52 protein-coding genes (1 of these 52 running past the window's edge) are annotated in these 57,671 nt (G+C 47.7%); 39 read left to right on the plus strand and 13 right to left on the minus strand.

Features of this window, described 5'->3' with window-relative positions; translation table 11 throughout:
- The first annotated feature begins 81 nt into the window (after positions 1 to 81).
- Together P8H32_RS08765 and P8H32_RS11160 are read left to right on the plus strand one after the other, a co-directional pair.
- On the plus strand, positions 82 to 1,320 hold the full coding sequence (locus P8H32_RS08765; protein WP_301089204.1) for a glutathione S-transferase family protein: 1,239 nt from the start codon (positions 82 to 84) through the stop codon (positions 1,318 to 1,320).
- A 101-nt stretch (positions 1,321 to 1,421) separates the two neighbouring features.
- Positions 1,422 to 1,511, plus strand: a complete 90-nt coding sequence (locus tag P8H32_RS11160; RefSeq protein WP_367279188.1) for an AraC family transcriptional regulator — start codon at positions 1,422 to 1,424, stop codon at positions 1,509 to 1,511.
- A gap of 6 nt (positions 1,512 to 1,517) precedes the next feature.
- Here P8H32_RS11160 and P8H32_RS08770 read toward each other — a convergent pair whose 3' ends face one another.
- Entirely contained in the window at positions 1,518 to 2,147 is a 630-nt protein-coding gene (locus tag P8H32_RS08770; RefSeq protein ID WP_301089205.1) for a hypothetical protein, read from the minus strand.
- Between the two features lie 115 nt (positions 2,148 to 2,262).
- Here P8H32_RS08770 and P8H32_RS08775 point away from each other — a divergent pair, with 115 nt between their 5' ends.
- Positions 2,263 to 3,321, plus strand: a complete 1,059-nt coding sequence (locus P8H32_RS08775) for a glutathione S-transferase N-terminal domain-containing protein (protein WP_297290897.1) — start codon at positions 2,263 to 2,265, stop codon at positions 3,319 to 3,321.
- A 3-nt stretch (positions 3,322 to 3,324) separates the two neighbouring features.
- On the opposite strand, the gene P8H32_RS08780 is transcribed toward P8H32_RS08775, so the two are convergent.
- The 6 genes from P8H32_RS08780 to P8H32_RS08805 all read right to left on the minus strand — a co-directional run bounded on the left by P8H32_RS08780 (position 3,325) and on the right by P8H32_RS08805 (position 11,109).
- A complete protein-coding gene (locus tag P8H32_RS08780) occupies positions 3,325 to 4,446 on the minus strand; it encodes a glutathione S-transferase family protein (protein WP_297290898.1) in 1,122 nt (373 codons plus the stop codon).
- Positions 4,447 to 4,449: 3 nt separating this feature from the next.
- Positions 4,450 to 6,276, minus strand: coding sequence for an arylsulfatase (locus tag P8H32_RS08785; protein WP_301089206.1), 1,827 nt, complete (start codon positions 6,274 to 6,276; stop codon positions 4,450 to 4,452).
- Between the two features lie 87 nt (positions 6,277 to 6,363).
- The gene (locus tag P8H32_RS08790; protein ID WP_301089207.1) at positions 6,364 to 7,218 is read right to left on the minus strand and encodes a type 1 glutamine amidotransferase domain-containing protein; all 855 of its coding nucleotides are present in this window, start codon (positions 7,216 to 7,218) and stop codon (positions 6,364 to 6,366) included.
- A gap of 96 nt (positions 7,219 to 7,314) precedes the next feature.
- Positions 7,315 to 8,154: an acyl-CoA thioesterase II gene (locus P8H32_RS08795; protein ID WP_301089208.1), complete on the minus strand. Its 840-nt coding sequence runs from the start codon at positions 8,152 to 8,154 to the stop codon at positions 7,315 to 7,317.
- Positions 8,155 to 8,240: 86 nt separating this feature from the next.
- Positions 8,241 to 9,914, minus strand: coding sequence for a sulfatase-like hydrolase/transferase (locus tag P8H32_RS08800; protein ID WP_301089209.1), 1,674 nt, complete (start codon positions 9,912 to 9,914; stop codon positions 8,241 to 8,243).
- A 91-nt stretch (positions 9,915 to 10,005) separates the two neighbouring features.
- Positions 10,006 to 11,109, minus strand: coding sequence for a DUF2855 family protein (locus tag P8H32_RS08805; protein WP_301089210.1), 1,104 nt, complete (start codon positions 11,107 to 11,109; stop codon positions 10,006 to 10,008).
- Between the two features lie 210 nt (positions 11,110 to 11,319).
- Here P8H32_RS08805 and P8H32_RS08810 point away from each other — a divergent pair, with 210 nt between their 5' ends.
- The 6 genes from P8H32_RS08810 (at position 11,320) to P8H32_RS08835 (ending at position 17,994) form a co-directional block, all read left to right on the plus strand.
- Positions 11,320 to 11,895, plus strand: coding sequence for a TetR/AcrR family transcriptional regulator (locus tag P8H32_RS08810; protein ID WP_301089211.1), 576 nt, complete (start codon positions 11,320 to 11,322; stop codon positions 11,893 to 11,895).
- 279 nt (positions 11,896 to 12,174) lie between these two features.
- Positions 12,175 to 12,630 (plus strand): MaoC family dehydratase, encoded by a 456-nt coding sequence (locus tag P8H32_RS08815; RefSeq protein ID WP_297292462.1) that lies wholly within the window; start codon positions 12,175 to 12,177, stop codon positions 12,628 to 12,630.
- 29 nt (positions 12,631 to 12,659) lie between these two features.
- Positions 12,660 to 13,577 carry an SDR family NAD(P)-dependent oxidoreductase gene (locus P8H32_RS08820; RefSeq protein ID WP_297292463.1) on the plus strand — a complete coding sequence of 306 codons (918 nt, stop codon included), beginning with the start codon at positions 12,660 to 12,662 and terminating at the stop codon, positions 13,575 to 13,577.
- Between the two features lie 21 nt (positions 13,578 to 13,598).
- Positions 13,599 to 14,780: an acetyl-CoA C-acyltransferase gene (locus tag P8H32_RS08825; RefSeq protein ID WP_297292464.1), complete on the plus strand. Its 1,182-nt coding sequence runs from the start codon at positions 13,599 to 13,601 to the stop codon at positions 14,778 to 14,780.
- 107 nt (positions 14,781 to 14,887) lie between these two features.
- On the plus strand, positions 14,888 to 16,042 hold the full coding sequence (locus P8H32_RS08830) for a trans-acting enoyl reductase family protein (RefSeq protein WP_297292465.1): 1,155 nt from the start codon (positions 14,888 to 14,890) through the stop codon (positions 16,040 to 16,042).
- Between the two features lie 146 nt (positions 16,043 to 16,188).
- Entirely contained in the window at positions 16,189 to 17,994 is a 1,806-nt protein-coding gene (locus P8H32_RS08835; protein ID WP_301089212.1) for an acyl-CoA dehydrogenase, read from the plus strand.
- Between the two features lie 31 nt (positions 17,995 to 18,025).
- Here the strand turns inward: P8H32_RS08835 and P8H32_RS08840 are convergent, their stop codons facing one another.
- Positions 18,026 to 18,286 (minus strand): Lrp/AsnC ligand binding domain-containing protein, encoded by a 261-nt coding sequence (locus P8H32_RS08840; protein WP_301089213.1) that lies wholly within the window; start codon positions 18,284 to 18,286, stop codon positions 18,026 to 18,028.
- Positions 18,287 to 18,345: 59 nt separating this feature from the next.
- On the opposite strand from P8H32_RS08840, the gene flhB reads away from it, so the two are divergent.
- The 15 genes from flhB (at position 18,346) to P8H32_RS08915 (ending at position 35,036) form a co-directional block, all read left to right on the plus strand.
- A complete protein-coding gene (flhB, locus tag P8H32_RS08845; RefSeq protein ID WP_301089214.1) occupies positions 18,346 to 19,506 on the plus strand; it encodes a flagellar biosynthesis protein FlhB in 1,161 nt (386 codons plus the stop codon).
- Between the two features lie 486 nt (positions 19,507 to 19,992).
- The gene (flhA, locus tag P8H32_RS08850) at positions 19,993 to 22,113 is read left to right on the plus strand and encodes a flagellar biosynthesis protein FlhA (protein WP_301089215.1); all 2,121 of its coding nucleotides are present in this window, start codon (positions 19,993 to 19,995) and stop codon (positions 22,111 to 22,113) included.
- 39 nt (positions 22,114 to 22,152) lie between these two features.
- Entirely contained in the window at positions 22,153 to 23,643 is a 1,491-nt protein-coding gene (flhF, locus tag P8H32_RS08855) for a flagellar biosynthesis protein FlhF (protein ID WP_301089216.1), read from the plus strand.
- A 230-nt stretch (positions 23,644 to 23,873) separates the two neighbouring features.
- Positions 23,874 to 24,698: a MinD/ParA family protein gene (locus tag P8H32_RS08860; RefSeq protein WP_297293337.1), complete on the plus strand. Its 825-nt coding sequence runs from the start codon at positions 23,874 to 23,876 to the stop codon at positions 24,696 to 24,698.
- Positions 24,699 to 24,724: 26 nt separating this feature from the next.
- Positions 24,725 to 25,453: an RNA polymerase sigma factor FliA gene (locus P8H32_RS08865; protein ID WP_297293336.1), complete on the plus strand. Its 729-nt coding sequence runs from the start codon at positions 24,725 to 24,727 to the stop codon at positions 25,451 to 25,453.
- Between the two features lie 144 nt (positions 25,454 to 25,597).
- Positions 25,598 to 25,984, plus strand: a complete 387-nt coding sequence (cheY, locus tag P8H32_RS08870; RefSeq protein WP_297293335.1) for a chemotaxis response regulator CheY — start codon at positions 25,598 to 25,600, stop codon at positions 25,982 to 25,984.
- Between the two features lie 56 nt (positions 25,985 to 26,040).
- Positions 26,041 to 26,832 carry a protein phosphatase CheZ gene (locus P8H32_RS08875; protein ID WP_297293334.1) on the plus strand — a complete coding sequence of 264 codons (792 nt, stop codon included), beginning with the start codon at positions 26,041 to 26,043 and terminating at the stop codon, positions 26,830 to 26,832.
- Positions 26,833 to 26,888: 56 nt separating this feature from the next.
- The gene (locus tag P8H32_RS08880; protein ID WP_301089217.1) at positions 26,889 to 29,063 is read left to right on the plus strand and encodes a chemotaxis protein CheA; all 2,175 of its coding nucleotides are present in this window, start codon (positions 26,889 to 26,891) and stop codon (positions 29,061 to 29,063) included.
- 65 nt (positions 29,064 to 29,128) lie between these two features.
- A complete protein-coding gene (locus P8H32_RS08885; protein ID WP_297293332.1) occupies positions 29,129 to 30,217 on the plus strand; it encodes a chemotaxis response regulator protein-glutamate methylesterase in 1,089 nt (362 codons plus the stop codon).
- Positions 30,218 to 30,225: 8 nt separating this feature from the next.
- Positions 30,226 to 30,969, plus strand: coding sequence for a flagellar motor protein (locus tag P8H32_RS08890; RefSeq protein WP_297293331.1), 744 nt, complete (start codon positions 30,226 to 30,228; stop codon positions 30,967 to 30,969).
- 14 nt (positions 30,970 to 30,983) lie between these two features.
- Positions 30,984 to 32,033 carry a flagellar motor protein MotD gene (motD, locus tag P8H32_RS08895; protein ID WP_297293330.1) on the plus strand — a complete coding sequence of 350 codons (1,050 nt, stop codon included), beginning with the start codon at positions 30,984 to 30,986 and terminating at the stop codon, positions 32,031 to 32,033.
- 229 nt (positions 32,034 to 32,262) lie between these two features.
- Positions 32,263 to 33,045, plus strand: a complete 783-nt coding sequence (locus tag P8H32_RS08900) for a ParA family protein (protein ID WP_297293329.1) — start codon at positions 32,263 to 32,265, stop codon at positions 33,043 to 33,045.
- A 28-nt stretch (positions 33,046 to 33,073) separates the two neighbouring features.
- On the plus strand, positions 33,074 to 34,018 hold the full coding sequence (locus tag P8H32_RS08905; protein ID WP_301089218.1) for a chemotaxis protein CheW: 945 nt from the start codon (positions 33,074 to 33,076) through the stop codon (positions 34,016 to 34,018).
- 154 nt (positions 34,019 to 34,172) lie between these two features.
- Positions 34,173 to 34,652, plus strand: a complete 480-nt coding sequence (locus P8H32_RS08910; protein ID WP_297293327.1) for a chemotaxis protein CheW — start codon at positions 34,173 to 34,175, stop codon at positions 34,650 to 34,652.
- Complete coding sequence (locus tag P8H32_RS08915; RefSeq protein WP_297293326.1) at positions 34,653 to 35,036, plus strand: DUF2802 domain-containing protein; 384 nt, start codon at positions 34,653 to 34,655, stop codon at positions 35,034 to 35,036.
- Positions 35,037 to 35,102: 66 nt separating this feature from the next.
- Here the strand turns inward: P8H32_RS08915 and P8H32_RS08920 are convergent, their stop codons facing one another.
- A complete protein-coding gene (locus P8H32_RS08920; protein ID WP_297293325.1) occupies positions 35,103 to 35,408 on the minus strand; it encodes an EscU/YscU/HrcU family type III secretion system export apparatus switch protein in 306 nt (101 codons plus the stop codon).
- Positions 35,405 to 36,871 carry a flagellar hook-length control protein FliK gene (locus tag P8H32_RS08925; protein ID WP_301089219.1) on the minus strand — a complete coding sequence of 489 codons (1,467 nt, stop codon included), beginning with the start codon at positions 36,869 to 36,871 and terminating at the stop codon, positions 35,405 to 35,407. The genes P8H32_RS08920 and P8H32_RS08925 overlap by 4 nt, the downstream gene beginning before the upstream one ends.
- Before the next feature lie 215 nt (positions 36,872 to 37,086).
- Between P8H32_RS08925 and ccmA the strand changes: the two genes are divergently transcribed.
- The 13 genes from ccmA (at position 37,087) to P8H32_RS08990 (ending at position 52,486) form a co-directional block, all read left to right on the plus strand.
- Positions 37,087 to 37,719, plus strand: a complete 633-nt coding sequence (ccmA, locus tag P8H32_RS08930) for a cytochrome c biogenesis heme-transporting ATPase CcmA (protein ID WP_297293323.1) — start codon at positions 37,087 to 37,089, stop codon at positions 37,717 to 37,719.
- 25 nt (positions 37,720 to 37,744) lie between these two features.
- Positions 37,745 to 38,413: a heme exporter protein CcmB gene (ccmB, locus tag P8H32_RS08935; protein ID WP_301089220.1), complete on the plus strand. Its 669-nt coding sequence runs from the start codon at positions 37,745 to 37,747 to the stop codon at positions 38,411 to 38,413.
- A gap of 342 nt (positions 38,414 to 38,755) precedes the next feature.
- Positions 38,756 to 39,499 carry a heme ABC transporter permease gene (locus P8H32_RS08940; RefSeq protein WP_297293321.1) on the plus strand — a complete coding sequence of 248 codons (744 nt, stop codon included), beginning with the start codon at positions 38,756 to 38,758 and terminating at the stop codon, positions 39,497 to 39,499.
- A 1-nt stretch (position 39,500) separates the two neighbouring features.
- A complete protein-coding gene (gene ccmD / locus P8H32_RS08945) occupies positions 39,501 to 39,689 on the plus strand; it encodes a heme exporter protein CcmD (protein WP_297293320.1) in 189 nt (62 codons plus the stop codon).
- 49 nt (positions 39,690 to 39,738) lie between these two features.
- Positions 39,739 to 40,197: a cytochrome c maturation protein CcmE gene (gene ccmE / locus P8H32_RS08950; RefSeq protein ID WP_297293319.1), complete on the plus strand. Its 459-nt coding sequence runs from the start codon at positions 39,739 to 39,741 to the stop codon at positions 40,195 to 40,197.
- A 22-nt stretch (positions 40,198 to 40,219) separates the two neighbouring features.
- Positions 40,220 to 42,211 carry a heme lyase CcmF/NrfE family subunit gene (locus tag P8H32_RS08955; RefSeq protein WP_297293318.1) on the plus strand — a complete coding sequence of 664 codons (1,992 nt, stop codon included), beginning with the start codon at positions 40,220 to 40,222 and terminating at the stop codon, positions 42,209 to 42,211.
- A 4-nt stretch (positions 42,212 to 42,215) separates the two neighbouring features.
- Positions 42,216 to 42,788, plus strand: coding sequence for a DsbE family thiol:disulfide interchange protein (locus P8H32_RS08960; protein ID WP_301089221.1), 573 nt, complete (start codon positions 42,216 to 42,218; stop codon positions 42,786 to 42,788).
- A gap of 1 nt (position 42,789) precedes the next feature.
- Complete coding sequence (locus P8H32_RS08965; RefSeq protein WP_297293316.1) at positions 42,790 to 43,266, plus strand: cytochrome c-type biogenesis protein; 477 nt, start codon at positions 42,790 to 42,792, stop codon at positions 43,264 to 43,266.
- Positions 43,259 to 44,506 carry a c-type cytochrome biogenesis protein CcmI gene (ccmI, locus tag P8H32_RS08970; protein ID WP_301089222.1) on the plus strand — a complete coding sequence of 416 codons (1,248 nt, stop codon included), beginning with the start codon at positions 43,259 to 43,261 and terminating at the stop codon, positions 44,504 to 44,506. The genes P8H32_RS08965 and ccmI overlap by 8 nt, the downstream gene beginning before the upstream one ends.
- 314 nt (positions 44,507 to 44,820) lie before the next feature.
- Entirely contained in the window at positions 44,821 to 48,327 is a 3,507-nt protein-coding gene (smc, locus tag P8H32_RS08975; protein WP_301089223.1) for a chromosome segregation protein SMC, read from the plus strand.
- A 113-nt stretch (positions 48,328 to 48,440) separates the two neighbouring features.
- Positions 48,441 to 49,325 (plus strand): cell division protein ZipA, encoded by an 885-nt coding sequence (zipA, locus tag P8H32_RS08980; RefSeq protein WP_297293313.1) that lies wholly within the window; start codon positions 48,441 to 48,443, stop codon positions 49,323 to 49,325.
- Positions 49,325 to 51,670: an NAD-dependent DNA ligase LigA gene (gene ligA / locus P8H32_RS08985; protein ID WP_301089224.1), complete on the plus strand. Its 2,346-nt coding sequence runs from the start codon at positions 49,325 to 49,327 to the stop codon at positions 51,668 to 51,670. The genes zipA and ligA overlap by 1 nt, the downstream gene beginning before the upstream one ends.
- A 201-nt stretch (positions 51,671 to 51,871) precedes the next feature.
- Positions 51,872 to 52,486, plus strand: a complete 615-nt coding sequence (locus P8H32_RS08990) for a transglycosylase SLT domain-containing protein (RefSeq protein WP_301089225.1) — start codon at positions 51,872 to 51,874, stop codon at positions 52,484 to 52,486.
- Between the two features lie 77 nt (positions 52,487 to 52,563).
- On the opposite strand, the gene P8H32_RS08995 is transcribed toward P8H32_RS08990, so the two are convergent.
- Positions 52,564 to 53,004 carry a VOC family protein gene (locus P8H32_RS08995; RefSeq protein WP_301089226.1) on the minus strand — a complete coding sequence of 147 codons (441 nt, stop codon included), beginning with the start codon at positions 53,002 to 53,004 and terminating at the stop codon, positions 52,564 to 52,566.
- An 86-nt stretch (positions 53,005 to 53,090) separates the two neighbouring features.
- Complete coding sequence (locus P8H32_RS09000; protein ID WP_297291228.1) at positions 53,091 to 53,630, minus strand: hypothetical protein; 540 nt, start codon at positions 53,628 to 53,630, stop codon at positions 53,091 to 53,093.
- Positions 53,631 to 53,876: 246 nt separating this feature from the next.
- Between P8H32_RS09000 and P8H32_RS09005 the strand changes: the two genes are divergently transcribed.
- Positions 53,877 to 54,887 (plus strand): tryptophan--tRNA ligase, encoded by a 1,011-nt coding sequence (locus tag P8H32_RS09005; protein ID WP_297291229.1) that lies wholly within the window; start codon positions 53,877 to 53,879, stop codon positions 54,885 to 54,887.
- A gap of 195 nt (positions 54,888 to 55,082) precedes the next feature.
- On the opposite strand, the gene P8H32_RS09010 is transcribed toward P8H32_RS09005, so the two are convergent.
- Entirely contained in the window at positions 55,083 to 57,077 is a 1,995-nt protein-coding gene (locus P8H32_RS09010) for a TonB-dependent receptor (RefSeq protein WP_301089227.1), read from the minus strand.
- Positions 57,078 to 57,334: 257 nt separating this feature from the next.
- Between P8H32_RS09010 and P8H32_RS09015 the strand changes: the two genes are divergently transcribed.
- Positions 57,335 to 57,671, plus strand: partial view of a diguanylate cyclase gene (locus P8H32_RS09015; protein ID WP_301089228.1) — the start only. The gene runs 569 nt beyond the window's last position; only the first 337 of its 906 coding nucleotides appear in the window; the start codon lies at positions 57,335 to 57,337; its stop codon lies off the right edge, out of view.

The raw sequence follows: 57,671 nt of genomic DNA on the forward strand, positions 1-57,671 counted from the left end.
GATTATAATCCACCAAACCGCCCCGCATAAGGTGGATTGCAATCCACCCTACGATTAGTAATATTTTTATAGAGCATGACTATGAACGAAAAACTCGCTAATGCCGCCAATATTCTTCACGAGCAAAAACTCCACGCCGAAAGCAAGGAACTCAAGCCCGGCGAAGAAGATCACTACCGTATCTGGCAGGCTCAGGCATCACCGTATTCCTATAAGGTGATGACCTTTATGAATTATAAAGGTATCCCCTACAAGAAAGTACTAGGCACCATGATGGAACTGGACTGGGCAAAAACAGTGGCGGGGCAATCTATTGTTCCCGTTATGCTGGCCCCGGACGGACAAGTGATGCAGGACTCTACGCCGATTATGATCACTCTGGAACAGCAGTTTCCGGCTATAAAAACGGTACCTGATCAAACTGGGCTGGCTTTTATTATGTGGTTGATTGAGGAATTCTCAGACGAATATATGCCCCGACTCCATATGCATACCCGCTGGGGTAATGAGCAGAATCGCAATACTTTAAGCCACCGTATATCTCGCGGCATTACCTTTGGCAGTACGGAGATGGAAACCGCGGATTTGGCCCCTATTCTCCGCAAGCGTCAAACGGGTTTTGACCAGCATTTAGGGCTGGAAGGTGAGGGCGTTCGTACCAGTCTGGACCAGCAAGTCAAAGATTTACTGGCGATATTGGAGCAGCACTTTTTGCATTATCAATTTTTGTTGGGCTATCAACCTTCGATAGCGGATTTTGCACTCTATGGTCCTCTTAAAGTGCACTTTTACGAAGACCCTTATTCCAACGAAATCATGGAAACCCTGGCGCCACGGACCTGTAACTGGATACACACCATCAACGATTTGGGTGATACCCGAGGTTGTGCCGGCCAGACTGAGTTTGGTGACTGGATTGATTTTGATAACGGTTTACCAGAAACCTTGCAAGCCTTGCTGGCTTATATTGGTAAAACCTATATCCCCTTTGCAACAAACTGTGCTGAGGCCTGTGTTAAAAGAGAAAAGCAGTTCCAGGCTGAGATTTACGGTGTCACTGCCAGCTTTAGCGCCCATCAATATCGGGGCTGGAGTTTTGAAGAACTGCAATTGCGCTATCAGGCGTTAACGGATCAGGATAAGGAACAGGTTGATGCTGTGCTTAATCAAGCCAGTGTGCTGCCCGCTATGATGAGTGGTGGCATATTGCATAATGGCTTATTCGATGGTTTTACGCCGCCATTTATTGAAGATGGCATCCCCGATGCCCGTATCAGGCGGCTGAAGGAAAAAGAGGCGCAAGCCAAAGCCGAAAATTAGAATCAATAGGGTCAGAATCAATAGGTTCAGAGTCGTTATAACCTTGTAGCTCAAGGAAATTTATCTGCTCAATAACACTGACCCTATTGATCCTGAGCCTATTGATCAATGTTTCCAGCTTTAGGCGCAGTTTCAAACGCTGGTTTGGAGAAACGCCATCCGAGTATATTGCTCGAGTTAGGATAGACTAAAGCCTATTACCGTTTACGGGAAAAAACCCAAGCATCCAACAACGCAGTCACCGTCAATAGCATCAACCCCAAAATAAACCGCAAGTCCCCAATATAAAGCTGCGTCTCAATCGGAAAAGCAATCGTTTTACTAATCGCAGCATGCTTAAAATGATGCTGCCCTGCAAACTCCGGGTTGCTCAGGATATCAAAAAGAGTCCTGCGGCTGCGGTATCGAAAAATGGCACCGGCATCCCAGACCTCGGCGTTTTCTATCCCTACTAAATCTAAAGCGTTGCTAAAAGCCTCGCCTATAATGACGGGATGGGAGGCTCTTCCCAGCATGGCGGGTAGCATGTGTTGCATATAGCGGTCCATAAGGTCTTGGGCGGACTCTCCTGGCTCTGCACCCTCAACAAGGCCGGGGCTTTCATTGTAATCAATGGCGTTGATCATCAGAAACTGGCGGCCGGTGTCGTTGCGGAGCATTTTTTCTACTCGATGAATACCAGCGAGGTCGCTGCCGCCTGCCGGTCTGCTGGCAACATACTGGTCAATTTCCTGGTCTGTTAGCGGTGGTCTGAAGTCGGTATACCAGGCAAAGAAACTTAGGTAGAGGGCACTGGTGATTATCCAGAGTTTGCTGCGTGCGGTCATAGCGTTCTCTCATGGCTTGTTATAGGGTATAGTTCTTCATGTTATGTCATATCTTATGTCATATCTTATATCATAACAACAATCACCAACACCTTGATTGACGGGCTCTTAGACTATGAATACATTCACTCTCCCTATCCGTCTTCAGGGTATGCACGCCAGCCCTTACACCCGCAAAGTGCTTGGGGTATTGCGTTATCGTCGGATTCCCTATCGTTTTATCATAGGCCAGCCGGGCTTGTTTGCCGATACCGGTCATGTTGATACCGAGTTATTACCTGTTGCCAAACCATCGCTGTTACCGACCTTTTACCAGCAGGATGAAGCGGGTAATGAGAGGGCATTTACCGATAGTACACCGATACTAGAGCAATTGGACCAGAGTTCTCCGGGCCGTAGTGTTCATCCCACGGACCCCGCGTTAAATTTTATTAATTATTTATTAGAAGACTATGCCGATGAGTGGCTGACTCGCTGTATGTTCCATTTCCGCTGGAGCCATGACGCGGATATTGAGAAAGCCGGGACCTTGTTACCCTTGTTAACGTCCCCTTCATTAGCCGAATCCATGCTTGAGGGGTTTAAAGCTGATTTTTCCCAGCGTCAGATTAGTCGCTTGTTTGTTGTTGGCTCCGATAAGGTAACCGCGCCGGTGATTGAGGGGAGTTATATTCGATTTTTACAGCTAATGGATGCGCATCTGCAGCAACATGCTTTTCTTATGGGCGCGCGCCCGGGCTCCAGTGATTTTGCAGCCTTTGGGCAGTTAACCTGTTTGACCCATTTTGATCCAACGCCAATGGCTTTATCCCTTGAGCATGGACCGCGTACCTACGCATGGACAGAAAGAGCGGAAGACCTTTGTGGTTATGAAGTGGAAGAGGGAGATTGGTTAGACTCTCGCAACCTGCCCGATAGCTTAATGGCCTTGTTAAAAGAAGTTGCACGCACCCATATGCCGCAACTATTGGCCAATGGTAAAGCCTTGCAAGCCGGTGAGAAAACTTTTGAAACCACGATTGATGGTTTGCCGTGGACGCAGCCCAGTTTTCCATATCAGGGAAAATGTTTATTATGGATAAGGGAGAGATACAACAAGCTTGAAGGTGATGATCAAAAGGTCGTCCATAATATTTTAGCGACGGCAGGGCTATTACCGCTGGTAAAAGACTAAAAGTCAGTTTCGCGGTTGACCAAAAATGCGTTTAGCCAGAGTAGGCTTAGCTTTAACCGTGGTTGGGTCAACCGGTAATTGATAATCCTTTGTCAGTCCGGAATCAATCACGCCGTCCTGATGTAAACTAGCTATCCCGCCAACGTTAGCAAACACCTGTTCAACTCGTTGTTGATCGTCTTTAGTTAATAAAGAAAATTCACGCTGTAATTCCTGACGACAGAAAACCCGATAGTCGGTCGTTACAGTCCCATTAAAGGTCAAACTGTTCCCTTTATAATCAAACCGTTTTTTGCCTTGAGAAAACGCTACAGCATTTTGATAAAGATAAGGTAAATAATCCTTGGCGATACGTTGCAGTAGCGGTTGCCAGTAATCAGCTTCCGGCCAAACCCAGCTTATATCATGACTTATCTTCGACTGTTTGATATTCCATAACCTGGATAGCCATTCATAAGTATTCGGCCCTTCTCTTCGCATCACTTCCGCTGAAATAGGGTCATTGCCAAAATGCCGAAACATCGAAGCAAAATAACCGAAGTCGGCAATACTGGGGTGACTGCCCAACAAAAAGTCCTGTTGCTCAAATAAGGGCTCCATAAACTCCAATTCACGGTACAGCATATCCCGCACATCATTAGAATTATGCTGATCAACGCCATCTTTCCATAACCATTCATTAAGCTGGCGACGAGCAAAATAAAACCCCAAAGGGATAGCCAGGGGTTTGGCGATCATGGTACTGGCAATACGCCGACCTAAAGTGATACGTGAGACTTTAGGCACCCAGCGCCACCACATGGCAGGTCGCCATAGCCATTCATCGCCATAATCTTCCATCAGTAGTGCGAAAAATCGAAGGGCAGGGTCCTGCGGCATGATCGAGGGTTGGGGGTGGTGGTGTTCCAGCCATTGCATCATTGGCGTGGTGTCATGGAGCCACTGTCCATTGGCCATTTCAATCGCGGGCATTTTCGCTGTGCCCGTTTTTTCAGCGATCATAGCGACGGTGCGGCTGTTACAGTTTACCAGCGAGTGAGGTATTTCTTTATAGCGTAGATAGGCTTCCAGCTTTCCTGAGAAGTAAGAAATATCCGATTTATAAACGGTATAGCGCGTGGCCATGGTTCATGTTTTTCTTCGTTTAAAGAAGATGATAGCCATAGCCGTTAATAGTAATAATAGAGAAAGTATGCCTTTGTTATTAGCCAGTGTTTCTTTAATGCGTTTTACCGCGCCGTTACGGCCTGCCTGTACAGTTTGGTTGTAATCCTCAGGCACGGGTAGAACGCCATTTTGCCGAGTATAAATCTCATACTCACTGAGCAGGTCAGAAAAAACTGCAGGGCGTTGCTTTTCAATCGCCTGGGTTTCGCCGGGGTCTTGTTCAATATTGTATAGGTGCCAAAGGCTATCGTTTTGGCCGCCTCGATTATAGGTGATTTTGTAATCGCCTTTAATTAAAGCGGCATTGCCGCCAATTTCATAGGCAATAATATCGCTGTCGTTATAGACCGTGTCTGTGCCGCCGTTAAGTAAAGGGAGTAAATCTTTACCGGTTTGAGGTTCAATCGTTTTACCTTTGTACTCACTGCCGGGGTGTTGGGTACCTGCGATAGTCAAAATGGTTGGAGCTAAATCTTTAACAAAGGCTTTGCTGTGACTAATCTGGCCTTGTAGCTGTTCAGCGAGTATCGGGCCACTAATTATCATGGGGACGCGCATACCGCCTTCGCCAGAATGAAATTTATAATGTCCTAAAGGTGATGCTGCAGCACTGGCAAAGCTGGTGCCAATGGTGTTCCAGCTGTAGCGTTCTCCCAGTGTTTCAAAATCAGAGGTGTAGCCCAGCATATGTTCCCTGATCAAGGAAAATCCCGCATTTACCGCGGGGTCAGAAGGTTCCGGGCCGTTATCCGAGGTAAAAATAATGACGGTATTGTCGTATTCGCCGATAGCTTTTAAATATTCCACTAAACGGCCAATATGAAAATCCATCGCGTCCACCATGCCGGCATAAACGGCCATACGCTTGCTGTTAAAGCGTTTTTCTTCAGCGCTTAAGCCTTCCCAGTCGAGGGTGGTATTCATGGTTTTTACCGGTGCATCCTGGGCTATCAGTCCCAAGTCTTTAACCGCTTGCTCGCGGTTGTCTCGCAGTACGCTCCAGCCAGACTGATAGGTATTAAGATATTTTTCGGTATATTCTCTCGGCGCCTGCACGGGTATATGCACTGCTTGAAAAGCCAGATAGGAGAAAAAGGGCTGCTTATCACCGCGATGTTTTTCAATCTGCTTAATGGCTTTATCGACAATAAATTCAGAGGAATAAAAATCTTCTGGCAGAGTGATTTCCTTGCCATTTTCAAACCATAATGTCTTCCGGTAGTTGGGTATATAGGCTTGTTGGGTCCAGTTATCGCCGCCGGAAAAAGGCATCATCACCGTTTGTTCAAAACCTCGTTGGCTTGGCATCAAGGAGGGGTCTTCATAACCCAGATGCCATTTGCCGGTCATATTGGTGTGGTAGCCAGCGTCTTTTAATAGCGTCGCTATAGTCACAATATTGTGATTAAGCGTGCCGCGATAAAAAGGGGAATGAGACTGTGCGGGTGTCAGGGCTTCTGCAATATTGGCAACACCGGCACGGTGGCTGTCAACGCCGGTCAGTAGCATGGCGCGGGTGGGGGCGCAGCTGGCAGTGGTGTAATAGCGGCTAAAGCGTAAACCTTGCTGTGCTAGTTGATCGAGGTTGGGGGTGTTAATTTCACTCCCGTAGGGAGCGATATCAGAATAGCCCAGATCATCGGCGAGGATAACGATGATATTGGGCTTGGCAGCAGAGGCTGCTGCCCATGTGGAGAGCAATAACGTAGTAAGGGCTACTAAAAAAACAACAGTTTGTGAGTTAAGTTTTAGTTTACACATAAAGGCTCTTTGTATACGTTTTGTCATTCCCCCGAAGGGGCGTCATCCCCGCGGAGGCGGGGAACCAGCACTGTAGATTCCCGCATTCGCGGGAATGACTGAAGTCATATGTGATTATCTCTCAGCAATAATCGCCATTATCTTATGGGCCGTTTCCAAGCCAGAATTCTGATTCTGCCCCGTCACAAAACGCTTTTCATCATCTACCGTTACATGGGTAGCAAACATATCGACAAAGGCGGTGCTGCTTTCAAACACTGCGCCGGCTTTGCGCAATTCCGTTTCCGGGTGAAGGGGAGTCGCTGTGATGCCCAGCTCTTTAATCTGCTTATCTGTCACTCCAGTTATTTTACGTCCGGCAATTAGCAGTTGACCGTTTTCGTCTTTGGCTTGAATTAAACCCAGTGCACCGTGACAAACAGATCCAATGATCGGTGTCTTGTCGGTATTAAAATAGGCTTCGGAGATCTTTTCGCCCAGTACTTTGGATTGGCCTAGGTCATAGGCTGCCCCCCAGCCACCGGCCAGAAAAATAATGTCGTATTGATTGAAATCTACATCATCAATCTTCAGTGAGTTTTTGACCTTGGCTTGAAGTGTTGCATCGGCCAGATAGCGCTTGTCTTCAGGGCTGATTATCGCGCGGCTAAGGGTCTCGGGATCGACAGGGATTTCACCTCCTTGAATGCTGGCCAGATCTACCTTCATACCACCATCGGTAAAGGTGTAGTAGGGGTGGGTCATTTCTGAAGCCATAACGCCAGTGGCATCGCCGGTGGTTTCTCCGGGGTTATTAAGCACAGCATGGCTGGTAGTAATAATTAAGGCGCGTTTACCTGGCAAGGTCGTGGTAGGGCCGTTATAGGCTGGGTGCATACCTGCCTTATGTAAGATGGTCGGCAGAGTGATGGCAATCAGGATTGCCAAGGCTACCAGCCCAATAATTATTTTTTTAAGTGTGCTAGCCATTGTTGAGCTCCTTATGGATTAAATTTATCAGCATAGACTATGACAAAACTAGAGGCTTGGGAAGTGCTATTTACAGGAAAAAGCTAAGGGCCGGGATTAGCTTTTATCCGCCGCTACCATAAAGCTTTCCTGATTAACGCAGGCCAACAAATCACCTGTGGCCGAGTAAAATAACCCTCGGCTATGGCCGCGACCGCCCTGTGCTGCCGGGCTATCTTTGACATGTGCGGCCCAGTTATCCAGCTGCGCTTGCTGATAAAACCAAATACTATGATCAAGGCTGGCCGCTTTGAGTTTTTGGTCTTCAGTAATGATATGAGGTCTAAGGGCTACCGTTGGCAAATTCCAATCACTGCAATAGGCCAGTAATAGGGTTTGCTGCCAATGGGTTAATGCCAGGGTGTCGTCAGCGGTTTTGAACCAGGTGATTTGCTCCGGCTTTAACTCAATATCAAATTTATTGATATCTTCGATACGTACTTCCAATGCGGCATCGTCTCGGGTTTTATCTTCCGGTAACGGTGTCATGCGATCGATAAAGAGGGTGGCTTTATCTTCTGCTGGCAATGATAAAGCCGGTGCTTTACGAGTATGCTCAAAGCTCTGTTCGGGAAGATGGAAAGTGACTGTGGCAAAGAAGATGGTTTTGCCTTGCTGTTCGCAATAGACATTAAAAATTTTAAACCGCCGGCCATCTTTTAAATCATCAACGCGAATCTGAATGTTTTCTTTAGCAATACCTGGTCGTAAAAATTGACCGTGTAGTGATTGCAGGGCGTAGTTACTGGGACTGCATTGTCTAGCGGCATCAATGGCCTGGCTAAGAATCAATCCGCCATAAACATGAAAGTCATTCGTGCTTGGCTGACCGATAAAATGCCGATCTTTATCGGCTGTGACTTGCAGGCTCTGAACTAGCCGCGCTAATGGGCTCATAGTATTTTTAACTTGAAGTATTTCCAGGTAATAGCTTGATAAGTAGGCACCAGCTTGTGCTGGCGCCTATAGAGAATGGCAAGGTATTAATTTGGCCAGTAAAGATAAACATCCCCGTCTTCGTAGTCGGCATTCGACGTTTTGTCGATCAGTTGTGGTATTTCTATCGCACTTTGCCATAGCGGTGCTGCCTGTTCGGCGTGGTGTGCATCGAGTAAGGCGGTTAGTTCAGCGGCTTTTTCTGGCTGCTGAGTTAACAGGTTGTTTTGCTCCGTTGGGTCATTATTTAAATCAAATAAAAACACAATAGGTTTAGTGCCGGGTTTGTCGGGCTGTTCAGCCCGAATCATTTTCCAGCCTTCATGCCAAACGGTTTGCTGATGGCCGTTATGCCAGAACAAGGTTTTATGGGGTGCACCGGTTTGCTCGCCGGTTATAAAGGGCAGTAAGTTAACACCGTCCAGTTTGCGATCAGTGGGAACGCTGGCCCCAGCTGCTGCGGCAATGGTATGAAATAAATCGATATGGTGAATAGCTTCGTTTGATGTTTGGCCAGCTTCTATTTGTGCAGGCCACTTCGCCATATAAGGCACATGGGTGCCGCCTTCAAAGTGGCTAAGCTTCCAGCCACGGTAAGGTTTATTGAGGTCCGGCAAACCCAGATAACCGGCACCGCCATTGTCACTGGTAAAGATAATCAGCGTGTTGTCACTCAAACCATTTTCTTTCAGGCTTGCCTCGATTTTTTCTACGCTTCTATCCAGCGATCTAAGCATGGCCGCATAGGTTCTCAGTCGGTGGTCTTTGATATGCGCCAGGGCGTCGTAATCTTCCCGGCTAGCTTGTACCGGGTTGTGAGGACCCCAGTGTGCCAGATATAAAAAGAAGGGGCGATTGCGGTTAGCTTCAATAACATCTACTGCAGCGTCGGTAAAATAATCGGTTAAATAGCCTTTGGGTTCAAAGGGGGGGCCGCCATTCCATTGGACTTCGTAGCTGCCTACTGTCCAGACCATATTGTCGATGGGATCACCCTCTATTTTTGCATTGACCACATCGGGGTGGTCGGGGGGAAGGTAGAAAACTCCTTTCATATAGAGGCTGTCATTGAATCCTTGTTGTTCCGGGCGCATGTCGCCATTAGAACCGAGATGCCACTTGCCAATATGGGCGGTGTAATAATCCTGTTGTTGCAGTACTTCGCCAATGGTTATTTCTTCGTTGGGCATGCCGAGAAAATCTATCCCCGGGAGGGTGTCGGCAACATCCATATCAACCAATGGAGGTGGGGTGGTGGGGCTGAGTTCTGCCATCCAACTAGAAATAAGTACGCCGGTTTTATAGATAGGGGTGTATTCCAGACCAAAACGAGTGGAGTAGCGCCCGGTCATTAACGAAGCGCGAGAACTGGCACAGACGGCATTGGCGGCATAGCCGTTGTTAAAGCGGACACCTTGTTGCGCAAGTTGGTCGATATTTGGTGTCTGCAAACTACCATCGGCGGCACCGCCGTTGTAGAGGGAAATATCATTAAAACCCATATCATCGGTTAGGATCAGAATAATATTAGGGGGTCTTTCGGCGGGTGTTTGTTCTGCACTGGCTGGACCCTGCGGCCACACGACGGGTTTGTTAGGCTCGATATTACTGGTCAGCGCAGCAAGTTTGGGCGCGGCAAACAGTAAAATATTGAGCCGGTTTTGCCATGCGGTTAACGCGGTAACCATAATGACGACAACAATAATGGATAGTTTTTTCATATAGGGGTACTCGTTAAACGAAAATAAGATACAGCAGGCTTGCGGCCAGTGCCAGAATTAAGGCGACGACCAGAGCGAACCAGGGCGAAGTCTAATCCAGCAAAGAGATCATTAGGCCTCGGCTAGCGGCCACTTTATTATCCAGTAATTCTCCCCAGATGGTTTGCAACTGCTCGGCCCCATGAACCCACTCAACATTAATTAAATGATTAAGCTCAGCAGCGACTTTTAAACTGTGCTCCATGCCTTTAAGCATGGTGGCGCCGGGGCCCCACTCGGCATCACGGGCGGCAATATGCCCGGGTGCAAAGAAAAACGTCGGTTTAGCGCCGGGTAGTTTCTCCATCCTGCCGCCGGCTTCCCAGTGGCTGGCACCTACCATGGAGCTTTCTACCATATTATCCCCGAGAAGATTGTGCAGAGTGGTCGTCAGACCAATATTACCCGACATATCAATATAGGCGCTGGGCAGGCTGTTATCAATTTGCTCTTCATTGCCATAGGTCACCACCTGGTCACAGCAGCCAAGACCATTCACAAAATCGAGGTTGCCGGTTGAAGTAATACCGACGATTTTGGCAGTCACAGCTGGATCATCTTGCAGCATTTTGGCCAGACCAAAACCGGTTTTAGAAGATACCGAGCCGATAAGGATTTGTTGGGCATCAAACAGATTGTTGAATAGCAGATAGTCATACAGTACAAAAGAAGTACTAAATAGTGGTACCAGCAAGCAGCGTTCGTTTTCATACTGCTGCACAAAATCCGGTTCCGCTTGAGTGCGGCGGTAGGTGTTATAGAGGCCCGGTAATTCTCTGCGGTGCTCGGTAAAGTCGATAAATTGGTCGGCAATAATATTGCCGGGTTTGAGGACGGTATGGCTAGCCATGGGGAAAAACCCCCACAGGCGCTCACCGACGGCGATATCATCACATTCAGAGGCGACAACATTAGCACAGGCCCAAACTGGCACTTTACCCCAGTGTTCTTCAGCGGCTTCTACAGGTGTTGGGTAGTAGTTCCAATAACCAATCATGTCACCGGAAAGGGCATAACTGACGTTGTTTGCAGTGAGGCCAAATTTATCTATGGCTACTAACACTTCACCTTTGCCGGGGGTAGGCACTTTAGCATTCACTACTTTGGTATTGCGAAAGTCTTTACGGTTGGTCCAGAGTTCTGTCAGTTGCGTCATGTTGAGCTTGCCTATGGGGTGATCTGTATAATATATTGTCATCATATATGACAGTATATTCAAAGACAACAAGTACAACTTGGATAAATCAGGCTGAATTAAAATGTTAGTTTTAGGACGTTAAAATGGGTTGGATAAGATACAAGTGAAGGGTGTTTGTGGCAAAATACACCGCAGGGTATTGATTTTAATGGGTTTGGTGGAATATCAGTGAGTGCTTCAAAAGTAGATGGTCGTCAGCAGCGCAGTGAGCGCAGCCGTCAGCAAATTATCGATGCGATGATTCAGTTGATGAATAAGGGGATTTATATCCCTACTGCACAGCAGGTGGCGAACGAGGCGGATATTTCTATTCGTACTGTCTTTCGTCTTTTTTCGGAAATGGACAAGCTCTTCCTGGAAATTGATGAGGTTCTGAGGCCGAGTTATGAGAGTTATTTTGATGCTCAGGATACCAGTGGTTCTTTAGAGGATCGTATTATGCGGGCGGTTGAAGCCCGTGTTAGCTGCTATCTTGAGATACGTGCCCTGTTCGTTGCAACCCGTAGCCTGTTGTGGCGCTCGGAAATACTCACAGAGACTTACCAAAACAACCAGAAACGCCTGCGTCAGAATCTGATCAATATGTTACCCGAACTTAAAGCGGTGAAAGCAGAAACTCTCGAAACAGTGGATGCGGTGACCTCTTTCGAGTTTCTTGAGCGTCTGCAGTTGAATCAGGGCCTCTGTGAAAAGGCTTGCCGGAGACTGGTTTATAACCTGGTTTTAGACTTGCTGACACCCTAGTAACCCCTAGTTAACCCGGGTCAACACCCCAAAAGCCTGATTCTCAGGCTTTATTTGCTCATACAGCCAAGTTTTTTGACTATTTACCGGGTTTATATTGTCATATCTTGTGACATAATATATCTTCCCGAACCTGAAACCGGCTATTTGATGTCATGGTCTTCTATAGGGAGGCCGCTATACTTTCGAATTAAGCGTGAACAAATCTGTTTTTTCAAACACGATCCATTTATAAGCATGGTCTGTTTATAAACATGACCCATTAATAAGGAGCACACGATGAAAATTATTAAGGCTGACACTATTGCTGAATATATTGGCCAACAGTCAGAACCTAGTCCCTGGCATACTGTTACTCAGGAGCAAATTAACCAGTTTGCCGATTGCACACTCGACCATCAGTTTATTCACGTTGATCCGGAAGCGGCCAAGAATGGCCCCTTTGGCACCACCATTGCCCACGGCTTCCTTAGCTTATCGATGTTGTCTCACTTTGCTGAAAGCACTGGTTTGATTATTGATGGTGCGCACACCTTTATCAATTACGGCTTCGATAAAGTTCGTTTTCTAACCCCTGTTAAAGTCGATAGTAAAATACGTGCTACCGCTACGGTAATTTCCCTTGTAGAAAAAAATCCCGGTCAGTTTGTATTGACAACCAATATGGTGGTTGAAATCGAAGGCGAAGAAAAGCCTGCCTTGATTGCTGAATGGGTCTCCATGCAAATTTGCTAAACATTATTTTTAAATAGATAGGTAAAGTTATGACAGTTAATTTTGAAGGTCAGGTAGCGATTGTTACTGGTGCTGGTAATGGTTTGGGTCGTTCACATGCGTTAGAGCTAGCCGCTCGTGGCGCTAAAGTCGTGGTTAACGACCTTGGTGGTGCACGTGATGGTAGCGGCGGTGGTTCCGAGGCAGCTTTAGAAGTGGTTGCTGCAATTGAAGCCAATGGCGGTGAAGCGATTGCTCACGGTGCCAATGTTGCCAAATTTGATGAAGTTGAAGATATGGTAAAACAGGCCATGGATAAGTGGGGCCGGGTTGATATTTTAATTAACAATGCCGGTATCCTGCGCGACAAATCTTTTTCAAAAATGGGCTTGGATGATTTCCGTTTGGTGATGGATGTTCACCTAATGGGTTCCGTTAACTGTACTAAAGCCGTTTGGGAAATCATGAAAGAGCAGGGTTATGGCCGTATTGTCATGACGACTTCTTCTAGTGGTATGTACGGTAACTTTGGTCAGACTAACTATGGTGCAGCCAAAATGGCAGTACTGGGTTTGATGAATACTTTGGTATTGGAAGGCTTTAAATACGATATCCGTGTTAATGCTTTGGCCCCAACAGCGGGTACGCGTATGACTGAAGATCTAATGCCTCCTGAAGTGTTAGAAATGTTAACCCCTGAAGCCGTAACAGCAGGTGCCTTAACCCTTTGTCATAAAGAAGCGCCTAACCGTTTGATTCTTTGTGCGGGTGCCGGTGGTTATGCCAGCACACGTTTATTTGAAACTGAAGGTACTTTCATACCTGCTGAAGACCAGACACCAGAAAAAGTATTGGAAAACTGGGCTGATATTACTAATACCGCCAATCAGTCTGAGTTAGAGTCTGGCCTTAAGCAGTCAGAAAAATTTCTGGGTAAAGCTTTTGCCCATATTCAGTCACAATCGTAAATTAATTCGGAGTTATTCAACATGAAAGAAGCCGTTATTGTTTCAGCTGCGCGTACCCCTATTGGTAAAGCCTACCGGGGCGCCTTTAATAATTTGGAAGCCCCTTCACTGAGCTCCTATGCCATAGAAGCTGCGGTACAGCGCGCTGGTGTAGACCCAGGCGAGTTAGAAGATTGTATTATGGGTACAGCCTTACAGCAGGGCACCGCAGGTTTTAACTTAGGCCGTCAAGCCGCTATGGCCGCGGGCCTACCCGTAACCGTATCGGGTATGACCATTGACCGTCAGTGCTCTTCCGGTTTAATGGCGATTGCTACCGGTGCCAAACAAATTGTGATGGACGGTATGCAGACACTGGTTGCCGGTGGTTGTGAGTCCATCAGCCTGGTACAGAACGAAAAAATGAATGCTAGTCGAATGGTTGATCCTAAAGCGATTGCCCATGCCCCGAATATTCATATGCCTATGCTGGATACCGCAGAAGTTGTAGCCAACCGTTACAGCGTTGCCCGTGATGTGCAGGACGAATACGCCTTGCAATCTCAGCAGCGTACTGCTGCAGCTCAAGAGGCGGGTAAATTTGCCGATGAGATTGTGCCGGTTACAGCCACCAAAATGGTAGTGAATAAAGAAACGGGTGATGTTAGCGAAGAGCAGGTGACGTTATCTCTGGATGAGGGCAACCGTCCTTCTACTACTCTGGAATCTTTAAACGGTCTTAACCCGGTACGTGATGGTGGTTTCATTACTGCGGGTAACGCTTCACAGTTATCTGACGGTGCAGCAGCTGTTATTATGATGGATAGCAAACTGGCGGAGCAGCGTAACCTTGAACCGCTAGGTGTGTATCGCGGTATGGCTATGGCCGGTTGCGAACCTGATGAAATGGGTATTGGCCCGGTTTTCGCTATTCCAAGGTTGTTAGAGCGCAATGGTCTTAGCATGGACGATATCGGTGTTTGGGAATTAAACGAAGCCTTTGCGGTGCAAGTGCTTTACTGTCGCGATAAGCTGGGCATCCCTAATGAAAAACTTAACGTGAATGGTGGTGCTATCTCTATTGGTCACCCTTACGGTATGAGTGGTGCGCGTATGGCGATGCACGCAATGATGGAAGCCAAACGTCGCGGTGAAAAATATGCCGTAGTTACTATGTGTGTAGGCGGTGGTATGGGTGCTGCTGGTTTGTTTGAAGTTTTCTAATCGCTAGTAGTGATTATGCTGAAAAGGCCTTAACAATGAGGCCTTTTTTCTTACTACCCAGGCTAACGCGTTAAGGTTATGCAGCGACTTTATAAGAGAGAATGATAATGGCAGATTCCCCTAAATTTGATTTGGTTGTTTATGGTGCGACTGGTTTTACCGGCCAGTTAATTTGCGAACATCTTAATCTGACTTACGGTGTTAACGGTGATATTAACTGGGCCATGGCAGGGCGCAGCCAGTCCAAATTAGAACAGGTACGCGATGAGTTGGGTGTTGATAGCTCAGTTGAGTTATTAGTCGCCGATACCACTGACCAAGCTTCAGTGAATACCTTAGTGTCCAGCACTAAAGTTTTAATCAGTGCTGTAGGCCCTTATCAGCAATATGGTTCTGATGTGGTTAAAGCCTGTGCCGAACATGGCACCGATTATGTCGACCTTTGCGGCGAACCCGCTTGGATGCATGAAATGATTGGCAAATATCACGCTATTGCCAAAAGCAATGGCGCCAGAATTGTTTTCTCCTGTGGTTTTGATTCTATTCCCTTTGATATGGGGGTTTATTTTTTACAGCAAGCCGCGCAGCAGCAATTAGGTGGCCCGGTTTCTCGTATCAAATGTCGTGTTCGCGATCTGAATGGTATGGCCTCAGGCGGTACGGTTGCCAGCTTTATGGCGACGATGGCGGCGGCAAAAGAGTCACCAGAATTGTTTCATGTTTTGGGTAACCCCTTTGCCTTAACCGCTGATTTTAAGGGCCCGGAACAACCTGCCGGTGATAAACCTATCTTCGAAGACGATATTAATAGTTGGTCTGGTCCTTTTATTATGGCCATGATTAATACTAAAAATGTACACCGCTCTAATTACTTATTGGGTCACCAATATGGTGAAAACTTTGTCTACGACGAGATGGTGTTAATGGGTTCAGGTAAAGAACCTGCCAGTTTGGGAGAGGGCATGGGTTTTGATACATCCTTAAAGCCCGGTGAAGGTCCAAGCAAAGCGCAGCGCGAAGCGGGCTTGTACGATATTGTGTTTTACGGCACCGCCAGCGATGGCCAAACTATTCAGGCTTCGGTAAAAGGGGATCTTGACCCCGGTTACGGCTCTACCTCAAAAATAATTGCTGAAGCGGGTATTTGTCTACTGGAAAATACTACAACCGAAGGTGGTTGCTTAACTTCAGCACCTGCCATGGGCAGCGCTTTAATTGAACGTTTACAAAACAAAGCCGGGCTTATTTTCTCTGTAGAATAAGTAGGCTGGATTATAATCCACCACCCGAAGCCGGATTATAATCCGGCCTACCAGACTGTTAACCAGACAGGGAATGTCATGGTAAGTCTGCCCCAGTCATTGAATAATCTAACTACTGAAATAATTGTCCCTGTGGAGAAAAGTGTATGGTAGCCCCCATCTTAGATCGACGTGATCTTGAATTTATGATCTATGAATTATTTGATGTCGAAGCATTAACGACACGTCCACGTTACGAAGATCATAATCGCGAAAGTTTTGATGCGGCTATTGATACCGCCCAGACCCTGGCAGAAAAATATTTACTGCCTAATCAACTTAAGGTCGATCAAAATCAACCGACCTTTGACGGTGTTAAGGTGGATATGCCTGCAGAAATCAAGGTGGCCTGTGATGCGATTGCAGAAGCGGGTTTAATTTCTCCCTGCGCCGACTTTGAATCCGGAGGCATGCAATTACCGCCTGTAGTCTCCGCAGTTGCCACTGGTTATTTAGCCGCTGCCGGTAGTACAGTTACTGGTTATGCCGGTTTAACTGATGCCAACGCCAACTTAGTTGATGCCTATGGCACCGAAGAGCAAAAGCGTAAATGGGTTGACCCTATGCGTGTAGGGCGCTTTGCCGGCACTATGGCTATGAGTGAACCCAATGCGGGTTCTGGCCTTGCGGATTTAACCACCAGTGCCGAGAAAAACGAGCAGGGTGACTATTTTATCACCGGTAATAAAATCTGGATTTCTGGTGGTGACCATGAATTGAATGAAAATATTGTTCATTTGGTATTAGCCAGAGTCAAAGGTGCCCCCAAAGGCGTAAAAGGTATTTCTCTATTTATCGTGCCGAAGTTCCTAGTCAACGATGATGGCTCTTTAGGCGAGCGCAATGACGTTCAATTGGCAGGCCTATTCCATAAAATGGGCGGTCGTGGACACACATCAACAGCATTAAGCTTTGGCGAGAAGGGCGGCGCTGTCGGTTATTTGGTGGGCGAAGAAAATAAAGGCCTGACCTATATGTTCCATATGATGAATGAAGCGCGCATTATGGTGGGTACCAATGCGGCACTGACCGCATTAACCGGTTACCAGTATTCTCTGGAATATGCCAAAGAGCGGCCACAGGGTCGTTTGCCCTCGGCTAAAGATCCTAATTCTCCGCCGGTCAATATTATTGAGCACGCGGATGTTAAGCGTATGTTGCTGGCTCAAAAAGCCTATGGTGAAGGGGCCCTGGCACTTTGCTTAATGGGCGCTCAGTTAGCGGATGACGAAAAAACCGCTGAGTCAGAAGAGGAGCGTAAGCAGGCCCATTTGTTACTGGATTTTCTAACGCCAATGATTAAATCCTGGCCTTCGGAATACGGTCCTAAAGCCAATTACTATGCGATTCAGGTATTGGGTGGTTCGGGTTATGTTAATGAACACCCGGTAGAAATGTTCTACCGCGATAATCGCTTAAACCCGATTCATGAAGGCACTACCGGTATTCAGTCGATTGACTTATTGGCGCGTAAAGTGCCAATGAAAAATATGGCGGGTTATCAGGCAGCGTTAGCAGCTATGGCTGCAACCATTGCTCAAGCTCGTAGCGATGAAGCCTTATTGCCTTATGCGGATGAGTTAGAAGCAGCTATTGCCACACTAAAAACCACCACAGAAAAACTGTTAGGCGCGATGATGGAGCAGGATATCGATTTAGCCTTGTCTAACTCGGTTAAATATTTAGATCTGTTTGGTAATGTTGTGATCGCCTGGGTGTGGTTAAAGCAAGGCATCGTTGCCAGTACTGCTTTGGCAGCTCAGCCCCATGAGAGTGATGAGAACTTCTACCGTGGCAAACTACAAGCGATGAAGTATTTCTTTAAATTTGAATTGCCGGAGATCAATGCCTGGGCTGCATTACTGCAGTCTATTGATAGCACCTCCCATGATATGAATATTGACTGGTTTTAATGCACTGTCTAAAAAAGATATTATGAACGGCTTACCAATCAATCGGTATAGCCGTTGCTGATTTCACTTCATTAATCACCACATAGGTATGCGCCTGGGCAACCCCAGGCGTAGCGGCCAATTGCTCCCCTAAAAATCGCTGATAGTCCTGCATATCTTTAACGCGAATTTTTATCAGATAAACAAAACCACCCACTACCATTGCGCATCCCCGCGCAGGCGTATTGCTGTCCGGGAATGATAGGCAATTTAATGGCATAACTCTTGCTGCCTGACTAAAAACGCCATCCATTTGGCATCACCGCCAGCACCAGTACTAACACCAGTACTAGCACCAACACAGAGACCACCGTGGCAGAGAACGAGAACGGTCAGGAAAAAACCGAAGAAGCGACCCCCAAACGCCTGGATAAGGCGCGAGAAGAGGGGCAGGTGGCTCGCTCTAAAGAGTTGACCACAACCCTGGTTTTATTAGCGGGTGTGGGCGGCTTGATTACTTTGGGCGGGGATCTTGGGCACGCCATGATGGACCTGATGCGGTTTAATTTTGCTGTTTCCCGGGAAGCCATCTTTGACTCCCAGTTAATGATGCTGCATTTAAGCGATACCACCTATGCCGCCATTGAAGCCTTGCTGCCTTTTTTTACGGTAGTTGTGGTTGCCTGTCTAATTGGTCCTACTGCCTTGGGTGGATTTTTATTGAGTGGCAAAGCGGTAGCGCCAAAGCTTAGCCGGATGAATCCTATCAAAGGCATTCAGCGAATGTTTTCGATGAACTCACTGGTAGAGCTGCTTAAATCCATAGCTAAAGTCCTTCTGGTAGGCTCTGTGTCCATTGCCATGTTGATGCTGTTCTATGCTGAAATTTTGGGATTATCCACCGAGAATATTAATCCGGCACTGGAGCATATGCTGGTTATTATCGGCTGGTCGATTTTAGCGGTTAGCGCATCGATGATCTTAATTGCCGCTATTGATGTGCCTTACCAGATTTTTGATCACAGTAAGAAAATGAAAATGACTCTTCAAGAAGTCAAAGACGAAATGAAGGACACCGAAGGTAAGCCGGAAGTTAAAGGCAAGGTACGCCAACTACAGCGAGAAATGGCCCAGCGCCGGATGATGGAAGCCGTCCCCGAGGCGGATGTGGTTATCACCAACCCGGAACACTTTTCAGTAGCCCTTAAGTATGATGTCGATGGCGGCGGGGCACCCATGGTGTTAGCCAAAGGCGTTGACTTTATGGCGATTAAAATTCGAGAAATCGCCAATGCCCATGAGATCCTGATCCTTGAAGCACCACCCTTGGCCAGGGCAATCTACTTTACCACTGAGGTTGAAGAAGAAATTCCCAGTACTTTGTATTTGGCGGTAGCTCAGGTGCTTGCCTATGTATTCCAGCTTAAATCCCATAAAGAGGGTAAGGGGAGAAGGCCGAAGCCGTTGCCGGAGATTGTTGTGCCGAGAGAGGCGCAATATGATGTTGAGGGGAATCCGGCGCCGGAGGAATAGGGACACTCTTCAAGTTCACGCAGTAATTTCAAGGTTTAAATTAAACGAGGCGGTAACCCCAAAAAAGCCGTCATTCCCGCAAAGTAACGTCATTCCCGCAAAGTAACGTCATTCCCGCGAAGGCGGGAATCCAGTGCTGTAGATTTCCGCCTTGGCGGAAATAACAGCATAAGCATGCAGTCTGGATTCCCGCCTTCGCGGGAATGACGTTAGTCATTTTGGTCGAAGCCTGCCTTCGAGGGGCGGGAATGACATAGAGGAAAGAAAGCCTCAGCTCGTTCCCACTCCATCTCCACTCCCATCCTCCCTAAAATTATTTTCCCCCAAAACCCAAAACCGGAAGGATTCTTGCAACAGGGGTATAAACCGGAAAATTGTCACCCAAAACCGACAATTTTTTAACGCTATACCATACCTTGAGAGGGGCACCGTGAGAGCAGCGACGTTTAAGCAGTGTGTCTCACCGTCAGTGGTCAACAAACAAGAATGAACGTCACAAATAACCAGGCCTTTAGCATCAAAGCATTAACCCAAAGTAATTTGGGTGTGCCTATGCTGCTGCTGACGATTCTGGGTATGCTGACACTGCCTGTTCCTCCCTTCCTGTTGGATGTGTTCTTCTCATTTAATATTGCCCTGGCGATTGTAGTCTTGCTGGTGGCAGTCTATGCCCTGCGGCCATTGGACTTTGCCGTATTCCCGACCGTGCTATTAGTGGCAACGCTGTTGAGATTGGCTTTGAATGTAGCCTCAACCCGAGTCGTGCTGTTAGATGGTCACCAGGGTGGTGATGCGGCGGGTAAAGTTATCCAATCCTTTGGTGAAGTAGTGATTGGTGGTAACTACGCCGTAGGTCTGGTGGTGTTCCTGATTCTGGTGATTATCAACTTTGTAGTAGTCACCAAAGGTGCTGGCCGTATTTCCGAAGTAAGCGCCCGATTTACCCTGGATGCCATGCCCGGCAAACAAATGGCGATTGACGCCGATTTAAACTCTGGCTTGATCGACCAGGACCAGGCCAGGAATCGCCGCCAGGAAATTGCCAGTGAAGCAGACTTCTACGGCTCCATGGATGGTGCTAGTAAATTTGTTCGCGGTGATGCGGTTGCCGGTATCTTGATTTTATTTATCAATATTATTGGTGGTCTGTCCATTGGCATGGTGCAGCATGGCTTAGAGTTTTCCCGAGCAATGGAAGTCTACTCACTACTCACTATTGGCGACGGCCTGGTTGCACAAATTCCGGGTTTGTTGCTATCAACTTCTGCCGCGATGATGGTAACCCGTGTTAGCGACTCTAAAGATATGGGTGAGCAGATTACCGGGCAAATGTTTAACTCGCCAAAGGCACTCGCTGTTACCGCCTCCATCCTTGGATTTATGGGGATTATCCCCGGTATGCCTCATGTTGCCTTCTTGTCATTGGCCGCCGTTACTGGCGGCGTTGCTTATTTTATTACCCTGCGTAAAGAGAAGGTTGAAACCGAGCGGGTAGAAGTCGAGCGTACAGAAAAAATTCAAGCCCAACAGGAACAGCAAGTTGAGCAGGCCCAGATTCCTGAAATTGGCTGGGATGATGTACAGCCGGTGGATGCTATAGGACTTGAAGTGGGCTATCGATTAATTCCCATGGTGGATAAAGCCCAGGGTGGTGAGCTGCTTAGTCGTATTAAAGGTATTCGTAAAAAACTCTCACAGGAAGTGGGCTTTTTGATCCCCTCGGTGCATATCCGCGACAACCTGGATCTTACACCCACCGCTTACCGTATTACCCTGACCGGTGTTACAGCTGGAGAGGCAGAAATTTATCCCGACCGTGACCTGGCCATCAATCCCGGTCAGGTATTCGGCAAGCTGGATGGTACTCCTACTGTTGATCCCGCTTTTGGCCTTGAAGCCCTATGGATAGATCCTTCACAAAAAGACCAGGCACAAACCCTGGGTTATACCGTCGTGGATGCCAGTACTGTAGTGGCAACCCATATCAATCAAATACTGCTTAAACATACCCATGAGCTACTGGGCCACGATGAAGTTCAGCAAATGCTGGATATGCTGGCCAAGCATTCACCAAAACTGGTAGAGCAGTTAGCCCCCGAAATTATCCCGATGAACGTACTGCTGGCCGTAATGAAAAACCTGTTAATGGAACAGGTGCCCATCCGCGACTTAAGAACCATTGCCGCCGCTGTCTCCGCCAATGCCAACCTCAGTCAAGATCTTGGCGCCTTAACCGGTGCGGTACGGGTGGCCCTGCGCCGGACGATTGTGCAGAACATCTACGGTAATGACGCAGTATTACCCGCAATAGCACTGGATCCATCAATGGAACAGTTATTGCTTAAGTCAGTACATCAGGCGCAACAAAACGGGATTACTGACGATATTGTCCTTGAGCCGGGTCTGGCAGAAAAATTACAGACCGCACTGGCTGAGGCCTCTCAAAAACAAGAGCTGGCGGGTAAACCTTCAGTGTTATTAGTATCGGCGCCTCTACGCCATGTGTTGGTGAAGTTTATTCGTTACAGCGCAGTTGATATGCAGGTGTTGTCTTACGGAGAAATTCCGGACGACAAACAAATCACGATAGAAAGTACCGTAGGTTAAGCAAGCTAGAAAACACTGGGTAAGAAGAGGTTCTAAACAATGCAAGTGAAACGTTTTGTCGCAGCCAATATGCGTCTGGCACTGAATATGGTGCGGGAAGAAATGGGTCCTGATGCCGTGATCTTATCCAATAAACGGGTGCCGGAAGGGGTAGAAATCCTAACTGCTATCGAAGTAGATGATATGGCGGTGCCAGCAACTGAAGCACCGGCAAACTCTACTAACCCTTTTCAGCAAGCGCAGGACTATCATCGCCAGCAGGCGCCAACAGCACCGACTAAGCCCAGCAAATTAGAACGCGAAGTTGAGCGCATGCAAAATGAAGCCAGGCAAAGAGCAGAAGCTCTGGCGGCTACCCTGGCAGAAAAAAACCGCGAGCTGGTAAAGCAGGTGATTAATACCGACCAGATTCCGGAGGCAGCAAAAGAAGAGGCGAAGCAAGCTGGTGAGCAAAACTCTTTCAACCAGATGGTGTCTCAGGCGATGGAAGAACAGTTTAATCAGGCACCAGAAACGACACCAAAAACAACACCAAAAACAACACCAGCAGTCGCCAGCAATACTGAAAAAGATCAGGAACTAAGCCAGATGCGTCATGAATTACAATCCATGCGCGACCTGCTAGAGCAACAACTTTCTTCTATGGCCTGGGGACAGTTTAATCAACAGAGTCCACAGCAAGCCAGCCAGTGGAAGCGTTTAAAACGCATGGGAATTGGCGCTGTTGTGGCTGACAATTTATTGGCAAGCCAGCCCGCCGTAGCCAGTGGCTCAAACGATAGCTGGCAGGCGATGATGACCGAGCTGTGCCAGCAGTTGCCAGTGGTTGATAATGACTTAATCAGCAGTGGCGGTGTGTTTGCCTTTGTTGGCCCAACCGGTGCAGGTAAAACCACCACCATTGGTAAACTGGCTGCCCGCTATGTGTTGGAAAACGGTGCTGAAGATATAGCCCTGGTGACCACCGATACCATGCGCATTGCCGCCCACGAACAACTACGGACTTTCGGACGTATTTTAAACATACCCATAAGTATTGTTGATAAAAACAACAGCCTCGAGCGCGTGCTGTATTCACTGCGCCACAAAGCACTGGTACTGGTTGATACGGCGGGCCTCAATCGTCAGGATGAGCGCTTAAAACTCCAGCTAAACAGCTTGAATGAAATTGGCCTGCGCCTGAAAACTGTGTTGGTGATTCCAACCACCAGTCAGGTTGAGGTGATAAAAGCTGCTTACCATACTTACAAAACTGATAACCTAAACAGTTGTGTGCTAACCAAGTTGGATGAAACCGCTAGCTTGGGTGAGTCGTTAAGCTTGGCAATCGATAAGTCATTACCGGTTGCCTATAGCACCCATGGCCAGGATATTCCCAATGATATTATTGTCGGATGTTCCAGCGGTTTAGTTCGCTCGGCCATTGAATTGGCCAGGCATATAACAACCGATGACGATGCTATGGCCGATGAGATGTCGACCCTGTCGAAAAACCAGGCGAGAGTTCAATCTTTGATGGCCACAAACTAACGCAGCTAACGTCGTACCCGCCTTGGCGGTAATGACGATAGGTTAGGGTAATTACGTACTGGTGTTTTATAGGGATAGTGGTTATAAAATGACTAGTGCGGGCAAAAAAAACTTTGAATATCAGTTTATTGTTTAAGAGTTTTGTATAGATAGACAAAGGTTCGTGTACAATGCGGCTATTAGCTAGAGTAGCAATAGCCAGAAAATATAACTAGGAGCAGGTTCAGGCGATGAGTAGTACTCACCCCGTACAAGTAATTGCTGTTACCGGTGGTAAGGGTGGCGTTGGTAAATCTAATGTCTCGATTAACCTAAGTGTTTGTCTGGCAGGAATGGGACGTAGAGTCGCCTTGTTAGATGCGGATTTGGGTTTAGCCAATATTGATGTGTTGCTGGGCTTACGCCCCAAACACAACCTCGAAGATGTACTTGTTGGTGAATGCTCCCTTAACGACATTATGCTAACGGGTCCCGGAGGTATTCGTATTATTCCGGCTTCTTCCGGCACCCAGCGGATGACCATGTTAGGCTCTATGGAGCATGCCGGTCTTATTCATGCCTTTAGCGAAATTAGCCAGCAAATTGATGTGTTAGTGATTGATACCGCAGCAGGTATTTCTGACTCAGTGATCAGTTTTGTGCGCGCTTCACAAGAAGTGTTAGTAGTAGTCTGCGATGAACCATCATCCATTACTGACGCCTATGCCCTAATTAAATTACTCAATAAAGACTACGGCGTTGACCGCTTCCGCGTTATCGCTAATATGACTCGTTCGACCCAGGAAGGTCGGAACCTATATAATAAACTTACTCAGGTCACTGATCGTTTTCTCGATGTGACACTGCAATACGTGGGTAATATTCCTTTCGATGAATCGATACGCAAGGCAGTCCAGCGCCAGCGTCCGGTTGTTGAACTCTCCCCTCGTAGTAAGGCTGCCCTGGCGTACAAACAATTAGCAGAAAAAGTTGATCTTTGGCCTTTGCCCTCGACGCCGCGCGGACATTTAGAATTCTTCGTAGAGCGTTTAGTGCAGGGCGTGCCCGGACAGTAATAATGTCGCTGTCGGGAAGGCTAGCCATGTATGGCGCCGTAGAAAAAACCTCAATGGACGATGTGGTAGAGCAGCATGGGCCGCTGGTTAAGCGTATTGCCCATCATCTGCTGGCGCGCATGCCTTCCAGTGTACAAGTAGAAGACCTGATCCAGGCCGGCTTAATTGGCTTGTTAGAAGCTGCCCGCAACTATGATGCCTCAAAAGGCGCCAGTTTTGAGACCTACGCCGGTATTCGCATCCGTGGCTCAATGATCGACGATGTTCGTCGTGGTGACTGGGCTCCACGTTCCGTTCACAGAAACTCCCGGCGTGTCTCGGAGGCCTTGCGCAATGTAGAAACTCGCCTTGCTCGTGACGCCAGTGATCAGGAAGTAGCAGATGAACTGGGTGTTCCCATCGATGACTACTACCATATGCTGCAAGACTCTGTAGCCAGCAAATTATTCAGTTATGACGCGTTAATTAGTGGAGATGACCGTCCTGAAGAACAGTTGCCCAGTTCCACCGCCAACCCCCTTGAAGGGATTGAGTGCGATGCCATGCGGCAGGGGCTGGCCAAAGCTATTAGCACTTTGCCAGAGCGAGAGCGGTTGGTACTAGTCTTGTACTATGACGAAGAACTGAATTTGAAAGAAATCGGTCATGTTTTAGGGGTAAGTGAGTCCCGGGTTAGTCAAATCCATAGCCAGGCAGCTCTGCGGCTACGTAATAAAATGGTGGATTGGCAGCAATTATCTGGTCAATCTGCCTGAATTTTTCTATGAAAATTGCCATAAAAGTTGCTATAAAGTCGCCAGATTACTGGATACCGCAAGATCAGGGTCTAGACTAGTTAAGTAGTCAATTTTGTAGGGCAAAATGTACAGCAAATACAAAAATTAAGCTGGAGGTACCTTTTGGACAAAGATATGAAAATTCTTATTGTTGATGACTTCTCAACAATGAGGCGAATTATTAAAAACCTATTGCGGGATTTGGGGTTTACTAACACCTCGGAAGCCGACGATGGGCAGACCGCATTACCGATGCTGCAAAATGGCAACTTCGATTTTTTGGTCACCGACTGGAACATGCCGGGCATGACAGGTATTGAATTGCTAAGAGTCGTTCGCGCTGACGACCGCCTTAAAGACATGCCTATTTTGATGGTAACCGCTGAAGCCAAACGCGACCAGATCGTAGAGGCCGCACAAGCTGGCGTAAACGGTTATGTGGTTAAGCCCTTCACGGCCGCAGTACTGAAAGAAAAGATCGAGAAAATCTTTGAGCGAGTAGATGGCTAGCCCTGTTACTTGCCAGACCACTCCAATAAGCCACTGACGCAAGGTATAACAACGCCATGTTGGGACAAGATCAAAGCAATACGCCTGATGACATGTGGGACGAGCTCAAAGGCCGTGCCCGCGATTTGGTAGAACGCCTTGAATCCGGAGATTTACCCGGTGCCAATACTGCGATAGAAGAATTGAATGAGGCCCGAGACCGCAGTATTTACCTCGAGGTAGGTAAGTTAACGCGAGGCCTGCATGACGCTATTGTAAATTTTGATATCGGCGAGCCATCATCGGAGGTCGAAGGCGAAGAGTCACAAATGGCCAATGCCCAGCACCGCCTGGATTATGTGATTAATCTAACCCAGAACTCTGCCGATAAGACTATGGATATGGTGGAAGAGGGCATCCCCCTTGCTACCGAGATGGGCGAAAAAGCTTTGTTCCTGCGCGAAGACTGGGGTCGACTGGTGCAAGGTGATATGAACCCGGACGAGTTCCGTGACCTCTACCGCCGCGTTGACCAATATTTAGAATTGACCGGCAATAGCTCCAGCCAGCTCAGTGAAAAGCTCAATACCATCCTGCTGGCACAAGACTTCCAGGATTTAACGGGGCAGGTCATTAAGAAAGTGATTAGCCTGGTGCAGGATGTAGAAATACGCCTGGTAGAATTAATGAGAGTGGCCGGTCAGGTTGAAGAACTGACTGGCATTGTGCGCAGCACAGAAGAAAAAGCGGCTAAACCAGAGGGGCTGGACTCACAGGCTGAAGGCCCGCAAGTGAATGCAGACAAACGCGAAGATGTAGTTTCAGGGCAGGATGATGTTGATGACCTGCTATCAAGTTTGGGTTTTTAAATAGATGCCTGACTTCAGTTTTAATAGGAAACATTGGGTTTGCTGGGGAATAGTGAATGTTCGGTGAAGACGAAGAGATACTTCAGGATTTCCTGGTTGAGGCCGGAGAAATTTTGGAGCAATTGTCTGAACAGTTAGTTGATCTGGAACAGCGCCCAGAGGACAAGGATCTTCTCAATGCCATCTTCCGAGGTTTCCACACGGTAAAAGGTGGCGCCGGTTTTCTGCAGCTAAACCCCTTGGTTGATTGTTGTCATGTCACCGAAAACCTGTTTGATATTCTCCGTAATGGCCAGCGTGAAGTTACCCCGGAATTAATGGATGTGGTGTTACAAGCACTGGATGCTGTTAATGCCATGTTTGAACAAGTGCAGGGGGGTGAAGAGCCCGATGCCGCAGATTCAGCCTTGCTGGCCAGCCTTGAAGTATTAGTTAAAGGCGAAGATGCTGCTCCCACCGTTTCGGCAACTGCCGAACCTGAAGGTGATATTACCGATGCAGAATTTGAACAATTTTTAAGTGCCATCGCCGAGCCCGGTGAAAGTGAAGCGCCCGCAGCTTCTGTTGTACCCATAGCCGCCAATGATAGTCATGATGATAGTAATAATGAAATCACCGATGATGAGTTTGAGTCACTGCTGGATGATATTCATGGCAAAGGCAAGCATGGCAGCGTTCCCACGGCAGAGGCTGCCCCCACAGCCAATGATAGCGATGCCATTACCGATGATGAATTTGAAGCCCTACTAAACGATTTGCACGGTGGTGCAGCCCCTGGTTCTGAGAAAGCCAGCGAATTTGCCGCTGCAAAAAAAGGCGCTGCTGCTGCACCTGCCACAGCCGCGGATGATGACATTATTAACGATAATGAATTTGAGGCCCTGCTGGACCAATTGCATGGCAAGGGTCAGGGTCCTACAACTGCCGCACCAACTCCACCAGCAGCAGAAAAAACTGAGCCAGCTGCCAAGCCTCCACCAGGGAAAAAAACACCCACTGCCCAAGTTGCCGCCGAGAAAAAACCCGCCCCTGCGAAGAAAACTCCTACAAAAGAAGGTATCGCAGCAGCAGAAGCTACCGTTCGGGTCGATACCCAGCGACTCGATGACATTATGAATATGGTCGGCGAACTGGTGCTGGTTCGTAACCGCCTGGTGCGCTTAGGCGCCAAAAGTGGCGATGAAGTGATGACCAAAGCGGTATCCAACCTGGATGTGGTAACAGCTGACTTGCAAACAGCGGTGATGAAAACCCGCATGCAGCCAATCAAAAAAGTTTTTGGTCGTTTCCCTCGGGTAGTTAGGGATTTGGCCCGTAACCTGAAAAAAGAAATCACCCTGGAATTGGAGGGTGAGGAAACGGATTTGGATAAAAACCTGGTTGAGGCTTTGGCCGATCCCCTGGTTCACCTGGTCAGAAACTCTGTGGATCATGGCATCGAAATGCCCGATGATCGCGAAAGGGTCGGTAAACCCCGCGTCGGTAAAATTGTGCTGGCAGCAGAGCAGGAAGGCGACCATATTTTACTCTCTATAACCGATGATGGCAGCGGTATGGATCCAAATATGCTGCGCCAAAAAGCTATAGAAAAAGGCCTTTTTGACGAAGATGTGGCAGCTCGTCTAAGTGATAGCGAATGCTTTAATATTATTTTTATGCCCGGTTTCTCTACCAAAACTGAAATATCCGATGTCTCAGGTCGAGGCGTTGGTATGGATGTGGTTAAAACTAAAATCACCCAACTTAACGGTTCGGTGGAGATTACCTCGAAAGTAGGCGAGGGCACCCGTTTAGAAATAAAAGTACCGTTAACACTGGCCATTATGCCCACCTTAATGGTGATGTTAGGTGAGCAGGCCTTTGCCTTTCCGTTAGTCAGTGTTAATGAAATATTCCATATGGACCTGACCCGCACCAATGTAGTAGATGGTCAGGAAGTTGTCACCGTAAGAGACAAAGCCCTACCGCTGTTTTATTTGAAGCAGTGGTTGGTAGATGGTACCCAGACTATAGAACCCACTGGAAGTGCCCATGTGGTGATTGTTACCGTTGGTACCCAGCGAGTGGGTTTTGTTGTCGATCAATTAATCGGTCAAGAAGAAGTCGTTATTAAGCCTCTTGGGAAAATGTTGCAAGGTACGCCAGGAATGGCTGGTGCAACAATCACCGGTGATGGTCGTATTGCGCTGATTCTTGATGTTCCGAGTATGCTTAAACGCTATGCGGGCTAAGTATAAAAATAACATGTCCTCGTCCAGCCAACACACAGGGGCAGAGATTTTAATAGAGGTTATAAATGACGGTTACCGTCCTGATAGTAGATGATTCCGGATTTTTTCGCCGCAGGCTAGGTGAAATGATTAACGGGTTTGACGGTTTAAAAGTTGTTGGCGCTGCTAGCAATGGTCGCGAAGCGATTGATATGGTTTTAAAACTAAAGCCGGATGTCGTGACCATGGACTATGAAATGCCAGTGATGGATGGCATTACCGCCGTGCGGCATATTATGGATCAATGCCCAACCCCTATCTTGATGTTTTCCTCGTTGACCTACGAAGGCGCCAGAGTGACACTGGATTCACTGGAAGCCGGTGCTGTTGATTACCTGCCAAAAAACTTTGAAGAAATTTCCAAAAGCTCTGCTGTATTAAAGAAAAAGCTGGCTGAAAGAATTTTAACCGTAGCCGGCGCAGGCAAGGGAAGTGCATTAAAGCAGACTGTTGCTTCATCTGCTCCGGCTAAAGCGCCTTCGCCCAAACCTGCCGCTCCAGCACCCACACCGAGAGCGCCCACGCCGAGAGTACCAGCAGCTAGAAAAAGTCGCAGCGATTTTGAGCTGGTTGCTATTGGCACCTCTACCGGTGGTCCTGTTGCTTTGCAAAATGTATTAACCCAGTTACAAGCTAACTTCCCGCTGCCAATAGTTTTGATTCAGCATATGCCATCAACCTTTACTTCGGCGTTCGCTGAACGATTAAATTCACTGTGTAAAATTAGTGTGGTTGAGGCGAAAGATGGTGATACCCTTCGCCCCGGTGTTGCCATGCTAGCTCCCGGTGGCAAGCAGATGATGATTGTTAAAGGTGGTCGAGTAAAAGTATTGCCCGGCGACGAACGTTTAAATTACAAGCCCAGTGTCGATATAACCTTTGGCTCGGCGGCCAATGTTTTTAATGATAAGGTGCTTGCGGTGGTGTTAACCGGCATGGGTTCTGATGGTTGTGAAGGCGCTAAATTACTAAAGCAAAGGGGCGCCACAGTGTGGGCCCAGGATGAAGCAACTTCTGTTATTTACGGCATGCCAATGGCTGTTGCCAAGGCAAACCTCGCTGATGAAATATTACCTTTGGCTAAAGTAGGCAAGCGCCTAAGTGAAATAGGTTAGGTACGGTTATGGATATTCTAAGTATAATTGGCGTTATTCTGGGGTTCGCTGCCATCATTGGGGGCAACTATCTGGAAGGCGGTACTATCGCTGCATTGGTTAATCTGCCAGCCGCCATTATTGTTATCGGTGGCACCCTGGGTGCTGCCATGCTCCAGACGCCCTGGTCAGGTTTAAAGTTTGCGGCCAGTCGGTTGTCCTGGGTTTTCTCTCCTCCTGCTTTAGCCTTTAACCAGGGCGTTGGTAAAGTGGTGCGTTGGGCTATTGCCGCGCGCAAAGAAGGTTTATTGGGCTTAGAAACTATTTCAGAAATGGAAAGCAATTTTTTTGCCCGCAAAGGTTTGCAGTTATTAGTTGATGGTACCGAACCGGAAAATATTCGCAGTGTGATGGAAGTTGAGTCACTGCTGTTAGAACAGCGCGATGTTGATGCCGCCAAATTTTATGAAAGCATGGGTGGCTATGCACCTACCATCGGTATTATTGGTGCGGTAATGGGTTTGATTCAAGTGATGAGCAATCTCTCTGACCCCAGCAAATTAGGTTCGGGCATAGCTATAGCTTTCGTTGCTACTATTTATGGGGTTGGTTTTGCCAATTTATTATTACTGCCCATTGCCAGCAAGCTTCGCAACCTGGCCCGCCTTGATGCCCAGTACCGCGATTTAATTATTGAGGGTATTATCTCTATTGCCGAAGGTGAAAACCCTCGCGCCATTGAATTAAAACTCAATGGCTTTCTGCATCGTTAGGAGGCGAAATCATAGTGGCGCGTCGCCGTATAGTTGAAGAACCTGTAAGTCATGAACGTTGGCTGGTTTCCTACGCAGATTTTATTACCCTGTTGTTTGCGTTTTTCGTTGTGATGTATTCCATCTCACAAGTGAATGAGGGTAAATATAAAGTATTGTCCAATACCTTATCCGAAGTGTTTACCACCACCCAAATCGTTTCCACCAATAACCCTGAACGCACTCTCGATCCCTTTCAGGTGGGTGATATCGTCAAATCCAATCCGCAAAGTTTTATTGAAATGGAAACGGGTAATGCCCTGATTGAAAACCAATCTGAAAGTGATGAAGAGGGCAAAGACCCACAGCCGATTGAAGGGGGCTTCCCCTCGGAGTTTGAGCAAATCAATGTACAAATCGACCAGGCTTTTGCTGATTTAATCCGCGATGAAAAAATAACTATTCGTGGCAATGAGGAATGGTTGGAAGTTGAGCTTAAATCCTCGTTATTGTTTTCCAGTGGCGATGCCACCTTAAGTGTGCCGGCATTGGAGTTGTTGGGCAGTATTGCCGAGATTTTAAAAGGGCAGAGTAGTCCGATTCGAGTGGAAGGTTTTACTGATAACCGGGCCATCAATACCCCACGTTTTCCCTCTAACTGGGAACTATCAACGGCCAGGGCCTCCTCTGTTGTTCAGCTATTTATAGAAGAGGGTGTTGATCCCAGTCGTCTTGCCGCTATTGGTTATGGTGAATTTCAACCGGTCAGTGATAATGATACCGAGCAGGGTCGTGCAGAAAATCGTCGCGTAGTCTTAATGATCTCCAAAACGGATGAGTTGCGCCCGGAGCTTAGAACAGTGACCTCAACCGAGGATTTATTAAAACGCTCAGAACAGGAAACGGCTTTGTTGGAGCAAAATACCGGCATTGAAATTATTATCCCTGGCGTTAATACCCCTGATCAAGCAACGACATCCGAGGCGGCTGAAACACCACCAGCTGATCCATTGCGGGGTATAATAACCATCGAACTCGATGATGGCCGCTTATTATTTACCAATGACGCCCCAAGAGAAGAATAACCACCGTCGTTCCCGCGAAGGCGGGCACCCAGCACTGTAGATTCCCGCCTTTGCGGGAATGGCAGGAGGCGAGAATAGAGAGAGCAGCACACAGGCTGGATTCCCGCCTTCGCGGGAATGACAAGAAGCGAGAACAGCAGTTCCGATGGCAAGGAATTTGCTTTATCCTAGTCAAAAATACACACACATCTGTTAATGACGAGTAATTGACGGCGATCAGGGGATCTACATGCGCGTTTGGGCAGTGGCAAATCAAAAGGGAGGCGTGGGTAAAACCACCTCAGCGGTGACCTTGGGTGGTCTATTAGCTGACCAGGGAAACCGGGTATTACTGCTTGACCTTGACCCTCATGGTTCGATGACCAGCTATTTTGGCTACGACCCTGATAGCTTGCAGAAAAGCAGTTTTAACCTCTTCGCTGATGATGACCTGACAGTTAACGATATTGAAACCTTATTACTGAAAACTCCCTCAGATAAGCTAACATTGCTGCCTTCCAGTATGGCGTTAGCTACTGTCGAACGCCGTGCCGCCTCTGAAGGCATGGGCTTAAAGGTGGCCAAAGCGTTGGCTCTGGTGTGGGATGCCTACGATTATGTGGTGATTGATAGTCCGCCTGTGTTGGGCGCCCTGATGATTAATGCATTGGCAGCCAGCGAGCGTTTGCTGATACCGGTACAAACTGAATTCCTGGCGCTTAAAGGACTGGAGCGGATGATTCGCACTATCACTATGGTGACCCGTTCATTAAAGAAAGAGTTGAATTACCTGGTGGTCCCCACCCTATTTGACCGCCGTACCCAGGCCTCCATCAAATCCCTGCGCACTATGCGCAACGCCTATACCGATAGCATTTGGGCCTCAATGATCCCGATAGATACTCGGTTTAGGGATGCCAGCAGGGAGGGGCAAGTCCCCTCCCAATATGACCCTCAAGCCCGAGGTGTTACTGCTTACAAAGCCCTGTTAAAATTTCTGTTATCACAACAGGAGCAACGCCTGCGAGCCTGATGATGGGCCCGTTGGCGTAATCACCGTTATGAGCAAACCCCCCGACAACAATGACAATAGTAATGACAATGATCAGGAGTTCGTGCAGGACTATCTTGATTTGTTATTAATGTCGGCAACTGAAAACCCCCAAGCTCAAATAGATACTGTCGCAGCCGATGTGATGTCTTCTAATAATGTAACGCCTATTACCGGCTCGTCCCGCCGTTCAAGAAACTCTTCTGTACATAGTTTGAGTGGTAACCCCAATACCGTCTCCGAGCGCCAGCTTTATAGTGCCGATATCGAGAACAAACCTTATGCTGAGCCATCGCAGCCGCTAACCCTGAAAGCGCCATTGCCGTTGGTAAAGCCTGAAGTAAAAATCGAGCCACCACCACCTGCAGAGGTTGTTGAGACTGTCGAAGAGGTCAAGGTCGAGGCACCTGTTGAAGTAGAACCTCCAGCACCAGAACCTATTCCCGAGCCGGTGATTGAGGTTGAGGCAGAGGTTGCGGTAGCTCCCCTAACAGAATGGTCCAATGGCCGCCCCGCATGGGCCCAGGATCGTTTCGAGTGTCTATTGTTTAGCGTCGGCGGCCTGACACTGGCGGTACCTTTAGTAGAACTGGGAACCATCTATCCCATAAACGATGAAATTACCCCATTATTTGGTCAGATAGACTGGTTTATGGGACTGCTGCCAGTCAAAGAAGGCAACCTGCGCACCGTTGATACCCCAAAAGTGGTGATGCCAGAGCGCTACCATGAAGGTATGAAAGACAACTTCCAGTATGTGATATCAATTAATACTATGGATTGGGGACTGGCAGTCGATACAGTCTCTAATGCGATTATGCTGGAGCCGGAAGATGTCCGTTGGCGCAGTAAGCGCAGCAAGCGGCCATGGTTGGCGGGCACCGTCATCGAACATATGTGTGCCTTGATTGATGTCAGCCAGTTGGCAGCGATGTTTGAAGCTGAGGGCGCTTAAAGTAAAGGTCTTCGCTAGTTATAGATTTAGAAACAGAGCGACAAAGGCTGGCACAGATAGTGCAATGTTCTATAGTAATGGGACGGCAATGATTAATTATTGACGCCCGGATCGCTACCACTAGCGGTGGGAGTTATACGTTAAGGATGGAAATATGACTACAAATACAGCGAAAAATGCTGATGACCCAATGCTGCAATGGGTAACCTTCCGGTTAGAGGGTGAAATCTACGGCATTAACGTCATGCAGGTGCAAGAGGTGCTGCGCTATACCGAAATAGCACCGGTACCAGGAGCACCGGCCTATGTGTTGGGGATTATCAACCTGCGCGGTAATGTAGTGACGGTTATTGATACCCGTCATCGTTTTGGCTTGCCCACCACTGAAGTGACCGACCAAACCCGTGTCGTGATTATCGAAGCGGACAGCCATGTGGTTGGTATTCTGGTTGATGCTGTAGCGGAAGTGGTTTATCTACGTCAATCCGAAATCGAAACCGCCCCGAATGTAGGCAATGACGAAAGCGCTCGTTTTATCCAGGGCGTATGTAACAAAAACAATCAACTGTTGATCCTGGTTGAGCTGGACAAGCTACTTACCGATCAAGAGTGGTCAGAAATCGAAGAGTTCTAAATGATAATATCGCTGTGGATTGTATTAGTTGTCTGTTGTATTACCCTGGTGGCAGTGGCGACCTATGCAGTCCAGTTGAGCAAGCGTATAACGCAAGTTGAGCAGCAAGCCGAAAAAGAGACCCTTGACCTTAGTCATGAATTGGCCGCTGTAAATAATGCAGCTATGGGTGTAGGCCAGCACTTAATCAGTGTAGAGAAAAAACTTAAACTCTCGATCGAAAAACAGCAGCAAATCACATTAAATACTACCGAAGCCATACCCTACAACCAGCCGACTTCTTTGGCGGGTAACGGCGCTAATGCCGATGAACTGGTTGAGCGCTATGGTGTACCGGAAGCAGAAGCTGATCTTTTAACCTTGCTAAAATCTGCCGCTAAATAATCCCTCGCCTTCGCCAGAATGATAGCTATTGGGTGGCAAGGAACGGATTAGTCAGTGATCTATTGATCAACTGCGTATGGTCTCACTGATAGAATCCCAACCCTTTGGGTATTTCCCCTGTACTTTATAAGCAAAGGCAATGACCTGGGCAATACATAAATACAGAGTTTCAGGAATTTCCTCGCCAACACCAATATCCACCAACAACTTTAGTAGTGCTTCGTTTTCAAATAGTGGAATATCGTGCTGGCGGGCAATTTCAATAATCTCTTCTGCTAATACGCCGCTGGCAGCAGCGGTAACCGTGGGTGTATTTTTTCCGTCATAGTGTAACGCAGCGGCTTTTTTATCCGGCTTTTCAAAATCGCTCATGTTCTCACATCCACTAACTGCTGATAGATCGGTAAATTATTTTTTGGCGGCAGACCCAGTTGACAGTCGACATGCTTAACATTAACGCCCACTTTCTCCAGACTCTGGCTTAAACTCTTTACCTGTTGTTTGACTTCGCGATGTGTGTTTTCAAGTTGAGACCAAACGACAGCGGATACCGATTTTTCAACCACCTTTAGTTGCACGTTCATTTTACCGAGGTTGTGTAAATCAAAGGCCAGCATAACTGTCCATAGTTTCTTGCCATCAGCGGTTTCACCTTGATCTTCATCTTCTATTAAATCCTGGTCAATGCGCAGTTCAAGATTATCGATATTTTTACCGTGAACAATGGGTAGCTCCATCGTCCAGCTATTAACCGGGCCCTGATTGTCAGGTGTGTTAGCTTGCCTGGCGGCTAGTGTTTCTAATTGGTTAAGTTGTGTTCGCGCCAGGCTGGCCAGCAGTTGATTACTAAGCTGTTTTAACAATACATCTACACGTTGTTCAGAGCTTGCAAGGCTGTTAGTCGTTGAAATTGGTATATCAGCTGTCATGGGAGGTAATGCAGTAGGGTTGTAAGTTAGAGCTTGCCTGCCATCAGTGGTGTTACTGGTTAAGGGGGTTGTTGTAGTTTGTTGGGCGGCCGGTTTATCGACTTGTGAGACCAGTTTTTGCAAAATAGCTTTTACGTCCTGGTTGATGGGGTTGCTAGCTAAACGCGTTGTGTCGTTTGGGTTTAACGGGGTATTACCTTTGGCAGGTTGTTGCGCCAATTTTGCCTCAAAGAAAATACCGTTGTTATTCAGCGTCTGTTGCAAGGGCTTGGCCTGTTGCACTTGCTGCGAAGTGGGAAACTGTTGCAATAAAGTGTTGAGATTTTGTAGCAGTTCCCTGGGAATTTGCTGCGGTGGCAACTGCACGATTTGTTGTATTAATGGTAATAGATTTCGCAGTGGTTGTTGTTGCGGCAAAGCTTGTCGTATACCTTGTTCAATAGCAGGGCGGTTATTGATAGCGGGAACCACATCAGGCTTTGTTGAGCCTGTGACTAAAGGCGCAGCATTCAATGTTGTATTACTTGCAGGAGAGATTGTTGTATTGGTTTGCCCGGGAGTTTGTGTCGGGCTGGCAATATTTAAAATCGTAGCAAGATTATTTTGCGCCACACTAAATTGAATACGTGTACCCGCAGCAATGGGCACCTTGGTGACTAACTCAAAGGGTTGGTTATTGACGCTGATTCTTACTTTAAATTGTTGGTCGCTATTAGTTGTTGTGGAGGGCTTTAACAGCTCCGCATTCACTAGCGGTTTGCCGGCTATTGCTTTACCGTCGGCAGCCTGGCTTGAGAGTACTATCGCTTCCAGAATGCCCGCTTTAGCTAACGCCGCAAGATTATCGCCCGCCGCTGGCTTCAGGGGGATAAGCTGGTTTATTAATGAATCAACGGTCACGGCCATAGTTTTAGTTGTAGTGATAGGTGTAGTGTTAGGTGTAGTGTTAGGTGCACTCTTCGATGAAACGCTAATAGGGATACCCAAAGATTGTGTATATAATAACGTTCCTGGTCGCATATAACAGGCAATGGCTGCTTTCATTGTTACTATAGCGGCCGCTATAACAATAACTTTGCTGGTATTTTTGCCGATTTATCTCCATGGGGGCTAAGGCTCGTTTGACTGCGTTATTAACAACTACTGATCTATGCTGTGAGCGGGATAGCCGAACCTTGGTCGATGGCCTGAATCTCAGCATTGAGCCCGGTCATATCTATCAAGTTGAAGGCCCCAATGGCAGTGGTAAAACCACCTTATTGCGGGTGCTCTGTGGTATTTCATCCCGTTATACCGGCGATATTCACTGGCAGGGTCAGCCAGCCCAGAAGGTGAAAACGGTTTATCACTCGCAGTTACTTTATCTGGGGCATAGTTCCGGGGTAAAAGCTGCCCTTAGCCCCCGTGAAAACCTGCAATGGCATGCTTCCCTTAAGGGCTTACAGGGTGATGAAGCCGAAAGCGCTATTCTCGCTGCTTTAGATAAGGTGGGTTTATACGGCTATGAAGATGCCGCTTGTTTTACTTTGTCCGCCGGTCAGCAACGTAGAGTAGGGTTGGCCAGGTTATTTCTTGGTGACGCTAAACTCTGGATTCTTGATGAGCCTTTTACTGCGATTGATAAGCAAGGTGTTAAGGAGTTGGAGTCATGGATTGCTGATTATGCAGCCAATGGTGGTACGGTAATCTTAACGACCCACCATGAACTGACCATTGAAACACCAATTAACCGCATTCGATTAGGGGAGGTCTAAGATGGAAACACAGGCACCTTCTTTTATGTCAGCTTTTTCAGCCACGCTAAAACGCGACTTACTGCTGGCCTTCCGTCGCCGCAGTGATTTTATGAATCCGCTGGCGTTCTTTTTAATTGTTTGTTCCTTATTTCCCCTGGGTATCAGCCCTGACCCCAAGCAGTTGGCGATATTAGCACCGGGGATTTTATGGGTAGTGGCTTTGTTGGCTTGCCTGTTATCCAGCGATACTTTATTTCGCAGTGATTTTGATGATGGCAGTCTGGAGTTAATGCTGATTAGTCCTGTTTCTATGTATATACAGGTCCTGGCCAAAACCGTTGCACACTGGCTGCTTACTGGTTTTCCCTTAACCCTATTAGCGCCATTATTGGGGCTTTTGTTGCAGCTACCTTCGTCGGGTATGGCTGCGCTGGTGATCGCTATGGCTATGGGCACAGCGACCTTAAGTTTTATCGGTGCGATTGGTGCGGGTTTAACGGTGGGCTTAAGAAAAGGGGGCTTGCTGCTGTCGTTAATTATCTTGCCACTCTACATACCTGTACTGATTTTTGGCGTGGCTTCAGTTAAAGCCGCCGTTGATGGTTTTGATTATGCGGGGCAATTAGCGGTATTGGGTGCCTTTTTAGCCTTGGCGGTTACGCTGGCTCCTTTAGCAATCGCAGCCAGCGTAAGAATTAGCGCTGATAACTAGGCAATGATGGTCACAGCTACGATTAAGCCAACAGCCACGCCAACTAGCACAACCACAACGATTCCGACGCGTTTCATTGCAGTGGCATCATCAAGTACTTGATCGCTCATAATAGTTTTTCCTTGGTTGGGTGAGATTATTGTTAGTGATGGTTTAATCCTACTTTCTGTAAGGTTTATCCACATTGACGCAGGTCAACAAAAGTAGGGTGGATTCCCGCCTTCGCGGGAATGACAGTCATATCTGCTGATTAATCAAGGTATTAGCTATCGGCTGGGGTGGATTCTTGTATAATGATCGCCTGTTAATCACCGTCATTTTTAGTGGACAGACTTAGATATTATGTGGACATTCTTCCATAAAATGGGCTCACCACGCTGGTTTTACCAAATCAGTGGTCAGTGGCTGCCCTGGATTGCTGTATTCGCATTTGGCCTGCTGGCCGTTGGAACTGTTTGGGGGCTGGCTTATGCCCCGGCGGATTTCAGGCAGGGCAACAGTTACCGAATTATCTATGTACATGTGCCTGCTTCGGCGATTGCACTGGCGGGTTATATGCTGATGGCCTTTGCTGCTGCCATCAGCCTGATTTGGAAAATGAAACTGGCTGAAGTGGTGATGAAATGCGCGGCGCCCATTGGTGCGGGCATGGCCTTTATTTCCCTAATCAGTGGTGCGCTTTGGGGTAAGCCAACCTGGGGTACTTACTGGGTATGGGATGCCAGGCTGACTTCCATGTTAATTCTGTTTTTTCTCTATCTGGGTGTTATCGCCCTCTATGAAGCCTTTGAAGACAATGTCTCCGCCAGCAAAGCCTGTGCGGTGCTAAGTTTGGTGGGGACGGTGAACATCCCTATAATCTACTGGTCCGTAGAGTGGTGGAATAGCTTACACCAGCCCGCCACCTTAAAGTTGACGGAAGAGTCGACCATGCACTCGGATATGTTGCAGCCTTTATTAATTATGATCGCTGGTTTCTATGCCTTCTATGCCTTGTTATTGCTGATGCATAGTCGCAGTGAAATTTTGGTGCGTGAGCGCAATACCAAGTGGGTGAAAGAGTTAGTCGCCAAGAGGTTAGGGTAGTATGCAGTTTGAAAGTTTGGCAGCGTTTATGTCGATGGAAGGCCATGGGGTTTTTGTTTGGTCGGTGTATGCGATTGCTTTTGTGGTGTTGATGGGTTTGGCGGTTGCTCCTTTACGTAAGGACCGTCAGTTTTTTACTGAGCAAGCTATGTTGGTTAAGCGTGAACAGCGGTCTCAGGAGAAGAGTTAGAGTGGTGGTGGATTGCAATCCACCAAAAGAGGATTAAGAAGAAGTGGGTATGCACCCTGTTAGAAAACAACGTTTGATTATTGTGCTGTTTATTGTATTCGGTGCGGCTATTGCAGTGGCTTTGGCGACCTTTGCACTGCGTGAGAATATTAATTTGTTTTATCCGCCTGCAGATATTGCAGCGGGCAAAGCCCCTGTGGGTAAATCCATTCGTGCCGGGGGTATGGTGCTGGAAGGTAGTATAAAGCGTGATACCCAAAGCCTACGTGTTGATTTTATTGTGACGGATTACGAAGCACAGGTGCCTGTGGTTTATACCGGTATTCTGCCTGACCTGTTTGATGAAGGGCAGGGTGTTGTCGCCTCTGGCATGCTCGATGAAAACGGCGTGTTTCAAGCCACAGAAGTATTGGCCAAACACGATGAAAATTATATGCCCCCTGAAGTGCAATCCGCATTAGATTCTGCGGCAGAGTCAAAGGCTAAGCCTGGTAAAGCGGCCTACTAACCCCCCCCAATGAGATGCTTAGATGATTCCTGAGTACGGACATTTTGCTTTAATCCTCGCCCTCTGTCTGGCGCTATTACAATCCGCTGTGCCGCTGTGGGGGGCATTAACGGGCAATCGCTATATGATGGCTATGAGTCGCTCACTGGCTGCAGGGCAATTTACTTTTATTGCTATTGCCTTTGTTGTTCTCAGTGTGTTGTTTTTACAGGATGACTTTACCGTTAAAGTGGTTGCCGCCCATTCCAATAGCCAGCTGCCCTGGATGTATAAACTCAGTGCGGTATGGGGTAACCACGAAGGCTCTTTACTGCTTTGGGTGTTGATTCTTTCTATGTGGAGTTTGGCGGTAGCGATCTTTAGCCGGCAGCTGCCTGTTGATATGTTGGCCCGCGTGCTTTCTGTGATGGGTATGATCTCCGTAGGTTTCTTATTATTTTCCCTGCTGACCTCCAATCCCTTTGATCGTCATTTACCGAACTCTCCAACTGATGGCGGTGACTTAAACCCCTTGTTACAAGACTTTGGCCTAATCGTTCACCCTCCGATGCTGTACTTTGGCTATGTAGGGTTTTCGGTGGCCTTTGCTTTTGCTATTGCCGCTTTGAGTAGTGGTCGTTTAGATGCGGCATGGGCTCGCTGGTCACGACCCTGGACCAATATTGCCTGGGCCTTTTTAACCATTGGTATCGCCCTTGGCAGTTGGTGGGCTTACTACGAATTAGGTTGGGGTGGCTGGTGGTTTTGGGACCCGGTTGAAAATGCATCCTTTATGCCCTGGTTAGTGGGTACCGCGTTAATCCATTCCCTGTCAGTGACAGAAAAGCGTGGTGTGTTTAAAAGCTGGACTGTGCTGTTAGCTATTTTTGCTTTCTCATTAAGTCTGTTAGGGACTTTCCTGGTTCGCTCCGGTGTACTGACTTCAGTGCATTCATTTGCTGCCGATCCAGAGCGCGGTTTATTTATTCTTGCCTTTTTGGCTTTGGTCGTTGGTGGTTCATTAACACTTTATGCGCTTCGAGCTCCGACGGTTTCCAGTAAGAGTCGTTACGAGTGGCTGTCCCGTGAAATGTTATTGCTGGTCAATAATGTGGTGTTTTTAGCGGCGATGTTGACTGTGCTATTCGGTACCTTATTTCCTCTATTGATGGATGGTCTGGGCCTGGGTAAATACTCCGTGGGTCCACCGTATTTTAATGCGGTCTTTGTGCCGTTAATGGCTATCCTGATGGTGTTTATGGGTATTGGCCCCAGCGCTCATTGGAAAAAAACCAAAGCCTCTTATTTAAAAGCTCGACTCCTGGTGGCCGCAAGTGCCAGTGTGATTGTTGGTCTGTTATTCCCGCTAATATACGGTGAGGAATATAAAATTGCTTCAGCTTTGGCGGTGTGTTTTTCAGCTTGGGTTATTCTTTCCACCTTCGCTAATCTTAAAGATAAACTGAGAAATGCCCCCAGCTTATCCGCAGGCCTGGCCCGTTTAACTCGCGCCTATTACGGCATGATTATCGCCCATATGGGTTTTGCTATATGCGCCCTGGGTGTTTGTCTTACCAGCCAATACAGCCTCGAGCGTGATCTGCGTATGGTGCCCGGCGATCAATTAACGCTGGCGGGTTATGCGTTTCAATTCCAGGGAACTCGCTCTATTGTCGGCCCGAATTACAAAGGCGATGAAGGTATTATCACCGTAAGTACGGATGGTGAAGTTATCGCCACACTGAATCCCCAGAAGCGCCGTTATAATGCCCAGCAAGGCCAGGTTATGACTGAGGCTGATATTGAGAATGGTTTTTTACGCGATCTCTATGTAGCTCTGGGTGAGCCTCTTGGTGAAAGTGCCTGGGCGGTGCGTGTGCATTACAAACCCTTTGTACGCTGGATATGGTTGGGTGCTATTTTGATGGGCTTTGGTGGTGCCCTGGCAGCGGCAGATAAGCGTTATCGCCTGCCAGTTAAAGCTCAAAAATCATCGGCATCTGCTGTGGCGGCGTCATCACAGGGAGTGGTGTAACACCATGCAGCGTCTTAAACTTTTTTTACCCCTGATTGCCTTTGTTGTAGTTGTTTTGTTTTTTTATATCATGGTTAGCCGTATTGGTGATGGTGATTATAATCCGCAGGAATTACCTTCAGCATTGGTTAATAAATCCTTTCCGGCTTTTAGTTTATCGAAACTGGAAGAACCTTCGATTCAAATTGAGCAGAAAGATTTAGTGGGCAACATTGCGCTGATTAATGTTTGGGCTACTTGGTGCCCCTCCTGTCATGTTGAACATGGTTATCTAAATTATTTGGCTACCGAGAAAGGGGTTACCATTTACGGTGTTAATTATAAGGATAAGGCGTCTCTTGCCCAGCAGTGGCTGGCAGAGAAGGGTAACCCATATCGCTTTAATATCTTTGACCCCCAGGGTCGCCTTGGCTTGGATATGGGAGTGACCGGTGCGCCAGAAACCTATGTGATTGATCATCGTGGTTTTGTACGCATGCGCTTTCAAGGTCCCATTGATGAAACTATATGGCAGGAAAAATTCCAGCCGATGATGGATCAATTACGCGCTGAGCAAAAAGCTCCGGGAGGTGCATAGGATGAAGTATGGACTTATCTTGCTTTGCCTGTTGTCGCCTCTGTGCGTGGCCGTGGTTGAAACCTATAACTTTGAAAATGAAGTTAATCGTGAACGTTACCATCAGTTTATCGATGAGTTGCGCTGCCCCAAATGCCAAAATCAAAACCTGGACGGTTCTAATGCACCTATCGCCAAAGACTTGCGCCGTGAATTACATCGCCTGTTAGAGGATGGGCAAACCGATGCTCAAATAGTTGAGTATATGGTGGGCCGCTACGGCGAGTTCGTTTTGTATCGCCCTCGCTTTAACGCCGAGACAGCGGTGCTTTGGTTGGCTCCGGCCATCTTTTTAGTGCTGGGTTTTGTGCTGATCTTTATGGTGTTTAAACGGCAAAAGCCCTCCGCATCCACACAGGGCAACAGTGCAGAACTGGATGCCGATGAACAGCGGCGTCTACGGGCGTTATTAACGGATAAGGATCAACCTAATGCCTGATTTTTTAATGGTTTCGGTATTGCTGGCAGCGCTGGCTGCATTGTTTGTGCTGTCGCCGTTAATGCTTAACCGCAGTGTGCAAAGTGGTGAGCGGGGCAGCATTAATGTGAGCCTGTTTAAAGATCGTTTGCAGGAATTGGAGAATGATCGCAAACAGGGGGTGATTAGTGATGATGAATTTCAGTCACTAAAAACCGAACTGGAGCGTCGCCTGCTGGAGGATGCAGGAGAGAGTGGCGAAACAGTGGCTTCAGTATCAGGTAAACCTTCGAAAGTAATCATTGGACTATTAGCTTTATCTATCCCTTTGGTTGCCTGGAGTATCTACCAACAAACCGGAGCCAGGGCGGACTGGGAGATTACTCAAACCCTAAAACAAGCTCGCCAAAAAGCAGCGGCAGGTGCCAATACTCAGCGGGAAGTTACCCAGCTGGTGGCCCAGTTAAACCAGCGCCTTGAGCAGCGGCCTGATGACTCACGCTATTTGATGCTGGTGGGTACTACCCAAATGGGGCTGGGGAATTATGCGGCGGCTACTGATGCCTACCAGCGCTTATCGGTTCTCAGCCCTGAAGATCCTGCGGTATTAGGGCAGTATGCCCAGGCGCTTTACCTTTCCTCTGGTCGCGCCTTAAGCGATAAGGTCAGAAGGCTTGCCGATAAGGCCTTAAGTCTTGACCCCCAGCAGGCCACCGTGCTCGGTATGATGGGTATTGCCTATTTTGAAGAGGATGATTACCAGCAGGCAATTAACTATTGGGAGCGACTGCTACCCTTATTAGGCCCGGTTTCGCCTAACCGCCAGATGATTGTGGCGGGAATTGAGCAGGCAAAAGAGCTGTTGCGAGAGGGTGGTGTTGAAGTGACTGAAACGTCAACACCTGTTGAGCAGGCTGCTGTTAGTCTGCAGGTTCAGGTAGCCATAGGCGAGGGGATTCAAGCCGAACAGGGTGCTTCAGTCTTTGTCTATGCGCGAGCCATGGGCGGCCCGCGAATGCCGCTGGCTGTTGCCAGAATGACGGTGGCGGACTTGCCGACGACTATCACTCTGGACGATTCAATGGCAATGGCGCCCGGCTTTAAGCTATCGAGTTTTGAGGAGGTAGAGTTGGTGGCTCGTATCTCTAAGAACGGTATTGCCAATCGTGGTTCCGGTGATATCGAAGGTTTATTCGGGCCAGTCAGTACCGCTTCACCGGCAGAAAACCTGTCTCTATTAATCGATCAGTTGGTTAAATAACCCTCCTTTTTTAAACCCCCGTCATTCCCGCGAAGGCGGGAACCCAGCCTGCATGCTTATGCTGTTATTTCCGCTAGAGCGGAAATCTGCAGCGCTGGATTCCCGCCTTCGCGGGAATGACGTGTGGAAACTTTGAAGTCAGTGGTTGGCAGTAAAAAAAATCCAAAAAACCGCTCAATCGGCGTAGTCCTACCCCATTAAAAGCTATACACTACGTCGAGTTTTTCGGGGAAATGGCGGCATGGAATACCCGCTCGCTATTGAATTATTTATTCTAATAAATACAAATACTTAAATAACAAAGTTAATGTAGAATGCGACTAAAAAGTATCAAGCTGGCGGGGTTTAAATCCTTCGTCGACCCTACCAATGTGTCATTTCCATCCAATCTTGGCTGCGTAGTCGGCCCTAACGGTTGTGGTAAATCGAATATTATCGACGCGGTGCGTTGGGTGATGGGTGAAAGCTCCGCCAAAAACCTGCGTGGCGAAAATATGACCGACGTTATTTTTAACGGCTCGGTTAACCGCCAGCCTGTCGGCCAGGCCTCTATCGAGTTAGTGTTTGATAATAGCGATGGCACCGTCGGTGGTGAGTATGCCCGCTTTGCTGAAATCGCCATTCGCCGTAAAGTCACCCGCGAAGCCATTTCTGAATATTATCTCAACGGCACCAAATGTCGTCGCCGCGATATCACCGATATTTTCCTCGGCACCGGCTTAGGCCCACGTAGCTATGCGATTATCGAGCAGGGTATGATTTCCCGCCTGATCGAATCCAAACCAGAAGAGCTGCGGGTCTTCATTGAAGAAGCCGCCGGTATCTCTAAATACAAAGAGCGCCGCCGCGAAACGGAAAACCGCATGCGTCGTACCCTTGAAAACCTTGAGCGTTTAACCGACTTAAGAGATGAGTTAGAGCGCCAACTCCAACACTTGCAGCGTCAGGCCCAGGCCGCCGAGCGTTATACCGAGCTGAAAAAAGAAGAGCGTTTACTCAAAGCCCAGTTGCAGGCCCTGCAGTGGAAGAGTCTGGATGTTCAGGTTAAAGGCCATGAACAGACCATCCGTGATTTGGAAGTGAAGCTGGAAGCCGTTATCGCCGAGCAGCGCGCCGTTGATGCGGATATTGAGAAATTCCGCGATGTGCATACGGACTTAATGGACAAGTTCAATGAAGTGCAGGCCCGTTTCTACGGTGTTGGCGCTGAGATCGCCCGTGCTGAGCAGTCTATTCAGCATCAGCAGGAACGCAGTCGTCAGCTAAAAGAAGATTTACAGCAAACCGAGCGTAGCTATCAAGAGTCCAAAGAGCATTTGGTCACCGATAGCGAAAAGCAAGAGCGCTGGAGTGTTGAGATAGAAGAAATTCAACCTGAGCTTGAAATGGCCCAGGGCTCTGAAGAAGAGACCGCTGAAAAGCTACAGTCCGCAGAAGAAGCGATGCAGGAATGGCAGCAGCAGTGGGATGACTTTAACCAGAAAGCCCTTGAGCCGCGCCAGAAAGCAGAAGTACAGCAGTCTCGTATTCAGCATATTGAGCAACTATTGCAGCGTGTTCAGCAGCGGATTGAAAAGCTGGAAGAAGAGAAATCCACCCTTACCGCAGGCCCGGTTGAAGAAGACATTGAATTACTTAGCGAGCAGTTAGCTGAGGCCGAGTTATTTGCTGAAGAACAACAGCAAAAGCTTGATGACCAGTCTGAACAAATCAATATGCACCGTGAGAAGAATACTTCCCTGGGTGATGAGTTGGATAAGGCCAGAAATGAGCTGCAAAGTAAGCGTGGTCGTCATGCGTCGTTAGAGGCATTGCAGCAAGCCGCTTTAGGTCAGCAGCAGGGTGCAATCAGTGATTGGCTGTCATCCAATGGCTTAGACAGCCAAGCCCGTTTAGCGGAAGGCTTAAAAGTAACCGCTGGCTGGGAAAAAGCCGTTGAAACGGTATTGGGTGAAAACCTGCAAGCCGTCTGTGTTGATGGTATTGATGCTGTTGCTGAACTGGCAGAGAAATTAGAGCAGGGCAGTATCACACTGTTAGACAATGGTAGCGCCGTTTTTACGGGTAGCGATATTGCCGAGACTTTGGCCAGTAAAATAGAGAGTGGCCAACAAGCTCAAGGTTTATTGGCCGGCATTTATACCGCCGCTGATTTATCTTCAGCGTTAGCCTTGCGTTCAAAGTTAGCCGCCAATGAATCCGTGGTAACCGCAGAGGGTTTATGGATGGGCTCTAACTGGCTACGAGTAGCAAAAGATTCCGATGAGCAAGCCGGTGTACTTCAGCGTCAGCAAGAGCTGGAACAGTTAACCGCCAGCATTGCTGAAATTGAAGAGCGTGTAGAAACACTGGATGAATCATTATCCGATTGTCGTCAATCACTACGTGACCTCGAAGGCCAGCGTGAAGAATTACAGCGTACCGTACAATCACAGAACAGCAAACATAATGAATTGCGTTCCGAATTAAGCGCCAGGCAAGTTAAAGTTGAGCAGATTAGTTCTCGCCGTGACCGTCTCAATTCAGAGATTGATGAAAGTCGTGAGCAGTTTCAACTAGAGCAAGAAAGCCTGAGCGAAGCTCGTATTATTTTATCGGAAGCCATCGAGGGTATGGAGCAGGATTCTACCCAGCGTGAAGATTTATTGGCTCGCCGGGATCAATGCCGCACGGTATTAGATCAAGCCCGTCAAAGTGCCCGCCACGATAAAGATTCAGCGCATCAGTTAGCTATGCGTTATCAATCTCTTCGCGCTCAGCTAGATTCAATGAGCCAGAATATCGAACGTACTCGCAACCAGGTTCAACAGTTAGAAGGCCGCCGCGCTACCTTGCAGGAAGGTATTGCCGGTGCCGATGAGCCGATTGAAGCAATGAAGCTGGAACTGGAAGCCCAGCTAGAAGCGCGTCTGGTGGTAGAAGAAGAGCTGGCAGAAGCTCGTCGTAGCGTTGACGAGGTTGAACATAGCTTGCGTGAATCCGAAAGCAAACGCAGCAGTATTGAGGCTCGGGCACAAACCGTTCGTGGTGATTTGGAAAGAGGACGGGTTGAGGTGCAGGGCTTGCAGGTTCGTCGCCGTACTTTAGAAGAACAGCTGATTGAAACCCAATACGACCTTGAAACCGTACTGGAAAATCTACCAGAAGGCGCCGAAGAAAAAGTTTGGAATGATAATCTGGAAAGTATTGGTCGCCGCGTAGCTCGCCTTGGCCCCATCAACCTGGCCGCAATCGATGAGTATAAATCACAGTCTGAGCGTAAGACTTATTTAGATGCCCAGAATGATGATTTGGAAGAAGCGCTCAGTACGCTGGAAAACGCAATCCACAAAATCGATAAAGAAACTCGCCAGCGCTTTAAAGATACCTTCGAGCAAGTCAACAGCAGCTTGCAGGAGTTATTCCCGAAAGTCTTTGGTGGTGGTACCGCCTACCTTGAAATGACGGGTGATGATTTACTCGATACCGGTATTGCGATTATGGCCCGCCCCCCGGGCAAGCGTAACAGTACTATTCACCTGTTATCCGGTGGTGAAAAAGCGCTAACCGCCATCGCCCTGGTATTCTCAATCTTCCGTCTTAACCCCGCACCATTCTGTATGCTGGATGAGGTTGATGCACCACTGGATGATGCCAATGTGGGTCGCTATGCTCGTCTGGTTAAAGAAATGTCTAAATCGGTTCAGTTTATTTACATCACCCATAACAAGATTGCTATGGAAATGGCCGATCAATTAATGGGTGTAACCATGCATGAACCAGGTGTTTCTCGTCTGGTAACCGTAGATGTTGATGAGGCTGCTGAACTGGCGGCTTTGTAAATGATCAATGAACGCATTAGCCAACTTGAAATCTCAGTTTGAACAATAGACAATTTGGGCTAATAATAAGAATGATGTTCAACAAGATAAAGCAAAAAGGTTAACAGGCTGCGATGGAATTAAATGTTCGTGACTGGATGATTATTGTAGGGGTGCTGCTTATCATAGTAGTGCTGTTGGATGGTTATCGCCGTATGCGTAATGAGCGACGAGGTAATATTCGTATGTCGCTCAATAAACAATTTTTAAATTCAAATGGTGCTGGTGAAGAATCCTCCAGCGAGCTGCCCAATGGTGGAGCCCGCTCCGTGGGTCGAGGTACTGACGGTGCTTCCTTTCACGATGTGTTAATGGAAGATATTCCCCCCGCTGAAAATGGCAACATTGACCTTGGGAAATCAGTACCTATGTTAATGGACTCGGTGGCAGCAGAACCACCAGTCGCGGAAGAAGACATTATCACTGAGCCGATGGTTACCGAGCCTGAGCCTGAAGAGCTTGTTGCTGAAGCTGAACCTGTTGAAGAAAAAGCACCAGAACTTCAAGAGAAAACCACTGAGCCTCAAACCGGCGAGCAAGAAGTTGTAGTGATTAATATTGTTGCTAAAGATGAGCCCTTTAAAGGCCCTGACTTATTGCATATTTTATTGGCCTGCGATTTACGCTTTGGCGATATGAATATTTTCCATCGCCACGAGCAATCCAACGGCAAAGGTCCCGTACAATTTAGTATGGCTAATAGCGTTGAGCCCGGTTATTTTGACCTTGATGCCATTGACGATTTTTCTACGCCCGGTGTGTGTTTCTTTATGAGTGTGCCAGGTCCTGAAGACGCTATAAAAGCCTTTGAGTGCATGGTAGAAACCGCCCAGTGCCTGGTCAGCAATCTTAATGGTGAAATGCTGGATGAATCTCGCAGCGCCATGACTAATCAAACTCTGGAGCATTGCCGCCAGCGCTTGCGTGATTTTGAGCGACGCCAGCTAACCCACGCCTAATGTCCTTACCTTTTGAGATTACCCAGCAGCTCGAGGAGCTGCGCGCCGTTATTAACCAACATAACTACCGTTATTACGCCCTGGATGATCCATCAGTTCCCGATGCGGAATATGATCGCCTGATGCGTGATTTGCAGGCTATTGAAGCGAAATACCCCGAGGCGGTTAATCCCGAGTCACCGACACAGCGAGTGGGTGCTGAGCCCTTGGAAGGCTTTAATCAAATTCAGCATGAAGTACCCATGCTGTCACTGGATAATGTCTTCAACACAGAAGAATTGTTAGACTTCGATCGGCGTATTACAGAGCGTTTAGATAGTGATACCGGCTTTCGTTTGGTCTGTGAGCCCAAGTTAGATGGTGCGGCTGTCAGCCTTCTATACAGAAATGGCAAGCTGGAACGTGGTGCAACCCGTGGTGACGGTTCAGTGGGCGAAGATATTACCCATAATGTCAGAACCATAAAATCCATCCCATTAACGCTAATGGGTGAGGGATACCCGGATGTGATCGAAGTGCGCGGCGAAATCTATATGCCGAAAAAAGGCTTTGACAAGCTGAATGAACGCGCCCGCGCCAATGATGAAAAAACCTTTGTAAACCCTCGTAACGCAGCGGCAGGAAGTTTGCGCATGTTAGATGCTCGTATAACTGCCGAGCGTCCGCTAGAGATGTGTTGTTATAGCGTGGGTTTAGTCGAGGGCGGTGACCTGCCAAATGATCACAGCGCCATACTGGAGCAATTACAGCAATGGGGTTTTCGCATCAATAGTGAAATGCGTGTAGTTGATAATGTTAATGGCTGTCTTGAATATCATGACTATCTATTAGCTAAGCGCAACAGTCTGCCTTATGACATTGATGGTATTGTTTATAAAGTGGATAACCTGGATTTGCAGCAACAATTAGGTTTTACCGCCAAAGGGCCACGCTGGGCTATCGCCCATAAATTCCCCGCTGAAGAAGAAATTACTAAACTGTTAGGTGTTGATTTTCAGGTGGGTAGAACCGGAGCTATTACGCCAGTTGCCCGCTTAGAGCCGGTTTTTGTCGGTGGGGTTACTGTCAGTAATGCCACCTTGCATAACCGCGATGAAATTAAACGACTTGGCGTTAAGGTTAACGATACCGTTGTGGTGCGCCGGGCGGGTGATGTGATTCCCCAGGTGGCCAAAGTGGTATTGGAGCGCCGCGGCGATGATGTTATTGATATTCAATTCCCTGAGCGCTGCCCGGTCTGTGATTCCGATGTTGAGCGAGTCAAAATCGTTAAATACAACAAAGGTGGACGCACCGAGGAAGAGGGCGCTGCCTATCGTTGCGTCGGCCGTTTAGTGTGTCAGGCGCAGTTAAACCAGGCGATTATTCATTATGCGTCCCGCAAGGCCTTGGATATTGACGGTCTTGGGGAAAAAATTGTTGAGCAGTTAGTGGGTGAGGGTTTGGTTAAAAGCCCTGCCGATTTATACAAACTGAAGTTTGAAGATTTACATGAGCTGGAAGGTTTTGCAGAACTGTCCGCAAAAAATTTACTGGCAGCCATTGCCGATAGAAAAACCGTACCTTTAAGTAAGCTGGTTTTTGCCTTGGGCATTCCCGATGTCGGTGAAGAAACCGCGAAAGTTTTGGCAGAAGCCTTTGGCAGCATCGATAAAATTCGCCGGGCCTTACCGGAGTTGTTAGTTCACTTGCCCGATGTAGGCCGTGAAGTGGCCAATGAGATTACCGGCTTTTTTGCGGATTCACATAATGCGGCGGTGATTGATGACCTGATTGCCGTCGGTGTGAATGCCAGCGATGCTGGTGATATCGGCGCCAAATACCAGGGCGCCATTACCATGGCTGAATCTATTGGTCGTTTTAATATTCCCGGTGTTGGGCCTACTACTGCTGAAAATTTAGCTAAGCATTTTAATGAGCTGGCGCCATTGATGGATGCCTCTGCCGATAGCTTGGCTGATATTGATAAAGTTAGTGCCAAAGCTGCCGAGAGCGTTGCCGAGTTCTTTACTAGCGAAGATAATCGCACTAAAGCTCATTCTTTAGAGCAGCAGTTGCTGGATTTTGGTATGCATTGGAGTTGTGAGCAGCGGGAAGTGGCTGCTTTACCTTTGGATGGTTTGATCTATGTGGTGACTGGAACATTGGAAACCATGGGTCGTAGTGATGCCAAAGCAAAGCTGCAACAGTTAGGTGCTAAAGTTGCCGGCAGTGTTTCTAAAAAAACCGATTGTGTAGTGGCGGGCCCCGGTGCAGGCTCAAAATTAACCAAAGCCCAGGCGTTGGGTGTTGATGTGATTGATGAGGCGGCATTGATAGCCTTATTACAACAACATGACCTTTAACCATACCTCATCGCTCCCACAAAAAAAACTGTCATTCCCGCGAAGGCGGGAATCCAGTACTGTAGATTTCCGCTTCAGCGGAAATAACAGCATAAGCATGCAGGCTGGATTCCCGCCTTCGCGGGAATGACAAAGTTTTTTTTGTGGGAATGACTTAGGGTAAAATGGACTATCAAGCGTTAATGGGCTAGATGAGTAGTTATGAAATTTATATCACAAGCTTTTCTGTTATTAGTTGCGGTCACTCTACTTACGACCGGTTGTACAGTATCCCCTCCCAAAAACCAGGATAATATCTGCGAAATCTTCCGCGAGAAGGATGATTGGTATGATGACGCCGCGGATGCCCGCGAGAATTGGAATTCCCCCATTCCAGTGATGATGGCCATCATGCACCAGGAATCACGTTTTAAACAAAAGGCCAAACCACCGCGTACAAAAATCCTGGGCTTTATTCCCGGCCCCAGACCTTCCAGTGCCTATGGTTACTCCCAGGCCAAAGACGGTACCTGGGACTGGTATATGCGCAGCAGCGGCAACTATGGTGCAGACAGGGATGACTTTGAGGACGCGATTGATTTTGTAGGTTGGTATAACAATACCAGCCGCAAACAGTCTCGTATCAAAACCAATGATACCTACCACCTATACCTGGCTTACCACGAGGGCCATGGTGGGTTTAACCGCCGAACCTTTAAGAAAAAGCCCTGGCTTACCAAGGTGGCGAAAAAGGTTTCGGCCCGCTCCCGGCGTTATGCCGCCCAGCTAGCCAAGTGTGAAGAAGAGCTGAAAGGCCCGTGGTGGCAATTTTGGTAGGTCTCGTTACTCCCACGCAGCCCCGTCATTCCCGCCTTCGCGGGAATGACGGTTTTTCGGGGTAATGACGCAGATTTCTACCACTCGCCAATATTCTCCATGGATGCCCAGGGCTCCGCTGGTTCCAGTGAGCCATCTTCTTGTAACAGCTCAATAGAAATATTATCCGGTGAACGAATAAAGGCCATATGGCCACAGCGTGGTGGGCGGTTAATCGTAACACCAGCATCCATTAACTTCTGACAGGTCTCATAAATATTTTTAACCCTAAAGGCTAAATGACCAAAGTTACGACCGCCGTCATAGCTATTGTCATCCCAGTTATAGGTCAGTTCTATGGTGGGTGATTTATGCTGCTCAAAGCTTTCTACATCTTCTGGAGCGCAGAGAAAAATCAAACTAAAACGGCCACCTTCGTTATCCTGGCGAGCGACTTCTACCAGACCCAAGTGATCACAATAGAACTCTAATGATTGTTCGAGGTTGCTGACTCGTACCATGGTATGTAAATAGCGCATTATTCGTCTCCAGATAGATAGGCTAGGGGGTTTTAAGCCGCCCAATAAAAAAGGCCCATAAGGGCCTTTTATTCAAAGAGCGTTGCTTATGCTTCCGCTAGCTCTTTCTCTTCAACCTCTTCAGCAGGCTTTAATGCTTCAAGCTCGGCTTCTAGCTTAGCAATCGTATTTTGATGCTCATAGCTTTCCTGCTTATATTCCTTATTACTCTTGCTAAGAAGCTCATTAGCTTTACGCTGTTCTTCCAGCTTCTTCTTGGTTTCAACCAGGTTCTTTTTCAGCTTCTTGGCATCAAGCTGCTTAAGGTCTTTAACTTCAGACTTAAGATTGCCTAATTCCTTTTGTGCCGCTTTGTTTTTAGCGCGCAGAGCGTCAAATTCGTTTTTGATATTCTCAGAGCGGTTGGTTAATTCGCGGTTTTCTTGCTCAAGACGTTTAATGTCTGTGCCGCCGCTCTTAAGTTGGTTAATTTCAGCCGCTTGCTGGGCAATAGTCGCCTGTAACTTGGCTTTGGCTTCTAGCTGCTCTTCGGTTTTATAGCGCTCGGCGGTGATTTTCTTTTCGTACTGGGCCTTAAGATTGCTCTCAAGATTGATCAATGCTTCTAGTTGTTCGGCTGACGCCACGGTAGGTACCTCGGTAATATCATCAGGTTCAAAATTTGGTGTGAGTTTGGTGTGAGAAAGTGCTTAGGTCTTACCAGAGTAAACCAACTAACGCGCTCTTTAACGGCGGCGAAGTATACATAAAAACCATTGCAATGGCTAATATCTAGCCATTGCAATTTGAGTGTTGCGCAAACTATCCGTAGCCATGCCAACGCCTAACCAGTATTATAAGCCCGCTTTTATAAACCTCTGATAGATTTTGTTATGACTAAAGAACGCGTATTAACCGGCATTACCACTACAGGCACTCCTCATTTGGGTAATTATGTGGGGGCCATTAAGCCGGCGATTGAAGCCAGCAAGCACAGTGATATTGATTCCTTCTTTTTTCTGGCGGATTACCATGCCTTGATTAAGTGTCATGATCCCGTTCAGGTAAGGCAGTCCACTAAGGAAATTGCTGCGACGTGGTTGGCCTTAGGTTTGGATACGGATAACAGTACTTTCTACCGGCAGTCGGATGTACCAGAGATTACCGAGCTGAGCTGGATTTTAACCTGCATGACTGCCAAGGGCTTAATGAACCGTGCCCATGCTTATAAAGCCGCCGCGCAAGCCAATATCGACGAAGGTGAAGATGCAGACAAAGCGATTACTATGGGTTTATTTAGTTACCCGGTGCTAATGGCGGCTGATATTTTAATGTTTAACGGTAAAAAAATACCAGTCGGTAAAGATCAAATTCAACATGTGGAAATGGCTAGGGATATTGCCCAGCGTTTTAATCACCACTTTGATGACTTATTTGTATTACCCGAAGCTGAGGTAGGTGACGATGTCGCCGTGCTAAATGGCCTTGATGGTCGCAAGATGAGCAAGAGCTACAACAATACTATCCCGCTTTTCTTAACCGAGAAAAAGCTGCAAAAGCATATCAATAAAATTAAAACCAACTTATTAGAGCCAGGTGAGCCTAAAAACACTGAAGATTCTACGGTATTTCAAATTTGGCAGGCCTTTGCCACTGAACAACAAACCCAATATATGCGTGACCAGTTTGCTAACGGTATTGCTTGGGGGCAGGCGAAAAAAGAATTGTTTGCATTGATTAACGATGAGATTGGCCCGGCCCGTGAGCGTTATGAAGAGCTAATGGCGGACGGTGATTTTATTGAGAAGGAATTGCAGAAGGGGGGTGAAAGAGCCCGGGAATATGCGTCGGCACTGTTAAAGAAAGTGCGTGCTGCAGTGGGTATCGCGCCTATTCTCAAATAAAACCGTCATTCCCGCGAGGGCGGATGGCTGTTTTGCAGGCAAAAAAAACCGCCTCTGGGAGGCGGCGGTCTTTTACTCGAGGGGAGAGCAAAAGATGGGGAGACGTTGAAATCTATAACTCCACTATAACAATGATCCCGGGAACTGCCACAAGGGTGTGTCGATTTTGTGGATTAGTACACAAAAATAAGCCGTTTAAAACGCTATTGAGATATCGGCGTAATAAGAGCGGGGCTCACCGATAAAGTAACGGTCCCCTGAGAAGCTGGAGAAATCAGCCCTTTCGGCATAATCTTCATTGGTCAGGTTATTGACTCTCAGGCCCACACTGACTTGATTATTGAGCTGCTGGCGTACTCTCAAATGGATCAGGTCATGACCCTCATAGCTGTGTAGATTGTCGATATCGGTGTAATACCTACCCATAGACAGCCACTCTAATTCGGCCCGTGTGTTTACTGTGGGCTGCCATCCTAACTGAACCGTACTCATTCTTCTTGGGGCGGTATCTACATCATTGCCGTCGAGGTTAATATCATCATCGGAGCCAAACAGGCTAACATCACTGCTATATTTATGGCGGGCGAAGGTGCCTGAAGCCCTTAAATCCCATTGCTTGCCCAGCTGCCAAAGCAGCTCGTATTCCAGCCCCAGATGTTCGGTCTGGCCATCATCGATATTAAGGCGCTGGGAAGATTGGAAAATCACATTGGTCTTTCTCATATAAAAACTGCTTAGGCTGTATTGTAGGCTTTCGCTGCTGCCGCGCAGCCCCCACTCGATACTATTAATTTCTTCCGAGTCCAGCCCCGCTTCCATCTGGCCGTTTTGCAAGCGGTACATTTCCGTTGCCTGTGGCGCTCTAAAGCCGTGGGCAAAGCGTAGGTAGGTGTTTAGCTGTTGATTGAGTTGATGATTCAGGCTGGCGTTAGCCGAGATATTATCGAAGTCATCCTTACTGTCTTCAGGGCGGGTATAGCGACAGCCTTCTGCACCGGTAAAGCCATTAATACAGGTCGAGCCGTCTTCGGCCGTATTCCCTGAAATTATCTGGTTATCGTAGTCGTATTCCAGATATTCATAACGCCCGCCAAATGACAGTACGGTATCGGCTTGAAGTCTGTAATCGGCACTGATAAAGGTGGCCAGCATTATGGCTTCAACCTCATAGTCATACTGTTTGCCTGCGGGGAATGAAGAAAAGCCACCTTGTTGGGATTGCTTGAGAAAAGCATCAGTCAACTCAGCATCAAAACCCTGGCGCAGGGTTAGGGTATCTGACAGGGTGCGCTGATAGCTGCTTTGAACCCCGGCGCTTTTCTGGCTATTTTCTTCCAGCGGCGTACCGGGTAAAAAGTGCATTAAGAATTCCATATCGGTATAGCGGGCGTAGGGCGTAATAATAAATACGCCGCCGTTGTTGAGTGATTTTTCAATCGAAGTTTGCAGTCTTAGTGACTGGCTGTCGCGGTAGGCTTCCGGGTTGGGGTTTTCCCGGCGGCGGTCACTGTCTTTATAAGCGTCTGTCCCCGCAACAAAGCCGGCGGTTTCCTGGTTGAGGTTGCTGATACTTAGCAGGGTATTGATCTTCAGCTTATCAGCGTTGTAATCATGCCGTGCAGTCATTTTCTGTTGGTCAAAACCGGAATCATCCTTATAGCCACCATCGTGGGCGCCGTTAAGGTTTAGCCGGTAGCCGTGCTGGCCTGAGCGGTTACTTTGGCTGAATTTTATTCGGTAATAATCATTGGAGCCAGCTTCAATATTGAGTTGTTGCTGGGCGGCAACAGCTGGCTGGCTGATAACATTGATGACACCGTGCAGGGCGTCTGAGCCATGCAAAACTGTGCCGGGGCCGCGCAATACTTCAATCCGTTGGGCCTGTTCGGTATTAATATCAAACAGTTGGTTTACATTACAAAAACCGGTGGCGCGAACGGGCACGCCATCCTCTGCAACAGTAAAAGCACCGCAGCTACCAGCGCCAGTTAAGACCGGTGAGCGAATGGCGGTCAGGTGCTCCTGGCCGTTGCCTCGACTGATCCATACACCGGGCACACGGGCCAGGGTTTCATTGATATGTACGGCTGATATTTGCAGCAGCTCTTCCCCGGAAATCACTGATAAACTGGCAGCGCTATCTGTCAGGTTTTGCTGGGTGCGCGTGGCCGTGACTATGGTTGTTTCCATAGTTGTTTCTATACTGTTTTTGGTCTCAGCGTGGAGGGGTAGGGCAAGGTTTGTTATCAGTAAAACAGCCAGGCTAGTGCTGGTATCGAGCTTTAACATATGTATTGATAGTCTTTATGAGTTAAAAGAAGCCAACGGCTGCACATTATAGCCAATGCCATCGTAAATGTATTTGAATCCAGTAGTTTTTTAATCTAAGTTTAATAAATTAAATATTCAGTGTTTTAGTGTTTAGAAACAATATAAAGGGTGTAGACATGTCCTCTGACACACCAACACTTTTGGTCATTGGTTCGAAGGTTGTTTTAGATTCTCCGCTGTGCCGGCATTTACAGTCATCGTTGACACTGGCGCATGCCAGCAATGCAGATCAGGTGATTGACGTCACCACAGAAAATGAGGGTATTGACCTGCTGTTAATGGATGTTGGCAGCATTGGGGACAGTGCCCACGAGACCTGTTTATGGTTAAAAACAGATCATGAAACCAGACACATGCCGATAGTGGTTATGCTGGGTGATAGTCAGGATGCGGCAAAATGGCTGCATATGGGTGCTGTTGATGTGATCACCCAGGGTAGCTCGGTTGAAGTGG

The sequence above is a fragment of the Oceanicoccus sp. genome (genome assembly GCF_029238675.1).
In the GTDB taxonomy this organism is placed as follows: domain Bacteria; phylum Pseudomonadota; class Gammaproteobacteria; order Pseudomonadales; family Dasaniaceae; genus Oceanicoccus.

What these genes read in the sequence shown, in the direction of transcription:
- P8H32_RS08765 (WP_301089204.1), top strand. Translation starts at nt 82, where the DNA reads ATGAACGAAAAACTCGCTAATGCCGCCAATATTCTTCACGAGCAAAAA.
- P8H32_RS08770 (WP_301089205.1), bottom strand. Translation starts at nt 2,147, where the DNA reads ATGACCGCACGCAGCAAACTCTGGATAATCACCAGTGCCCTCTACCTA.
- P8H32_RS08775 (WP_297290897.1), top strand. Translation starts at nt 2,263, where the DNA reads ATGAATACATTCACTCTCCCTATCCGTCTTCAGGGTATGCACGCCAGC.
- P8H32_RS08780 (WP_297290898.1), bottom strand. Translation starts at nt 4,446, where the DNA reads ATGGCCACGCGCTATACCGTTTATAAATCGGATATTTCTTACTTCTCA.
- P8H32_RS08785 (WP_301089206.1), bottom strand. Translation starts at nt 6,276, where the DNA reads ATGACAAAACGTATACAAAGAGCCTTTATGTGTAAACTAAAACTTAAC.
- P8H32_RS08790 (WP_301089207.1), bottom strand. Translation starts at nt 7,218, where the DNA reads ATGGCTAGCACACTTAAAAAAATAATTATTGGGCTGGTAGCCTTGGCA.
- P8H32_RS08795 (WP_301089208.1), bottom strand. Translation starts at nt 8,154, where the DNA reads ATGAGCCCATTAGCGCGGCTAGTTCAGAGCCTGCAAGTCACAGCCGAT.
- P8H32_RS08800 (WP_301089209.1), bottom strand. Translation starts at nt 9,914, where the DNA reads ATGAAAAAACTATCCATTATTGTTGTCGTCATTATGGTTACCGCGTTA.
- P8H32_RS08805 (WP_301089210.1), bottom strand. Translation starts at nt 11,109, where the DNA reads ATGACGCAACTGACAGAACTCTGGACCAACCGTAAAGACTTTCGCAAT.
- P8H32_RS08815 (WP_297292462.1), top strand. Translation starts at nt 12,175, where the DNA reads ATGAAAATTATTAAGGCTGACACTATTGCTGAATATATTGGCCAACAG.
- P8H32_RS08820 (WP_297292463.1), top strand. Translation starts at nt 12,660, where the DNA reads ATGACAGTTAATTTTGAAGGTCAGGTAGCGATTGTTACTGGTGCTGGT.
- P8H32_RS08825 (WP_297292464.1), top strand. Translation starts at nt 13,599, where the DNA reads ATGAAAGAAGCCGTTATTGTTTCAGCTGCGCGTACCCCTATTGGTAAA.
- P8H32_RS08830 (WP_297292465.1), top strand. Translation starts at nt 14,888, where the DNA reads ATGGCAGATTCCCCTAAATTTGATTTGGTTGTTTATGGTGCGACTGGT.
- P8H32_RS08835 (WP_301089212.1), top strand. Translation starts at nt 16,189, where the DNA reads ATGGTAGCCCCCATCTTAGATCGACGTGATCTTGAATTTATGATCTAT.
- P8H32_RS08840 (WP_301089213.1), bottom strand. Translation starts at nt 18,286, where the DNA reads ATGGATGGCGTTTTTAGTCAGGCAGCAAGAGTTATGCCATTAAATTGC.
- flhA (WP_301089215.1), top strand. Translation starts at nt 19,993, where the DNA reads ATGAACGTCACAAATAACCAGGCCTTTAGCATCAAAGCATTAACCCAA.
- flhF (WP_301089216.1), top strand. Translation starts at nt 22,153, where the DNA reads ATGCAAGTGAAACGTTTTGTCGCAGCCAATATGCGTCTGGCACTGAAT.
- P8H32_RS08860 (WP_297293337.1), top strand. Translation starts at nt 23,874, where the DNA reads ATGAGTAGTACTCACCCCGTACAAGTAATTGCTGTTACCGGTGGTAAG.
- P8H32_RS08865 (WP_297293336.1), top strand. Translation starts at nt 24,725, where the DNA reads ATGTATGGCGCCGTAGAAAAAACCTCAATGGACGATGTGGTAGAGCAG.
- P8H32_RS08875 (WP_297293334.1), top strand. Translation starts at nt 26,041, where the DNA reads ATGTTGGGACAAGATCAAAGCAATACGCCTGATGACATGTGGGACGAG.
- P8H32_RS08880 (WP_301089217.1), top strand. Translation starts at nt 26,889, where the DNA reads ATGTTCGGTGAAGACGAAGAGATACTTCAGGATTTCCTGGTTGAGGCC.
- P8H32_RS08885 (WP_297293332.1), top strand. Translation starts at nt 29,129, where the DNA reads ATGACGGTTACCGTCCTGATAGTAGATGATTCCGGATTTTTTCGCCGC.
- P8H32_RS08890 (WP_297293331.1), top strand. Translation starts at nt 30,226, where the DNA reads ATGGATATTCTAAGTATAATTGGCGTTATTCTGGGGTTCGCTGCCATC.
- P8H32_RS08900 (WP_297293329.1), top strand. Translation starts at nt 32,263, where the DNA reads ATGCGCGTTTGGGCAGTGGCAAATCAAAAGGGAGGCGTGGGTAAAACC.
- P8H32_RS08905 (WP_301089218.1), top strand. Translation starts at nt 33,074, where the DNA reads ATGAGCAAACCCCCCGACAACAATGACAATAGTAATGACAATGATCAG.
- P8H32_RS08910 (WP_297293327.1), top strand. Translation starts at nt 34,173, where the DNA reads ATGACTACAAATACAGCGAAAAATGCTGATGACCCAATGCTGCAATGG.
- P8H32_RS08915 (WP_297293326.1), top strand. Translation starts at nt 34,653, where the DNA reads ATGATAATATCGCTGTGGATTGTATTAGTTGTCTGTTGTATTACCCTG.
- P8H32_RS08920 (WP_297293325.1), bottom strand. Translation starts at nt 35,408, where the DNA reads ATGAGCGATTTTGAAAAGCCGGATAAAAAAGCCGCTGCGTTACACTAT.
- P8H32_RS08925 (WP_301089219.1), bottom strand. Translation starts at nt 36,871, where the DNA reads ATGGCCGTGACCGTTGATTCATTAATAAACCAGCTTATCCCCCTGAAG.
- ccmB (WP_301089220.1), top strand. Translation starts at nt 37,745, where the DNA reads ATGTCAGCTTTTTCAGCCACGCTAAAACGCGACTTACTGCTGGCCTTC.
- P8H32_RS08940 (WP_297293321.1), top strand. Translation starts at nt 38,756, where the DNA reads ATGTGGACATTCTTCCATAAAATGGGCTCACCACGCTGGTTTTACCAA.
- ccmD (WP_297293320.1), top strand. Translation starts at nt 39,501, where the DNA reads ATGCAGTTTGAAAGTTTGGCAGCGTTTATGTCGATGGAAGGCCATGGG.
- ccmE (WP_297293319.1), top strand. Translation starts at nt 39,739, where the DNA reads ATGCACCCTGTTAGAAAACAACGTTTGATTATTGTGCTGTTTATTGTA.
- P8H32_RS08955 (WP_297293318.1), top strand. Translation starts at nt 40,220, where the DNA reads ATGATTCCTGAGTACGGACATTTTGCTTTAATCCTCGCCCTCTGTCTG.
- P8H32_RS08960 (WP_301089221.1), top strand. Translation starts at nt 42,216, where the DNA reads ATGCAGCGTCTTAAACTTTTTTTACCCCTGATTGCCTTTGTTGTAGTT.
- P8H32_RS08965 (WP_297293316.1), top strand. Translation starts at nt 42,790, where the DNA reads ATGAAGTATGGACTTATCTTGCTTTGCCTGTTGTCGCCTCTGTGCGTG.
- ccmI (WP_301089222.1), top strand. Translation starts at nt 43,259, where the DNA reads ATGCCTGATTTTTTAATGGTTTCGGTATTGCTGGCAGCGCTGGCTGCA.
- smc (WP_301089223.1), top strand. Translation starts at nt 44,821, where the DNA reads ATGCGACTAAAAAGTATCAAGCTGGCGGGGTTTAAATCCTTCGTCGAC.
- zipA (WP_297293313.1), top strand. Translation starts at nt 48,441, where the DNA reads ATGGAATTAAATGTTCGTGACTGGATGATTATTGTAGGGGTGCTGCTT.
- ligA (WP_301089224.1), top strand. Translation starts at nt 49,325, where the DNA reads ATGTCCTTACCTTTTGAGATTACCCAGCAGCTCGAGGAGCTGCGCGCC.
- P8H32_RS08990 (WP_301089225.1), top strand. Translation starts at nt 51,872, where the DNA reads ATGAAATTTATATCACAAGCTTTTCTGTTATTAGTTGCGGTCACTCTA.
- P8H32_RS08995 (WP_301089226.1), bottom strand. Translation starts at nt 53,004, where the DNA reads ATGCGCTATTTACATACCATGGTACGAGTCAGCAACCTCGAACAATCA.
- P8H32_RS09005 (WP_297291229.1), top strand. Translation starts at nt 53,877, where the DNA reads ATGACTAAAGAACGCGTATTAACCGGCATTACCACTACAGGCACTCCT.
- P8H32_RS09010 (WP_301089227.1), bottom strand. Translation starts at nt 57,077, where the DNA reads ATGGAAACAACCATAGTCACGGCCACGCGCACCCAGCAAAACCTGACA.